Origin of the sequence: Vibrio owensii CAIM 1854 = LMG 25443, assembly GCF_000817815.1 — a bacterium.
GTDB classification, from domain to species: Bacteria; Pseudomonadota; Gammaproteobacteria; order Enterobacterales; family Vibrionaceae; genus Vibrio; species Vibrio owensii.
In genome coordinates this window covers 57,672-115,342 of sequence record NZ_JPRD01000049.1, presented here as the reverse complement: position 1 = coordinate 115,342, position 57,671 = coordinate 57,672, and the positions used below count along the sequence as shown (strand labels likewise).

At 45.5% G+C, this 57,671-nt stretch carries 38 protein-coding genes and 2 pseudogenes (2 of these 40 cut by a window edge); 20 read left to right on the top strand and 20 right to left on the bottom strand.

The window, feature by feature from the left end:
- On the bottom strand, positions 1-13,143 hold the 5' portion of the coding sequence (locus H735_RS23410; RefSeq protein ID WP_042980473.1) for a tandem-95 repeat protein. It extends 9,567 nt beyond the left edge of the window; 13,143 of the gene's 22,710 nt are visible here — the first part of the coding sequence; its start codon is at positions 13,141-13,143; the stop codon falls past the left edge of the window.
- 200 nt (positions 13,144-13,343) lie between these two features.
- Between H735_RS23410 and H735_RS23405 the strand changes: the two genes are divergently transcribed.
- From H735_RS23405 to H735_RS23375, 7 genes are all read left to right on the top strand, one after another.
- Positions 13,344-13,697 carry a hypothetical protein gene (locus tag H735_RS23405; protein ID WP_017819226.1) on the top strand — a complete coding sequence of 118 codons (354 nt, stop codon included), beginning with the start codon at positions 13,344-13,346 and terminating at the stop codon, positions 13,695-13,697.
- A gap of 12 nt (positions 13,698-13,709) precedes the next feature.
- Positions 13,710-15,059, top strand: a complete 1,350-nt coding sequence (locus tag H735_RS23400; protein WP_020198035.1) for an HlyD family type I secretion periplasmic adaptor subunit — start codon at positions 13,710-13,712, stop codon at positions 15,057-15,059.
- A 3-nt stretch (positions 15,060-15,062) separates the two neighbouring features.
- Positions 15,063-17,294 (top strand): ATP-binding response regulator, encoded by a 2,232-nt coding sequence (locus tag H735_RS23395; RefSeq protein ID WP_027726857.1) that lies wholly within the window; start codon positions 15,063-15,065, stop codon positions 17,292-17,294.
- The gene (locus H735_RS23390; protein WP_020198037.1) at positions 17,269-18,693 is read left to right on the top strand and encodes a TolC family protein; all 1,425 of its coding nucleotides are present in this window, start codon (positions 17,269-17,271) and stop codon (positions 18,691-18,693) included. The genes H735_RS23395 and H735_RS23390 overlap by 26 nt, the downstream gene beginning before the upstream one ends.
- Complete coding sequence (locus H735_RS23385; protein WP_020198038.1) at positions 18,683-20,269, top strand: ATP-binding cassette domain-containing protein; 1,587 nt, start codon at positions 18,683-18,685, stop codon at positions 20,267-20,269. Before H735_RS23390 ends, H735_RS23385 begins: the two co-directional genes overlap by 11 nt.
- A complete protein-coding gene (locus H735_RS23380) occupies positions 20,266-22,404 on the top strand; it encodes an ATP-binding cassette domain-containing protein (protein ID WP_005442632.1) in 2,139 nt (712 codons plus the stop codon). The genes H735_RS23385 and H735_RS23380 overlap by 4 nt, the downstream gene beginning before the upstream one ends.
- A gap of 108 nt (positions 22,405-22,512) precedes the next feature.
- The gene (locus H735_RS23375) at positions 22,513-22,881 is read left to right on the top strand and encodes a hypothetical protein (protein WP_020198039.1); all 369 of its coding nucleotides are present in this window, start codon (positions 22,513-22,515) and stop codon (positions 22,879-22,881) included.
- Between the two features lie 62 nt (positions 22,882-22,943).
- On the opposite strand, the gene H735_RS23370 is transcribed toward H735_RS23375, so the two are convergent.
- From H735_RS23370 to H735_RS23340, 7 genes are all read right to left on the bottom strand, one after another.
- Positions 22,944-23,834, bottom strand: coding sequence for a sigma-70 family RNA polymerase sigma factor (locus H735_RS23370; protein WP_027726858.1), 891 nt, complete (start codon positions 23,832-23,834; stop codon positions 22,944-22,946).
- Positions 23,835-24,124: 290 nt separating this feature from the next.
- Positions 24,125-25,384, bottom strand: coding sequence for a hypothetical protein (locus H735_RS23365; protein WP_027726859.1), 1,260 nt, complete (start codon positions 25,382-25,384; stop codon positions 24,125-24,127).
- On the bottom strand, positions 25,377-26,090 hold the full coding sequence (locus H735_RS23360; protein WP_009699547.1) for an ABC transporter ATP-binding protein: 714 nt from the start codon (positions 26,088-26,090) through the stop codon (positions 25,377-25,379). Before H735_RS23360 ends, H735_RS23365 begins: the two co-directional genes overlap by 8 nt.
- Positions 26,090-27,325: an ABC transporter permease gene (locus tag H735_RS23355; protein WP_020198042.1), complete on the bottom strand. Its 1,236-nt coding sequence runs from the start codon at positions 27,323-27,325 to the stop codon at positions 26,090-26,092. The genes H735_RS23360 and H735_RS23355 overlap by 1 nt, the downstream gene beginning before the upstream one ends.
- Positions 27,315-28,544 carry an ABC transporter permease gene (locus H735_RS23350; protein ID WP_020198043.1) on the bottom strand — a complete coding sequence of 410 codons (1,230 nt, stop codon included), beginning with the start codon at positions 28,542-28,544 and terminating at the stop codon, positions 27,315-27,317. The genes H735_RS23355 and H735_RS23350 overlap by 11 nt, the downstream gene beginning before the upstream one ends.
- Before the next feature lie 66 nt (positions 28,545-28,610).
- Positions 28,611-29,357: an outer membrane lipoprotein-sorting protein gene (locus H735_RS23345; protein ID WP_020198044.1), complete on the bottom strand. Its 747-nt coding sequence runs from the start codon at positions 29,355-29,357 to the stop codon at positions 28,611-28,613.
- A gap of 117 nt (positions 29,358-29,474) precedes the next feature.
- On the bottom strand, positions 29,475-30,917 hold the full coding sequence (locus H735_RS23340) for a transporter substrate-binding domain-containing diguanylate cyclase (protein WP_020198045.1): 1,443 nt from the start codon (positions 30,915-30,917) through the stop codon (positions 29,475-29,477).
- 363 nt (positions 30,918-31,280) lie between these two features.
- Between H735_RS23340 and H735_RS23335 the strand changes: the two genes are divergently transcribed.
- Positions 31,281-32,444, top strand: coding sequence for a threonine/serine exporter family protein (locus H735_RS23335; RefSeq protein ID WP_009704734.1), 1,164 nt, complete (start codon positions 31,281-31,283; stop codon positions 32,442-32,444).
- On the opposite strand, the gene H735_RS23330 is transcribed toward H735_RS23335, so the two are convergent.
- On the bottom strand, positions 32,441-32,707 hold the full coding sequence (locus H735_RS23330; RefSeq protein ID WP_020198046.1) for an alternative ribosome-rescue factor A: 267 nt from the start codon (positions 32,705-32,707) through the stop codon (positions 32,441-32,443). The two genes, H735_RS23335 and H735_RS23330, sit on opposite strands and share 4 nt — an antisense overlap.
- Positions 32,708-33,076: 369 nt before the next feature.
- Here H735_RS23330 and H735_RS23325 point away from each other — a divergent pair, with 369 nt between their 5' ends.
- The 3 genes from H735_RS23325 to H735_RS23315 all read left to right on the top strand — a co-directional run bounded on the left by H735_RS23325 (position 33,077) and on the right by H735_RS23315 (position 34,436).
- Positions 33,077-33,286: a cold-shock protein gene (locus H735_RS23325; protein WP_005433440.1), complete on the top strand. Its 210-nt coding sequence runs from the start codon at positions 33,077-33,079 to the stop codon at positions 33,284-33,286.
- A 75-nt stretch (positions 33,287-33,361) separates the two neighbouring features.
- Positions 33,362-33,907: a YaeQ family protein gene (locus tag H735_RS23320; protein ID WP_027726860.1), complete on the top strand. Its 546-nt coding sequence runs from the start codon at positions 33,362-33,364 to the stop codon at positions 33,905-33,907.
- Positions 33,894-34,436, top strand: coding sequence for a hypothetical protein (locus H735_RS23315; protein ID WP_020198048.1), 543 nt, complete (start codon positions 33,894-33,896; stop codon positions 34,434-34,436). Before H735_RS23320 ends, H735_RS23315 begins: the two co-directional genes overlap by 14 nt.
- Before the next feature lie 851 nt (positions 34,437-35,287).
- Here H735_RS23315 and H735_RS23310 read toward each other — a convergent pair.
- From H735_RS23310 to H735_RS23300, 3 genes and pseudogenes are all read right to left on the bottom strand, one after another.
- Positions 35,288-36,025 (bottom strand): annotated as a pseudogene (locus H735_RS23310) (IS5 family transposase).
- 388 nt (positions 36,026-36,413) lie between these two features.
- Positions 36,414-36,965 carry a hypothetical protein gene (locus H735_RS23305; protein ID WP_020198218.1) on the bottom strand — a complete coding sequence of 184 codons (552 nt, stop codon included), beginning with the start codon at positions 36,963-36,965 and terminating at the stop codon, positions 36,414-36,416.
- A 129-nt stretch (positions 36,966-37,094) separates the two neighbouring features.
- Complete coding sequence (locus tag H735_RS23300) at positions 37,095-40,067, bottom strand: hypothetical protein (protein WP_020198219.1); 2,973 nt, start codon at positions 40,065-40,067, stop codon at positions 37,095-37,097.
- A gap of 576 nt (positions 40,068-40,643) precedes the next feature.
- On the opposite strand from H735_RS23300, the gene H735_RS32135 reads away from it, so the two are divergent.
- The 3 genes and pseudogenes from H735_RS32135 (at position 40,644) to H735_RS23295 (ending at position 42,120) form a co-directional block, all read left to right on the top strand.
- Positions 40,644-40,841 (top strand): helix-turn-helix domain-containing protein, encoded by a 198-nt coding sequence (locus H735_RS32135; protein ID WP_373364761.1) that lies wholly within the window; start codon positions 40,644-40,646, stop codon positions 40,839-40,841.
- A gap of 446 nt (positions 40,842-41,287) precedes the next feature.
- Positions 41,288-41,445 (top strand): annotated as a pseudogene (locus tag H735_RS30440) (site-specific integrase); the annotation flags it as partial.
- A gap of 315 nt (positions 41,446-41,760) precedes the next feature.
- On the top strand, positions 41,761-42,120 hold the full coding sequence (locus H735_RS23295; RefSeq protein ID WP_020194149.1) for a glutaredoxin family protein: 360 nt from the start codon (positions 41,761-41,763) through the stop codon (positions 42,118-42,120).
- Positions 42,121-42,198: 78 nt separating this feature from the next.
- On the opposite strand, the gene H735_RS23290 is transcribed toward H735_RS23295, so the two are convergent.
- A complete protein-coding gene (locus H735_RS23290) occupies positions 42,199-42,822 on the bottom strand; it encodes an OmpA family protein (protein WP_020194148.1) in 624 nt (207 codons plus the stop codon).
- A 372-nt stretch (positions 42,823-43,194) separates the two neighbouring features.
- On the opposite strand from H735_RS23290, the gene H735_RS23285 reads away from it, so the two are divergent.
- Both H735_RS23285 and H735_RS23280 read left to right on the top strand, forming a co-directional pair.
- On the top strand, positions 43,195-43,827 hold the full coding sequence (locus H735_RS23285) for a thiol:disulfide interchange protein DsbA/DsbL (protein ID WP_020194146.1): 633 nt from the start codon (positions 43,195-43,197) through the stop codon (positions 43,825-43,827).
- Positions 43,828-43,841: 14 nt separating this feature from the next.
- Positions 43,842-44,315: a BamJ family beta-barrel-assembly machinery protein gene (locus H735_RS23280; RefSeq protein ID WP_020194145.1), complete on the top strand. Its 474-nt coding sequence runs from the start codon at positions 43,842-43,844 to the stop codon at positions 44,313-44,315.
- Between the two features lie 75 nt (positions 44,316-44,390).
- On the opposite strand, the gene H735_RS23275 is transcribed toward H735_RS23280, so the two are convergent.
- The gene (locus H735_RS23275) at positions 44,391-44,993 is read right to left on the bottom strand and encodes a beta-phosphoglucomutase family hydrolase (protein ID WP_020194144.1); all 603 of its coding nucleotides are present in this window, start codon (positions 44,991-44,993) and stop codon (positions 44,391-44,393) included.
- Positions 44,994-45,069: 76 nt separating this feature from the next.
- On the opposite strand from H735_RS23275, the gene arfB reads away from it, so the two are divergent.
- Together arfB and H735_RS23265 are read left to right on the top strand one after the other, a co-directional pair.
- Complete coding sequence (arfB, locus tag H735_RS23270) at positions 45,070-45,483, top strand: alternative ribosome rescue aminoacyl-tRNA hydrolase ArfB (protein ID WP_027726548.1); 414 nt, start codon at positions 45,070-45,072, stop codon at positions 45,481-45,483.
- A 71-nt stretch (positions 45,484-45,554) separates the two neighbouring features.
- Entirely contained in the window at positions 45,555-47,324 is a 1,770-nt protein-coding gene (locus H735_RS23265; protein ID WP_027726547.1) for a methyl-accepting chemotaxis protein, read from the top strand.
- Between the two features lie 93 nt (positions 47,325-47,417).
- Here H735_RS23265 and vmeZ read toward each other — a convergent pair whose 3' ends face one another.
- Complete coding sequence (vmeZ, locus tag H735_RS23260) at positions 47,418-50,570, bottom strand: multidrug efflux RND transporter permease subunit VmeZ (RefSeq protein ID WP_020194141.1); 3,153 nt, start codon at positions 50,568-50,570, stop codon at positions 47,418-47,420.
- 8 nt (positions 50,571-50,578) lie between these two features.
- Complete coding sequence (gene vmeY, locus H735_RS23255) at positions 50,579-51,706, bottom strand: multidrug efflux RND transporter periplasmic adaptor subunit VmeY (RefSeq protein ID WP_005435881.1); 1,128 nt, start codon at positions 51,704-51,706, stop codon at positions 50,579-50,581.
- A gap of 350 nt (positions 51,707-52,056) precedes the next feature.
- Here vmeY and H735_RS23250 point away from each other — a divergent pair, with 350 nt between their 5' ends.
- Positions 52,057-52,515 carry a dCMP deaminase family protein gene (locus tag H735_RS23250; protein ID WP_005435882.1) on the top strand — a complete coding sequence of 153 codons (459 nt, stop codon included), beginning with the start codon at positions 52,057-52,059 and terminating at the stop codon, positions 52,513-52,515.
- 120 nt (positions 52,516-52,635) lie between these two features.
- Here the strand turns inward: H735_RS23250 and pepT are convergent, their stop codons facing one another.
- Complete coding sequence (pepT, locus tag H735_RS23245) at positions 52,636-53,865, bottom strand: peptidase T (RefSeq protein ID WP_020194140.1); 1,230 nt, start codon at positions 53,863-53,865, stop codon at positions 52,636-52,638.
- A gap of 192 nt (positions 53,866-54,057) precedes the next feature.
- Positions 54,058-54,918: a DUF6279 family lipoprotein gene (locus H735_RS23240; protein ID WP_020194139.1), complete on the bottom strand. Its 861-nt coding sequence runs from the start codon at positions 54,916-54,918 to the stop codon at positions 54,058-54,060.
- Between the two features lie 263 nt (positions 54,919-55,181).
- Between H735_RS23240 and H735_RS23235 the strand changes: the two genes are divergently transcribed.
- Complete coding sequence (locus H735_RS23235; RefSeq protein ID WP_009704747.1) at positions 55,182-55,355, top strand: hypothetical protein; 174 nt, start codon at positions 55,182-55,184, stop codon at positions 55,353-55,355.
- 57 nt (positions 55,356-55,412) lie between these two features.
- Here the strand turns inward: H735_RS23235 and H735_RS23230 are convergent, their stop codons facing one another.
- Entirely contained in the window at positions 55,413-56,045 is a 633-nt protein-coding gene (locus H735_RS23230; RefSeq protein ID WP_009704748.1) for a response regulator, read from the bottom strand.
- Positions 56,032-57,671, bottom strand: the 3' portion of a protein-coding gene (gene narQ / locus H735_RS23225) for a nitrate/nitrite two-component system sensor histidine kinase NarQ (protein ID WP_020194138.1). 97 nt of this gene lie beyond the right edge of the window; only the last 1,640 of its 1,737 coding nucleotides appear in the window; its start codon lies beyond the right edge, outside the window — the gene reads right to left on this strand; the stop codon is at positions 56,032-56,034. Before narQ ends, H735_RS23230 begins: the two co-directional genes overlap by 14 nt.

Genomic DNA, 57,671 nt, shown 5'->3' with positions numbered 1-57,671 from the left:
GTTCTCCAAGGTGGTTAGCTGTTCACCGCCGACAAAGATTTGGAACGACTCGCCATCCCATGAATCGATTTCGTAGAAGCTAAACGAGATATTCACTTCATTAACATCACTTGGAATATCGTAGGTTTTGCTGACCGCTTCATCACCGCCAGTGCCACCAATGCGACCCAGCATGTCGCCCGTTTCGAAGCCTTGTGAGCTCTCAGTGTTCGCGTTCCAACCGTTCGAGCCAGACTCGAAGTTATCAGACGCAATCACCAAGTCTGAAACAATCGACAGCTCTGGCATATCAACCACAGATTGAACATCAATGTTCGCTTCTGCTGGTACGGTTGCAGTGCCATCGTTGACGTCAAACGTTACGTTCACGTTGCCATCGAAGTTTTCATTCGGTGCGAAGGTGTACGTGCCGTCACCGTTGTCGACTAACGTACCACTGTCAGAAGCAACGTTTTCAACCGTTAGGTTATCACCATCGATATCACCTGCATTTTGCAGCAGTTGCTCTTCGGTAAAGGTGAAGCTGGTGTCTTCTTGCGTGACGAACTGTGGCTGACCAACCGTTGGCAAGTCATTCACTGGGTTCACAGTCAGATCGGCAGTGGCTTGAATGGTTGCATCACCGTCCGTAATGTCGAAGCTCAGATCAATGTCGCCATTGAAGTCCGCATCCGGTGTGATAGTGAAGCTGCCATCGTCATTCGCAACAACGGTCGCATTACCGTCAACAGTCAGGTTGGATGCGGTTAGGTCATCGCCATCCACATCGCCCGCTTGTGCAAGAAGTTGCTCTTGGCTAAGAGTGATAGAACCATCTTCATCCACGCTGTAAGCCAAATCACCTGATACTGGAGCATCGTTGACTGGCAATACATCAATGTTTGCATTGGTTGCTACCGTAGCACCATCTTCATCGGTCACGACAACATCTAGGCTGACATCACCGTTGAAGTTTTCGTTTGGTGCGAAGCTGAATGTGCCATCGCCGTTGTCAGTAAAGATACCGTCAGAGCCGCTGTAGCTGACGCTATCAATCGCGACTTCGCCTTCAACATCAGAAGCATTCGCCAATAGCTGCTCAGAGCTAATGGTGATGACTTCGTCTTCGTTCACTGAGTAGCTGGTCGCGCCGGCAATTGGCGGATCGTTCACCTCAAGTACCGTAATACCTGCGGTGGTTGAATCCGTCGCACCGTCTTCATCGACAACCACAACGTCAAGGCTCACTTCACCATTGAAGTTCTCGTTTGGCGAGAAGGTGTAAGTGCCGTCACCATTGTCTTGGAACACACCATCTGCGCCACTGTAGCTGACACTATCAATCGCGACTTCGCCTTCGACGTCAGATGAGTTAGCCAATAGTTGTTCGTTACTGATGGTGATCGAATTATCTTCATGCACCGTGTAAGACGTGCTGCCTGCCACTGGTGGATCGTTCTCTGGCGTCACGCTTACATCGATATTTGCGGTCACGGTATCCGTGCCGTCAGAGACATCGAAGGTAAAGTTCACATCGCCATTGAAGTTTTCGTTTGGCGCGAAGCTGTAAGTGCCATCACCATTGTCGGTTAGGACACCATCTGCGCCTGTGTAGCTCACGCCTTCAACCGATAGGTCATCGCCATCGATATCCGTTGCGCCATCAAGCAGATCTTCATCAGTGAACAGCAAGACGCCATCTTCACCAATGGTGAACGCTTGATCTTCTGGCTGTGGTAGGTCGTTAACTGGATTAACCTTTAGGTCAGCCGTTGCAACGATAGTGTCGGTGCCATCGTTGATATCGAACGTGATATCAATGTCACCATTGAAGTTCGCATCAGGCGTTATGGTGAAGCTGCCATCATCGTTTGCCGTGACCGTTGCATCACCGTCAACCACTAGGTTAGATGCGGTTAGCGCGTCGCCTTCTACATCCGATGCTTGAGCAAGAAGCTGCTCTTGGCTTAGCGTAATTGAATTGTCTTCATCAACACTGTAAGCCAAGTTGCCCGATACTGGCGCATCGTTGATTGGCAATACATCGATGTTTGCATTAGTTGACGCAGTTGCACCGTCTTCATCAACAACCACAACATCTAGGCTCACTTCGCCATTGAAGTTCTCGTTTGGCGAGAAGGTGTACGTACCGTCACCATTGTCTTGGAACACACCATCTGTGCCGCTGTAGCTAACGCTATCAACCGCGACATCTCCTTCGACGTCTGATGAATTCGCCAGTAATTGCTCGTCACTGATGGTGATCGAGTTGTCTTCATGCACTGTGTAAGACGTGCTGCCTGCCACCGGTGGATCGTTCTCAGGCGTGACTGTCACATCGATATTCGCGGTCACGGTATCCGTGCCATCAGAAACATCGAAGGTGAAGTTCACGTCGCCATTGAAGTTTTCGTTTGGAGCGAAGCTGTATGTGCCGTCACCGTTGTCGGTTAGGACACCATCTGCGCCTGTGTAAGTGACGCCCTCTACCGATAGATCATCACCATCGATGTCCGCTGCGCCATCCAGCAGGTCTTGATCAGTGAAGGTCAACACGCCATCTTCACCAATGGTGAACGCTTGATCTTCTGGCTGCGGCAAATCATTAACTGGGTTAACGGTTAGGTCCGCTGTTGCAACAATAGTGTCGTTGCCGTCGTTGATATCGAACGTGATATCAATGTCGCCATTGAAGTTCGCGTCAGGCGTGATAGTGAAGCTACCATCGTCATTAGCCGTAACCGTCGCATCACCGTCAACCACTAGATTAGATGCGGTTAGCGCGTCGCCTTCTACATCCGATGCTTGAGCAAGAAGCTGCTCTTGGCTCAACGTGATTGAGTTGTCTTCGTCGACGCTGTACGCCAAGTTACCCGATACTGGTGCATCATTGACTGGTAAGACATCGACTGTGATGTAAGTATCGACCTCTGCGCCGTCTTCATCGCGAATGGTCACATCCAACTGCACTTGACCGTTGAAGTTTTCATTCGGTGCAAAGCTACATGTACCATCGCCATTTACTGAGAAGATGCCATCTGGACCGTCGTAGCTGATGCCTACTAGCTCGACATCCCCTTCAACATCCGAAGCATTCAGTAGCACTTGCGATTCACTGAAGGTTAGAACTTGGTCTTCATCGATAGTGTATGCAGTAGGACCTGCGATTGGTGGGTCATTTACCTCAATCACAGTAATGCCAGCAGTGGTAGAGTCCGTTGCACCTTCTTCATCGACAACGACAACATCTAGGCTCACCTCGCCACTGAAGTTCTCGTTTGGTGAGAAGGTGTAAGTACCATCGCCATTGATTTCTAACACACCATCGTTACCGCTGTAGCTCACGCTATCAATCAACACATCGCCTTCAATATCCGATGAGTTCGCCAATAGCTGTTCGTCACTGATGGTAATCGAATTGTCTTCATGAACGGTGTAAGCCGTGCTGCCTGCAACCGGTGGATCGTTCTCTGGCGTGACTGTTACATCGATATTTGCCGTCACAGTATCCGTGCCATCGGAAACATCGAAAGTGAAGTTCACGTCGCCATTGAAGTTCTCGTTTGGTGCGAAGCTATATGTGCCATCACCATTGTCAGTAAGAACACCATCTGCGCCTGTGTAAGTGACGCCCTCAACAGATAGGTCATCCCCTTCAATATCGGTAGCACCTGTTAGCAGATCCGCATCAGTAAAGGTCAGCACACCATCTTCACCAACGGTGAACGCTTGATCTTGTGGTTCCGGCGCATCATTAACTGGTGACACCAATAACTCAAGGTTGGTAGAGACAACATCATCGCCGTCAGACACATCGAACGTAAAGGTGATATCACCATTAAAGTCCGCATCTGGCGTTAAGGTGTAAGTACCGTCGCCATTGTCTGTGATGGTGATGTTTTCATCATCCGTTGCTAAGTTCAGCGCTGTCAGTTGGTCTCCATCCAAGTCACGCGCATTAGCGAGTAAATCTTCTTGCGTGATTAGGATTGAACCATCTTCTTCAACCATCGCTGAAACAGGCAATGCTTCAGGCGCATGTTCAATGTGGGCACCTGTTGCATTCACATAGATGGTTTGAGAAACGGTTTCAGAATCATTATTTGATAGCTCTGTTGCCGTTGCCGTTACATTGATTTCTAGCTGTTGGTTAAAGTCTTCTGGCAATTGAATCTGTAGCTCTTGTTCAATTGCTGTGGTTGGAAGCGTTACAGAACCATCTGGACCTACTGTTACTTCACCGCTGTAGATCTGGCTGTTCACTTCACCTACATCAATGGTGAAGTTGAAGTCGGTGTAATCGGCATCACCGCCACCGTAGAGATCTTCAAAGCCGTAAACCAGTTCACCATCCTCGTTCACGGTGGTTCGGGTATGCTCAATACCATCTTGGTTAAGCTCTGAGCTTGAACCACCATGGAAGACTGCATCACCGAATTGACTTTGAATCACGGTTTCAGAACCATCAGCACCAACAAACACGAGTTGCGGGTCAACTGTATCCATGTTCGCAGGAGAGCCATCTGCTGCACGGAACTCGTACTGACCATCTTGCATGGATGCAAAGTCATTGAAGTTATGACCGTTAGGAATCAAGAATAGGTTGAAGCTTTCCCCTTCCGAGATTTGGAAGCTGAACTGATCTTGTCCCGGTACGAGGTCACCGCCACCGCCAACTTGAGAGGCGTTTTCGTACACCACTTCAACGCCAGTGATGTTGCCATCTTCATCGACTTTGTAGTAACCCGCTGTGTTTTGGTAACCCGCGGTTTCACCTTCAAACGTAACCGTGATTTCAGTATCGTTGAAACTGGTGATACCGTTGTCTTGATCGTTAAGTACCCCTTCGTTGTCGTAGCTGATCACCGAACCTTCTGGAACACCATCCACGGTCACCGTCAGTGTTTCTGACAAGTCTTGGTCAACCAATGCTGCGGCGATGTTCACTTCAACAATACCGCCTGGCTCAACCAAGATCGCTTGATCATCCACGTTTCGACCATCGCCATCAGTGATGACTAGGTCTGGCGCATCTGCCACGGCTTCGATATGGACATTAATGTCTTGCTCAACTTCATCAGTGCCGTCAGAAACAGTAAAGCTGAACTGCAAGTCACCACTGAAGTGCTCTTCTGGTACGAAGCTAAATGTACCGTCACCGTTGTCCGTTACAGTACCTTCATCACCCGAGTAATTAATGCTGGTAACAGTGAGGTCATCACCATCAATATCAATCGCACCGCTTAGAAGATCTTCTTGCGTGAACAGGATGCTGCCATCCTCTTCAATGTGGTACATGCCAGGCGCAACAATTGGAATGTCATTGACTGGGTTCACCGTCAATGTCATTTCATTGGCAACACTCAATTCACCGTCGCTCACTTCATAAGTAAACTCGATGTCTCCATTGAAATGCTGTGAAGGCGTAACGGTAAAGGTGCCGTCGCCGTTATCCTCGATAGAGGCATTAGGATCATTGGTTTCTAGTGCCGTTGCGTATAGGTCATCACCATCTTGATCGCTGGCATTTTCAAGCAGCATTTCTTGTGTCACGAGGATAGAGCCATCCTCGTCCAGGTCTGCCACGATTGGCGCTGCTTCTGGTGCATCGTTGACGAACTCAACTTTCAAGTCGATGTTTGCCGCCACCACATCGGTGCCATCGCTCACATCAAACGTAAGGTCAACATTACCAAAGAAGCCCTGCTCTGGCGTTAACGTGTAAGTGCCATCGCCATTATCTGTCACTTGAACCGTGTCGCTTAAACTCGTCACGTTAACAACAGACAGGTCATCGCCCTCGATGTCCGTCGCTTGAGCCAGCAGCTCTGCTTCAGTAATCGTGATGGCTTCGCCGTCTTCTGTAGTGAAGGACAAATCAGGCACATCTGGCAGGTCGTTCACTGGGTTAACGGTGAGGTTTAGATCTGCAGCGACGGTTTCAATCGCGTCAGTTACGTCATAAGTAAATTCGATTTCACCAAAGAAGTTTTCGCTCGGTGTAATCGTGAAGCTACCATCAGCGTTCTCAACGATGGTTGCATTAGGATCGTTGGTCGATAGGTTCACCGCTTCAAGGTTGTCACCATCCACGTCCGTCGCGTTCGCCAACAAGTCTTCTTGAGTGATGGTAATTGAGCCATCTTCATCGACGACCGCATCAACAGGACCGCTGACCTCTGGACCTTCGTTGACGATCTCAACATCGATCTTCGCTGTGCTTGGTGCACTTGCTTGACCGTCGCTGATGTCGAAGGTCAGGTTCACTTCACCGTAGAAGTTCGAAGTTGGTTCGAAGGTAAAGGTGTTGTCGCCGTTGTCTGTCAACGTACCTTGTGACTGGTCGACAAGCAGTAGATTCTCGATATGCAGAATGTCGCCATCCACATCAGTCGCACCTGATAACAGGTCTTTTGCTTCGATGATGATGGTGCCGTTTTCTAGCATTTGAGTATGCAGCGGCGCACCAGGAACTGGCACATCGTTGACTGGAATAACGGTCAGATCTAGATGGGTATCGACTTCATCGGTGCCATCAAAGACTTTGTAATCGATGTCGACTTCACCATTGAAGTTTTCATTCGGCATAAAGGTGTAAGTGCCGTCGCCATTGTCGACAAGCTCACCGTTATCACCGCTGTAAGAGATATCAGAGATAGACAGCGCATCGCCTTCCACGTCACTTGCATTGGCAAGCAAATCATCCGCGCTAAACGTAATGCCCACATCCTCATCAGTCGACAACACAATCGGACCAGAAACAATTGGTGCATCGTTTACTGCTTCAAAGTTGATGTTGATGATGTTGTCGTCAGTGAGTTCACCATCTGTAACTTGGTAACCAAGCTCAATCTCACCGTAGAAGTTCTCATCTGGTGTGACTGTCCATGTACCATCGCCGTTGTCGGTTAACGTAGCGTGCTCCGCGTTATCCCCCACCAGCTCTAGGTTTTGAATATCAAGAACATCGCTATCGATATCACTCGCTTGTGCTAAAAGCTGTTCTTCTGTGATTACCACAGAGGCAAACTGCGTAGAACCTTCGGTATCGATGGTCACATTTGGCAGGTCAGCGGTCAGTTCGATTTCACTGTCACCTTCACGGATATTCAGTTCTACCGTTTCAGTGATTTCCGTGCCGTCCACGCCAATAGATGTGAACACCGCTTCATCATGACAAGTTTGCGAAACCGTCATGTTTTGAACCACGTAAGTACCGTTACCTTGAATCGTTCCTAACTCAAAGTAAGACACTGGCTCGTTCACCGTTAAGGTGTAATCCGTCTCATAGCTACCACGATCTTCTTTGTGGTAAGTCATCGAGTCGATCAAGTCACCATCAGAGTTAAACGCGCGAATTTCGACTTCGGTAAAGTGGCGAGACTCCTCCATAAACCAGCCGCCTAGACCATCTAGGTGGAAGCTGATTTCGTTGATGTCTTGACCTTCAACAGTCACAGTCAGTTTTTCATCACCGCTCAAGCCTTGGCGGTCAGTATCACCAATACCGTGACCGATGTGTGTTTTACCATTCCACGCACCGAGTGGGTCATCATTACTTTGAACGGTAACTTTCAAATCACCATCAACAAACTCACGTGTGTAAGGGTCAACAGCAGTACCCCAATCATCAAGGCTGGCGTTGTCGTCAAAGGTACCAATTTGACTCGTATGCGTACCGTTTGCCAATGCATCATCATTTGGAATGAAGCGCACTTCCGTGTCTGCAGGAACCTCCTGCCCGACTTCTAGCTGTACCCATTCGTCATTTAGATTTGCTTCAATGATGCCGTTTTCAGGGGCTTGGTCGAGACGTAACGCAGGCTCTTCACGCAGAGAAACACCCACTGTTTGGTCTTCTTCTGCTTGAATAAAGATCTCGTCACCCGCTTCTGGCGCATCGTTGACAGGATTAACGGTCAGATCCAACGTGGTCAGAACATCATTTTCGCCATCGCTGATGTTGTAAGTGAAGTCCAACTCACCATTGAAGTTTTCCGTATGCGTAATCGTGAATGAACCATCATCGTTGGCTACGATCGTCGCATCCGGGTCATTGGTTTGTAGATTGCTGGCAACAAGGTCATCACCTTCAATGTCTGTCGCATTCGCAAGCAATTGCTCTTGCGTGATGGTGATGGCGTTATCTTCATCCACTTCAGCTTGAATGCCTGACGTTTCAGGTGCGTCGTTCACCGCGATAACATCGATGCCTGCGGTTGTTGTATCCGTTGCACCATCTTGGTCGATGACCGTAACGTCGAGCGAAATGTTACCGTCAAAGTTCTCATTTGGCGTGAAGGTATATGTGCCGTCGCCATTGTCCACGAAGCTACCGTCGTTACCAGAGTAGCTAACATTCGCCAAGGCTACATCGCCTTCCACATCAGAAGAGTTGGCTAACAACTGCTCGTCACTAATGGTGATTTGACCGTCTTCTTGAACCGTGTAAGACGTAGAACCTGCAACCGGTGGATCGTTCACTGGTGTCACGCTGACATCAATGAATGCTGGTGTTGAACCTGTGCCGTCAGACACATCGAATGTGAACTGGACGTCACCGTTGAAGTTCTCATTCGGCGCAAAGCTGTAAGTGCCATCGCCATTGTCGGTAAGTACACCATCCGCACCTGTGTAGAGAACGTTTTCGATAGACAGATCATCGCCATCAATATCCGATGCACCTTCCAATAGGTCTGCATCCGTGAACAGCAAGGTGCCATCTTCTTCTATCGTGAACTGTTGATCTTGCGCTTGTGGCAAGTCATTCACAGGATTAACCGTAATATCCAGACCAACTTGTACCGAGCCGCCATCGTTATCAATGATATCGAAGGTCAGATCTAGGTCACCGTTGTAGTTTTCATCTGGTGTGATGGTGTAGCTGCCATCATCGTTGTATTGAATCGTCGCGTTGTCATCTGTCGATAGATTGATGGCTTCAAGGTTCTCGCTATCAATATCGCCCGCTTTGGCAAGCAGCTGCTCTTGGCTTAGCGTGATTGAGCTGTCTTCGTTGATGGTGTAAGCCAAATCACCCGATACTGGTGGATCGTTGATTGGCAATACATCGACATTGATGTGCGTATCAACGGTTGCCCCATTCTCATCTTGAATGGTCACATCCAACTGAACTTGGCCATTGAAGTTCTCGTTTGGCGCAAAGCTACAAGTACCATCGCCATTAACGGTAAAGATACCATCCGAGCCTTCATAGCTGATGCCAACAAGCTCTACATCGCCCTCGATATCAGATGCGTTGGCAAGAATTTGTGACTCACTGAATGTCAGTACTGAATCTTCATCAATCGTGTAAGACGTTGGACCGGCAACTGGAGGGTCATTCACTTCAATGACCGTAATGCCTGCGGTCGTTTCGTCAATCGCACCTTGCTCATCCGCCACAATCACATCAAGGCTGATATCACCACTGAAGTTCTCATTCGGCATGAAGGTGTAAGTGCCGTCACCGTTGTCTTGGAATACGCCATCGGTGCCTGAATAGGTCACGCTATCGATAGACACTGCGCCTTCCACATCCGAAGAGTTAGCCAGAAGCTGCTCGTCGGAAATGGTAATCGCATTATCTTCATCAACCGTGTAAGACGTTGAACCCGCAACCGGAGGATCGTTCACTGGAGTGACGCTCACGTCCACATTGGCAGGTACGGTCTCAGTGCCGTCAGAAACACCAAAACTAAAGCTGACATCACCGTTGAAGTTTTCGTTTGGTGCAAAGGTGTAAGTACCATCACCGTGGTCAGTCAGCACACCATCGCTGCCTGTGTAGCTAATGCCATCAACCGTTAAGTTATCGCCATCGATATCGGTCGCGCCAGCAAGCAAGTCTGCATCGGTAAACTGCAGCGTGCCATCTTCTTCAACACTGAACTGCTGGTCTTGAGGAACAGGAAGATCGTTAACCGGATTAACCGTTAGATCCACCGTTGCTTGGATAGTGTCTGTGCCGTCCGTAATGTTGAATTGGATATCAATGTCACCATTAAAGTCCGCATCTGGTGTAATCGTGAAGCTGCCATCATCGTTCGCTGTAACGGTTGCGTTTCCATCGACAGTCAAATCGCTAGCAGTCAGGTCATCGCCCTCAATATCAGACGCTTGAGAAAGAAGCTGCTCTTGGCTGAGTGTAATCGCACCGTCTTCATCAACGCTATAAGCCAAATCACCCGATACTGGCGCATCATTGATTGGCAATACATTCACATTGATGACGGTATCAACTTCTGCTCCATCTTCATCTCGAATGGTCACATCAAGTTGAACTTGTCCGTTAAAGTTCTCGTTTGGCGCGAAGCTGCACGTGCCATCATCGTTAACGGTGAAAATGCCATCCGGACCATCATAGCTAATGCCAACAAGCTCTACATCGCCTTCCACATCAGAGGCATTCAACAGCACTTGCGACTCACTAAACGTCAGAACTGAATCTTCATCAATAGTGTAAGAAGTTGGTCCAGCGACTGGTGGGTCGTTCACTTCCAGCACCGTAATACCAGCAGTGGTGGCATCCGTTGCGCCTTCTTCATCAGCGACGACGACATCAAGCGTCACTTCACCATTAAAGTTTTCATTTGGAGAGAAGGTGTACGTACCGTCACCATTGATTTGCAACACACCATCGCTGCCAGAGTAGCTCACGCTATCAATCGAGACATCCCCTTCTAAATCCGAAGAATTTGCCAACAGCTGCGCGTCAGAAATGGTAATAGAGTTGTCTTCGTGAACCGTGTAAGACGTTGAGCCTGCCACCGGAGGATCATTCACCGGCGTAACGCTCACATCCACATTCGCTGAAACTGTATCTGTGCCATCAGATACGTCGAAGCTGAAATTCACATCGCCATTGAAGTTCTCATTTGGCGCAAAGCTATACGTGCCATCGCCATTGTCAGTTAGAACGCCGTCGGTTCCTTCGTAGCTGATTCCCGTTACAGAAAGGTCATCGCCTTCAATGTCGGTCGCGCCAGCAAGAAGATCCGCATCGGTAAATTGCAGCGTACCATCTTCTTCCACGCTGAATTGTTGGTCTTGAGGAACAGGTAAATCGTTGATTGGGTTAACGGTTAGGTCAGCGGTTGCTTGAACGGTGTTCGTGCCATCTGAGATATCAAAACTGATGTCGATATCACCATTGAAATCTGCGTCTGGCGTGATAGTGAAGCTACCATCGTCGTTTTGAGTCACCGTCGCATTGCCATCTACAGAAAGGTTAGAAGCCGTCAGTGCATCGCCTTCCACATCGGAAGCTTGCGACAACAACTGCTCTTGGCTCAAACGAATCGAGCCATCTTCGTCCACCGAGTAAGCAAGATTGCCTGATACTGGCGCATCATCGACAGGCGTAACGCTTACATCAATGTTGGCAGAAACCGTATCTGTGCCATCGGATACATCAAAGCTGAAGTTCACATCACCATTGAAGTTTTCATTTGGCGCAAAAGTGTAAGTCCCATTGCCGTTGTCGGTCAGGATGCCGTCGCCACCGTCGTAGCTCACACCTTCAACTGTTAGGTTATCGCCTTCAATATCCGTTGCGCCAGTAAGCAGGTCTGCGTCCGTAAATTGCAGCGTGCCATCTTCTTCCACGCTGAATTGTTGGTCTTGAGGGACAGGCAAATCGTTGATTGGATTAACCGTTAGGTCAGCGGTTGCTTGAACGGTATTAGTGCCATCTGAGATATCAAAGCTAATGTCGATATCACCATTGAAATCTGCGTCCGGCGTGATGGTGAAGCTACCATCGTCATTTTGAGTCACCGTCGCATTGCCATCTACCGAAAGGTTAGACGCCGTCAGTGCATCGCCTTCCACATCGGAACCTTGCGACAACAACTGCTCTTGGCTCAAACGAATCGAGCCATCTTCGTCCACTGAGTAAGCAAGGCTACCAGACACTGGCGCATCATCGACTGGCGTAACGCTTACATCAATGTTGGCAGAAACCGTATCCGTACCGTCGGACACATCAAAGCTGAAGTTCACATCGCCATTGAAGTTTTCATTTGGCGCAAAAGTGTAAGTCCCATTGCCGTTGTCGGTCAGGATGCCGTCGCCACCATCGTAGCTCACGCCTTCAACGGTTAGGTTGTCGCCTTCAATATCCGTTGCGCCAGCAAGCAGGTCAGCATCGGTGAAGATCAGAGTTCCGTCCTCTTCCACCTCAAAGGTTTTATCTTCAGGCACTGGTGCGTCATTGATTGGACGAACGGTTAAATCGATAGAACTTGAAACGGTTTCTTGACCATCACTGATATCAAACGTTAAGTCGAGTTCACCATTGAAATCAGCGTCCGGAACCACGGTGAACGTGCCGTCACCATTGTCTTGAACCGATGCATTCGCACCTACTTGGACGTTAGACGCAACAAGGTCGTCGCCATCAACATCACTTGCGTATTCGAGTAATTGTTCTTGAGTGAAGGTAATGGTGCCATCTTCATCCATGATGTAAGCCAGATCTTGTTCTACCTCTGGCGCGTCGTTTTCACCTTCGACTTTAATTTGGAACGTTTCGCTCGTGGTTTCAGAGTCAAAATCATCTTCTACTTGCGTCGTGGTCTCTTCGCTAGAGTCTTGAACGTCCACCGCAAAGGTTTCTTCTGTGGTTTCTGAATCTAGGTTATCACCACCTTGTGAACCTTCAGAATCGGATGAAGAGGCACTTGGCGCAGCCGAAGTTTGTACAGCTTGTCCTTGTGCTTCATTGCCTTCTGCGTCCGAACCACCTTCAGAGCCAGAGGCATCACCGCCACCAACAGCTTGTGCACCCGCACCTGAAGCCGCACCGCCGCTGCCAGACGCTTCTTCACCAGACCCACCGTCTGATGCCACGCTGTCTACCACGTTCGATTGAGCGGCATCCGAACCACCGCTACTCTCTGGCGTGTCTTCTTGTACCGCACCACCGGACGCCGAGGCTTCTTCCTCTGCTCCGGCACCACTTGGGTTGTCTTCCATCGCCTGATTGGCTTCGTCTGCTGCATCGGTATTTTCAGCACCCGTCGCTACGGTCGAAGCAATCGTATTCTGTTGATTTTGCTGATTCTGCTGCTGGGAGGGCGTACCCGCGTCATTGGTTTCCGTTTGTTCTACCGCGTCATTTAGGTCTTTGTTTTGGTTATTTTGGTTGTTGTCACCTGCCATTACAGCCTCCGTTGCCATTAGCTAACTGATCGTGTTTAGAGGCAGTAAAGGACACCATTCTGGAAAACCAACTTTTTTATCCAACTTTTTTCATACTCATGTTGTTTAACCAGAAAGAGGTAAAAAAAATTTGAAAACGCAATTTAAAGATCCTTAGTTATTGTCATTAAAGCAATTAGGGCGGTGGAACAATGATAAACATGACGAATCTGTTGCGCTCAGTCGACAACAGCCACAAAGGGCTGCAATTGCTATTGGGAGATTTTTATAAGGACTTCAGCAGCGCGGCGATTAACATCGAAATGCTGCATAAACAAAACCGTTTTGAAGAGCTGAGCGGCTACTCAAAAAAGCTGAAAACCATTCTCGTATTACTTTGTGATGATGATTTACCACCCAAGATGGCAAAGCTGGAACATTTAAGTAAGCACCACTTTCCCGCACCTAATGAATTGATTGAGGACATCAAAACTGAGCTCAATAACGTGAACAAACAAATAAGCCAGCTGTTAGATATCGAAAACTCTATCGATGACAACACTGATGATGAATAACCGAGGTGGATCATGAGTAACAAGCAGATCGAACACCACCTCAGAAAGGCACTCGTTTCCAACAACGAGTCTTCGAAGGTGACTGCAGACGATACGATCGTGCTAGCCAGTGCAATGACCAGCGTACACAAAACATTGCTGGTTATCTTTTTGCTTTCAATGGTGGCGATCGCCGTGGCGTCTCAAGCTCGTATCGACATTGTGGTGTCGGTGCGCGGTGAGTTATTGCTGGAATCTGACGTAGAAAAAGTGCAACACCTTGAAGGCGGTATTCTCGAAGAAATGTTAGTGCGCAAAGGCGAAGTGGTTTACGAAGGTCAACCCATTGCGCGAATTCGTTCTTTGGATAGAAACACTCAACTCGATACAGTAAACACAGAAATCATTCAGCTTGAGTTAGACAAACTCCGTTATGAAAGCCTGCGTGATATGGTAGAGCCCGATTTCTCTGCCTACATCGAAAAATATCCAGAATTGGTTCAGGTAAATATGAATACCTGGCAGCAAGAGTTTTCCAAAAACCGCTCGAATGAAGAGTTGATCACCCACGACATCAATCATAAGAATTCTTTGATTGATTCTATGTTTAAGCGCCGCAAAAGTTCCGAGAACCAGCTTTCGTTGATTCGCAAGCAGCTCAATATCAAGAACACCCTCTATAAAGAAGAAATGGCATCTTATGTCGATGTTCTGAATATGCAGGTTCAAGAATCAAACATGGTGCGTGAGATTGAAAATCTCGATGAGTCGGTCATGAATGAGCGCTTCCAACTCGACAAACTAGAAAAGCAGTATCGAGACTTGGTGGAAAATCGCAACTCCGAATACCAAGCGCAAATCATTCAAGCGAAGAAAGATCTCAAGTTAAAACGCATTCTTCGTCCTCAACACTCTGACAAAGTGGATCGCCTCGTGGTCTACGCCCCTATTGATGGTGTGGTGGATAAAGTGCACTTTAATTTCCGCTCTGCCGTGATACCGCCGGGGGAAAGTATCGCGGACATTGCGCCGATTAATAACTCCCTTCATGGCGAAGCGAAGATTCCACGTAAAGACATGGGCTTTGTTGAAATCGGACAGGCGGTCAAAGTGAAGATGGACACTTACAACTTTGCCAAGTACGGATTTTTGGAAGGTCGAATCGCGTCAATCAGCCGTTCGTCCTATGAAGAAGAGGACGCTGAATTCTACCTCGCTGAAATCCAAATCAGCCAAAACTATCTAGAGCGTGGAGGCACACAATACAAACTGTCCCCTTACATGGAGTTTACCGCCGACGTGAAAACAGGGTCACGTCGGGTTATCGAATACGCTGCGAAGCCGGTTATGTCGGCTATCGAAGACGCGTTCGATGAGAGGTAATGGATGAGTAGCAAACCTTCCTACAATATTTCCGTTCCTGTTATGCGCCTAAGCATTGCTTTTAGCTTGGTGCTGGCTGCCCTCGCCTTTTATTTGTATGTCTCTTGGGAAAAAGTGGATTCAGTGGAGCAAGTGCAAAACGCGCCTCTATTGGTTCAAGCTCAACAACTCAACCAAACCATCGAACTTGATATCCAAACGCTTCAGCGCTGTTTAGCCGCGCGTTATTGTAGTACAACAGAGCTCGATTTTGAGGTTCTGAAAAACGAAATTGACCAGTTTAAGTCTCTCGCGTCACTCAACAAAACCGAGTTTAGCTTGGTGGGCGCGACCGAATATACGCAGCTTGAACTGGCGATTAATCGCTTCTCGGACAGCTCAAAAACGCGTGACGATGTGTTGGCACTGTATCTCTCGCTCACCAATAACTACCTACAAATGGACGACAACTATCGCACCATGTTTAACAACCACGCGAGCGACCTAATGATGGAGAAAAACGAGTTCTTCATTTGGTTGTTTATGGTCGTTGTTGTGTTGGTTGGTATCGCCGTTCTATCGAACTTAGTGGCAATCCTCAAACTGAGAAAATCCAGTTCGAATGAGCGAGACATTGACCAAGAGTTCGATGGGCTTTATCAAGAGCTCAAACAACTGGATTTACAAAGGTTAGAAGAGTTGTTGAATGAAGTGAGCATCAATCCGAAGCAGCGTCAAATCTACTCTCACCTAAAACTGATTTTCAGCAAACTCGAAGAGCAAAAACGCAATAACGATCTCTACAAGCAACTCTATGCTCTGATTGGTTACGAGATTCGTGGCATCACCAACACTATTAACGGCGGCGTGCAATATCTCGTACAAGAGACCGATGAGAGCGGCGTGTTGATGGCGCAAGATATAACCTCGGCTGCCAATACCCTGTCTGAATTGGCAGAGAACTACAACCGACTCATTTCACAAGGGACCGAGAGCAAATCGAAAGAGTTTTCACTGCTAAATGTACTGTCTGAATTGATGATTCACATCAGTTCAAAAGTGCAGCGAAATGAAGGTGAGCTAGACTGCTTTATCTCGGATAACTTACCAAACCGTGTTGAAGGGCAATCCACCAGCTTATTCTGGGTGTTGTTCCTACAGCTATCGAATGCCATCCAACTCAAAGCCGACAAAAAACTGTTTGTCACCATTGAATCGGGCGCGGCGTCAGACATTGAAAACACTCGCCTGACCATCAATCTAAACTTCTTAACCACACTGGATGTGCCGTTTGCCAAGCTCAATACCCTACACTGGAGCGACCATAAGCAGCACACTGCAAACAAAGACGATTTGGCGAAAAGCGTACTGAAAGATTATGGCTATTACGAGAGCCATTGGTATCAATCGGGCAATCAGGAACGTTTTCAAATTCAGCTCGATTTAAAAGCCAAAAGCTTCCACACCGAAAAAACTCGCTTCGACAATAAACGTTTGTTGCTGTGTGCCAATTCTCAGCTGCGCATTGATGTGATGAACAAAATGTTAGTCAACTTGGGCTTAGAGATCACACCAATTCGAACCCCGAACGAGCTCTTCTCTGCTGCAAAAACCTTTGGCGAATACGACGCCATCATGCTGACCGACACGTTCGAGCCAAACAAGCTGCCCTCACTAAGCAAAACGGTGAAATCGCAACTGCGCAATCACCCGAATACTAAATTGCTGCTTTCAGTCACTAGCACTCAGCAAGCACAAGAGAGCCATACCTTTGTCGACAAGATTCTGAACTCTCCTGCGATTCCGTATGAGTTCATCCCCAATCTGTTAGCAATCATGGAAGCGGAAGCCTCAGAAGATCAGATGGAGAACAGCTCATTCCTGATTGTTGAGGATGACCGTGTTCAACAGATTCTACTCAAACGAATTTTGAGCAAGCAAGAATATGAAGCCGACACCGTTGGCGATGGCGCAGACGCCGTTCAGCACTTCATGAATCAGCGCTCGGACATCATCTTTATGGACTGCATCATGCCAGGCATGGGCGGTATTGAAGCAACCAAACGCATTCGACAATACGAACAAGAGAGCGGACAAAACCCTTGCACCATCATAGGTGCGACAGCATTGACCAGCAGTAATGAACACCAAGCTTGTATCGAAGCTGGAATGGATTACGTGATCAGCAAACCTTATAAAAACGACGAAATCATCAAGGTGATCAACAAGTATGTGGCGGTACAGAAACTTAACTAGCTGCGTATTGGCAGCGCTTACATTGAGCAATGCTCCTTTGGCAATGGCGACCACCTTGCTTGAGGCGGTCAAACTCGGCTTGGAAAACAATTTATCTCTGCGCGCTAGTGACAAAGGCGTGGAAGAAAACGAATACAACATCGACATTAGCCGCTCTAAGTTCCTGCCCTCTTTAAACGGTGCCGCTGATACCACATGGAATGAGAACGAAACCATATTAACGGGAACACCGGATACGCGTTCAAGCTACAACTCAAACAGCTACAGCGTGTCTTTATCTCAATCGGTATTTAACCTTGGCGACATCTTCAAATACGGCACCGCGAAGCTTGATTTCAACATTGAAGAAATCAAGCACGAGAACAAAATTCAGAGCACCATTTCTGAAATCGCGACGCAATATTTCGAGTACCTGAAAAACAACGCGCAAATCAAAGCCACCAAAGTCGAGCTTAAATCGTCTGAAACACGTGAACGCCAAATGCGTCGCAACGTGGAGCTTGGCAACACTGCGGCGAGCGAGTTGTATGAGGTAATTGCTCAGAAAGAAGGCATTGCCAACCGCTTAAGAACCTTAGAGAAAGATCGACGTGTGATTTTGAACGGTTTAGAGATTCAAGTTCAATACCCAGTCACCCCATCGCAGGACATCTACGAAAGCGTGCCCTTGGCAGAAATCAGCGAGTCCGAACAACGTGCGATTCTTGAACAAGCTTTGAAGCTCAATAACGATTTATTGGTTGCGAAGAAAACCGTAGAACGCAGCCGAAGAGGCTTGAAAGAAAGCGGTTCAAACTTTGTGCCGACCGTCTCGCTCTCTGCCAGTTACCGTTACGACGATGCGAACAACTATGACCGAACCGACCCCACCGCAACAGGGGACAGTAACTCCACCAGCGTCGGTTTGAACTTGAATGTGCCGATTTTCTCCGGCGGTTCGGATTACTACGGTTATCAAAAATCTTCAACTGCCATCGAGCGAACCGAGCTGCTGTACCAAGATTCGTTGTTCACGACGCGCAATAGCGTTAACACCTCGGTACTCAACATTAATGACTTCTCCCGCGCCATCAGCAGTTACGAGAACATTATCCGAGCCAACTACGCTTCCTATAAAGGCATTCAACGCGCCTATCAACTTGGTACGCGAACCATTACCGACTTACTGGCAGCGGAAAGTAAACTGTTTAGCGCACTGCGTGATTACGAGAGCGCGCGTTATGACTACATCATTGAATCGATCAATCTTGAGCAAATCAAAGGCATGCTGTCGGTGCAATCCATCGAAAGCATCATGCAGTTGATGAGCGATATCGAAGGCAGAAGCAATCAAGACTTAGTTCCAAAACACCTTCTCTCCAAACCATCGATTAAGAAAGGAGGTCGCAATGCAAACTGAGCATTTTTCCCAGAAGATTAACTTTGCTGACAAGTGTTATCTGACTTTCTCAACGGTCATCTCAACACTGTTTGGTTTAGTGTTGCCCTTTTCGATTCTGATTATCTTTGACCGTGTTTTACCTAACCAAGCTAAAGACACGCTGTTTCTTCTGTTTGCCATTATCTTGATCACCATCTTCCTCGACTATCACTTAAAGAATCAGGAAGAGAAGATTTCGTCGGTGATCATGAAGCAGTTCGAAACCAACCTAACCAACAAGGTGTTTCAATCCATCTGTTTGGCTGAGATATCGAAGTTTCGTCGCCTAGAACCCGGTGAATACCTAGAGCGTATTGCTACCATTCCAGAGATTAAATCCTTCTTTGGCGGAGAATCTGTACGGGCATTGATCAACCTTGCAGTCAGCATACTGACCATGCTGATTATCGGTCTGATCAACATCTGGGCAGGGGTGACTATCTTGCTCGCCTCCATCGTTTTGGCAGTGTTCGCACTCAGTCTTTCCAAGCAAAAAATCAACAGCCTAGAAAACAAATCCGACATCGAAGGGTTAACCACTTCGAAAATCATCGAGATCATCTCTAGCCCACTCGATATCAAAGCGCGCAATATGGAATATCGCGTTGAGAGCTTGATGACACAAATGGTGGAAGAGCGTGAAGTCGAGAACATCAAATACGAGCAGATCGAATCAAACTTCAGCCTTATCTTGTCGCTCATACAACAGCTCTCCATCGCTTGTGTGGTGGTAGTTTTGGCAACTGCCGTTATCAACATGCAATCGAGCCAAGGCATCATGGCAGCCATCATCATGCTTACCAACCGCTACTTCGCCCCATACCAGCAAGTGATGCGCACGGTGAGCCGCTGGGAGTTGAACAAGCTTCATATTCAACGAATCGCCGAGCTGCTGGAGCTTGCTGCATCTGTAGAACAACAAAATGACACGACAGAAGTCGAGCGCATCTCGGTGAAGTATTCGGAAAAACAACGCATCGAGTTTGAACGCGGTCAGGCTTACTTACTGACGGGGAAAAGCGGCGCGGGCAAAACACACCTCGCCAATTGCATTACGCGGCAAAACACCGACAGCAAGCTCGATATCCAAATCAACGAGACACCGCTCGATGACGTCAACTACAATGTCTGGCGCAATAGCGTGCTCATGGTCGACAAGACCAGCTCGTTCGTCGAAGGCACCATCATCGACAACTTGACTTGTTTTCGCCCGAGCTTAAATAACACCGCATTTGCGCTTTGCGAAACCATGAACATCAAAGCACAAATCGATGCCCTTCCCGCTGGTTTTTACACCGAGCTCAAAGGACATTTACGCAACCCATTCTCTCGCCAAGTCGCTTATGCCTTGTTGCTGGTACGTGCGTTACTTGCGAACAAACGTGTGTTGATCTTCGACGACATCGACTGTGTTTATGATGACGACTTTGCTCGATTGGTTTTGACCAGTACCGCCTATCGCGCCAACGACAAAATCCTCATCATCGTCAGCAATAAGATGGACAAACTCAATCATCGCCTCAAACGCGTCAAACTTACCGGAGGTGACCAATGAGTATTTTGGTTGATTTTAATAATGTCCCTCAGCGCTTGTTGGACTTTGAGGCTCGCAGTTATGACGAGCGATACAATCAGTCACCTTTGATTCGTGGTTTAGCTTACACCCTCATAGCGCTTGAATGGGAAGGCACACCTTCTATCCTCAGTGACGCTTTTATCCCTAAGCCAAAAGACAGCGACAGTTTTATCGCCACCATTGAACGCCTTGGTTACCGTTGTGACGTCACCAAATTAAAAACGTTGGAGCACATCGAGGGACACCCTCATCCTTGCTTTATCGAGATAGAAAACCTCACTGCGATTTTCTTGGGCACTAAAGACGGCAAACTGATCCTGTTTGATTACACCAATAACAACACCATTGAATACCCGCTCTGCAAGAAGCCGTGCTTGTTAGTTTCGATCAGCGAATACTCGCGCTTGTTCCGAGAACCGCCACCGGAATCTCAAGACCGCAGTAACTGGATTAAATACGCGTTCTATCGCTACAACAATGAACTCAAAAGCCTGATTATTCTCAGCTTTGTCATCAGTATCTTGGGCGCACTCCAACCCTTCTTTATCATGAGTGTATACAACTTCGCCTTGACGTCTAGCTCGCAAGCCACGCTCTATTGGCTCACGTTGTTTGCTGTGATTGTTGGGTTCTCGGAATACTTTTTTAAGAAAATGCGGGTCAACATCATTGCCACGTCAGGTAAGGATTTGGCAGTGCACATTTCTCAAGCGGTTATATCCAAGCTGTTATGGCTCCCTTATGCGATGACATCCACCGCTGGCGTGTCTTCTCAGCTGGCGCGTTTAAAAGACATCGACACATTTCGCCGATTGGTAACGGCAGAGTCAACCTTGAGCTACTTCGACATGCCGTTTGTTATTGTGTTCATTGTAGCGATTGCCATCATGTCAGGAACCGCTGCACTGGTCGTCATGGCGGGTTTGATTCTGATGTTGGTGTTCTGTGTTTATTCTCGTTACATCTACTCACAAGCCACGTCTAAGAGCTCTCGCGCCAACGCCATGGTTTCTTACCAATGGAATGAGATTCTTCGCGGCATCAAAACCATCCAAGGTTTGCCACTGTTGCGCGTTATTCAATCTCGCTTCAGCGCTTCACACATGCAAAGCACCAACGATGCAGAAAACGTTGCGGTAACCAACAGCAAGGTTCAAGCCGCAGGTGGCAGTTTGATTCAGGTGATCGGTACCGCAAGTATCGTGACCGCGGTTATCGGCGTGATGGATGGCACATCTGACGCTGGAGCCATGCTTGCAACCGTGATTTTAGTCTGGAAGGCGTTAGGTCCAATTATGGGTATCTACAACTCCATTTCCAAATTCCAATCCATTAAGGCATCCTCTGCGCAAATCAACAACCTGATGGCTATGAATGACGACAAGCTAACGTTGGAGAAAAGCCCCCCTATTCGCCTGTTCCAAGGCAGCATTGTCGGCAGCGGTGTAAGCCATCGCTACACTGGCGCGGCAACAGGTTTAACCAATCTCGGGTTTAAAATTGCCCCAGGGGCGAAAGTGGTGATTTGTGGACCGACTGGTTGCGGCAAAACCACGCTAATCTCCATTCTTGCGGGTTTAGAGGATAGATACCAAGGCGCAGTGTCGGTAGACGGCTACAACATCAAACAGTTCAACAGTTATCGCTACCGAACCTCGATTAACTACATCCCGTTTAATTTGCATATTTTTGAAGGCTCTCTGGAGACTAACTTCATCTTGCATAATGGACTCATCCCTACAGAAAAGATGCAAGAGATGGTGAGCTTTTTCGAACTCGATGCGTGGTTGCCAGAAGGATTGAACACTCAGCTAAGCGTAGATAAATGCAAGAACTTACCTAACGGTATTCAACAGAAATTGCGCCTCGCGCTGGGGCTTGGAAGCTGTGAACAATCACTGATCATCATTGATGAACCATTTAATGGCGCTGAGCAAGAAAATGCTCAGTACTTCAACCGCTTGTTCACCGATAAATTGCTAAACAAAACCGTGGTGTTCTCTACCAATGATCCGGGTTTGATCGCCACTTCGAACATGAGCTTGGTATTAGAGCCAGACGGCAACTTGAAATATTTTGGCTTAACAGACAAATACTTAAACAGTTTGAGTTAATACTGTGGCGCTTATTCACAATTAACTCTTTAATCAGACAGATACAATTGACAAAGATATAAACCAGAGAGATGATTCGACCGAGATTTAGAGGTATTTAGGATTCAGATGTATACATTTGTTGCTGACAAATTGGATGTGGTTTATTTATCAGCGATACCGGAAAACCACGCATTACAGGACTTTGATGTGCCTGAAGAAGAACTCGAAATCCGCGAGATTGTCGAGGTGTGGTACGAGTGTGCATTTTTGCCTGATTTCAATCTCGAACAAATCGACATCGCAAACAAAGCGGAGTTAGTGGCAACACAAACTCAAGTGGTGAACAACTACACGAGCACTCTGGCTTTCTTACTCAAGAGCACAGTGTATCGAGCTGCCCTTAACCGCATGTTGAGTGTCTGGACACTCGAACCCTCCGCAAAAGCACAACTTGAGTTACTGCTTTTTGCCGAAGAACAAGCAAAGACCAACTGAGCAACACGCAGATAGAAAAAAGCCAGCAATGACGCTGGCTTTTTAGAAGCTATTTATCGGTATCAAACCCATCCATCAAACTGAAGACGTTTTTGTATTCGCTCTACCGCCTCTTTCTGCATTTGTCTCACGCGTTCATTAGAGACATTCAGTAAGTCCCCGACTTCAGCTAATGTTTTCACGTTATGTTCAAACAAGCCAAAGCGATGAATCAGCACTTGCTGTAACTTCACAGGCAATGTGTTCACAACATGTTCCAGTGCTTGAGTAAAGCAATGGTCTTCGCAATCTTGCTGTGGATCTGTTGTGTATTCGCTTTCGCACTGTTCGAGCACAAATGGCGCATGATTAAGGTCAACAGTTGTTGAAACATCGATAAAGCCACTCAACGCGACTAACTCATCAACACGCTCTACCTTTACACCTGAACAATGGGACAACTCTGAAATCGAAATGTCTTTGCTCATGGTTTTGCTCGCATCATGCTTTTTCGACGCAAGGCTATTTATCTCTTTACAAACGTGAGCAGGCAAACGCACCGTGCGACCGTTGTTCATTAATGCCGCTTCAATGTTTTCGCGAATCCACCACACTGCGTAAGTTGAAAAACGATAACCCGGCTCAGGATCATACTTGTCGATGGCTTTGATCAAGCCGATGTTGCCCTCTTCAATCAAATCAAGCAGCGTGAAGTTGTTGCCAGTACGCTTTAAGTAGCTTTTGGCAATCTTCACCACTAAGCGCAAATTAGATTCGATCATCACCTCGCGCGCTTCTTTGTCCCCCGCTCGATTGAGTTTGGCATAATGCAGTTCATCTTCTCGAGAGAGTAAATCAAGCCCCACGATGTCTTTTAGGTAATGTGCATAAGGATCTTTACCTGCAGAAAACGTTTCTTTCATTGGCATCTCATCCGTGACACCTCGGGACCTAGCAAAACACTCGTTGTTCATTTCCCCGTCCTTATCAGCCAACTTTACTGGTGTAGCTCTTTGGCTACTTTTCTCCGTGGCTCAATTAATATGCCACCCAACGAATAACATTCGTTTTACGTTGAGTGTAGACAAGGCTTTTTAGCTTTACCAAGAAATTGCATTTAATTTCATATCAACCCTGCACTCAACTGTCAAAGCGTGAGCGGGTTGGTATTTATGGATCAACATTCAGTATCGTATTTACATCAGAGTTGATAGAAGAGTTTCACTTACTAACAGTTAAATAAATTCACTTTTAAAACATACGTTTAAAAACTGTATTTAATATTAGCAAACAACAAAGTCGCAGGTACTTCGCCAAACAAACTGCCACTGCTACCGTTAAAGCTCTGGATTACCGTGAGCAACTGCCAGTCATTAGCGAGAGAGTAGTTACTTGATATCCCAAGGAAATAGGAATGATCGTCGTAGTAACTGGTTGAGAGCGTGACGCGGTTTAGAGGCGTTAAGTCAAAGCTCACATCGGCGTACCATGTGTTTCGTGTAAAGCTCAACGTTTTTGCATCGAGAGGAAGATTCAAATACGCCAATGCGCTCGATGCATCTTGCGGTTCAGAGATAAATAACCACGCAGCACGCCCCATCCAGCTGCGCTTGCCGCCAAAGCTGTAATCCGATTCAATACTGGCAACCGTGGTCTTTTTGGTCGGTTCACCCTCAAATTCTGGATCAATGGGATCAAACCACGTGAGCTCTCCACGAAAACCCGCATCAAACACATCCGTTGCAAAACCAGCGCCGAGTACGTAATCCATCCGAGCTCGTCCTGCAATAAACTGATAATCCCATCCCGATTGATTGGCGAAATAACGCAGTGAGGCACTGTCTTGTCCTGACTGACGAGCTGGTGAAAACACCAAATCAACCCCATCGGCAAAACCTAATTTTCTGCTCAGCATGACCGCATCCGTGCCTGCTCGCTCTTCATAGTCAAAATCGTAAATCGAATACGCATTGTAGATATCGTTTGGATTCCATATCGTATTCATCGACCAATTGATACGAAAGCGCCCTAGTTGCGCTCCCCAGTCATCTTGCTGCCAAGTGAGATATAGACGATCAAGCTGACTGTTAATGACCACATCATCTTCATGCCAGTTTTTGCTTAAATCCATGTAACCAGAGTCCAACGCGACCAAATCGGCATAGCCAGGAAAGTCGGTAGAATCGCCCCAAAGAGCTCGATTTCGTAGCCCAACATTTACACGCCAGCTAGAGGAAAAACGGTATTCAAAGTTAAGTCGATTGTGTATCAGGTTATCGAACGTATTATCAGTGCCATCAGGAACACTGTAGGTTGCCATGTATTTGATGTAACCATCCAAATCCCATGACTTTTGAGGCTCTAATCCGGGAACAGCAGATAAGGCAGAACCAGCCTGAAGACTAAGCAATGAAAGACTTAACGCCTTAGTAAACACTGCATATACTTTTGTTCTGGGCAAGTAAGTATTCAATCGGATAGCTTTAGTGCAAGTCGCAGACAAATGGGAAACAGCTCTATGCATGCGACCTCTCTGCGCGATTATCAATATTGCTGAAATCACGCGCCAAACGACCGTCTTCAAACACGATAATTCGGTGAGCACGTTTTATCACCCGCGGGTCATGGGTCGAGAAGATAAACGTCGTCCCCTCTTGTTCGCTAAGTTGCTCCATAATGTCGAGCAACTCCGCGGTGCTTTTGGCGTCTAGATTGGCAGTAGGTTCGTCCGCCATGACAAAACGAGGCTTTGGCGCTAAAGCACGAGCAACCGCAACACGCTGCTGTTGCCCACCGGACATCTTACCTGGCACCTTATTCATCTGTTCCGCCAATCCCACTTGTTCAAGTAAGGACGTCGCACGTTCACGACACTCTCGCTCGGTTTTACCTTGCAGCTGCATGACGAATTCCACATTCTCAAGCGCGGTTAACACAGGTAACAAACTGTAGTCTTGGAAGATGAAGCCTATATTATCGCGACGATAGGCAATCAGCTCTTTTTCTGACATCGATGAAATCATGCAACCATCGATTTCCACCTTGCCAGAGCTTGGGGCATCAATACCGCCAATCATGTTCAGCAACGTCGTTTTTCCCGAACCAGATGGTCCCATGATCGCAACAAATTCACCCTGCTTAATCTCCAAGTCTACCGACTGCACTGCGTGCACAGGGTAATCACCATCGGCGTTGTAAATCTTAGTTAGGTTTTGTAGTTTGATGGTCATTAGCTTTTCTCCGCCATGGCATCCACAGGTCGATGCTTCAAAATTTGTCGTGCGGGATACAGGGCTGCGATAAAGCTGGCAACAAAAATCGCGACAATGATCATTTGATATTCCGCTATTGATACCCGTGGATAAAGCAAGGTATCCACGCCATAAGCCCCTAGCCCTTCAGCCATACCAGCCAGCGACAATCCGGTAATACTCAGCACCTTGAGCATAATTACACTCCCGAGTAATCCAAGCGCACAACCGCTTAATCCGAGGAACAAGGTTTCAAAAACAATCAACAAGCGTATCTTGTGTTTTTGCATGCCGACAGCCATTAACACACCGAACTCTCGTGTGCGTTCAAACACCGACATCAACATGATATTGACGATGCCAAGAGTCATCGCCAGCACAAAAACCACCAGCATCACTTGGTTAGAAATATCCATCGTGCTCATCAGGGTAGAGAGCAAAGGTTGGATCTCCTGCCAAGGTCTCACACTGAGCAAGTCTTTACTTTCCGCCGGCAAAATAGAGTGAGTGAACGCCAGTAACTGCTTGAGCTCAGCATCGTTATTAGAAGTAAGGAGTATCGCAATTTCGTGCGTGCCACTCAGCCCCGCTACCTTTTCAAGATCCGCTTTTCGGACGTAAACATTCCCGTCATCAAATCTTGTCGATGGTGTTTTAAATATACCTCGAACACGAAATGCCGCCCCTGCAACCTCCCCGTTCACATCAGACAGAGTGAGTACCACTTTGGATCCGACACGTAGCTTTAATCGCTCTGCTATCTTGCTCGATACTAAAATCGGATTTCTGCCTTCTTCGCTCAGCCATTCTCCGTCGACAATGTGTTGTGAGAGTGGCGTGATATTTTGCTCTTGATCGATATTCACGCCATTGATGCGAATACCACGAGTGCTGCGCGCCGACGCTATCATGCCATCTGCTAGAAATCGCTCAGAAATGGCTTTCACTTCTCGGTTATCCGCCAGTACTATGCTTATCTTATCCGCATCGGGAATCACATCTTTTAGCTCTGGATTGACTAAGTAGGACTTTTGCTGGCTCTGCAAATGACTGGTTTGCCAAGAGATGGCGTTCTTAATCATGCTATCGACCAAGCCATTCATGAATCCCATCATGGCAACCACGCCCATCAAGCCAAATACCATGGCTCCGAGCATGATTGAGGTTCTCAACTTGTTGCGCCACAAGTTACGCCACGCCAACTTAACCAGCATGAGTACCTCCTTTTAACCCTGCCGCAATGGGCATTCGAAGCATGCGAACCATTGGATAAAGCAAACACAACAAAAGAATCAACAGCACGACGGCGATTTGATTGAGCATTAAGTGTGGATCGAGCGAAACGGGCACAATAGGTTCAAAACCACTTTCCCGCATGAGCTTGGCAGCATCGCCGGTAATTTCGATTGGATTAAAGTAGAAATACCCCAACACAGGAGCACTCACGATAAGCCCAATAATGATGCCAATAACGGACATAAACAGAGACTCTATCGTGAGCAGAAGGACGAGCTTGGAGCGCAGCATTCCGGTTGCCAGCATGACGGCGAACTCGCGCTGGCGTTCCAATGTCGTCATCAAGATTGTCGCGAACAAGCCAAAACCAACAATACCGTAGAGAATGTAAATCAAGAAAATACCGCCCGCTTTATCCAAGGCGATTTGTTGTGCCATCTCTGGCGACAGCTCCTTCCAATCTTTCACGGCGACATTTTTGCCATACTCGGCTTTAAGCTGTTCAACGGTATTAGGTAAGGCTCTTAAACTCTCCGTATTTAAAACCCATGCGGTGACTTGGTCATTCAATGAATACAGGTTTTGCGCAGTATCGAGCGGCATGTACACCAACTGAGAATCAAGCTGCTGCACAGGAAAATGAAGAATGCCCGAGATTTGATACAAACCTGCCGCGGTCTGTCCTCGATACCCGGCACCGTAAAGCACCAATTCATCGCCAACCTTGAGTTGCAAATAATTGGCTAAACCACCACCAACTAGCACTGATTTTTGCCCTGATTGGATGTAGCTTCCCTCAATCAATTTGTCGCTGATATTGGAGTACTGATTTTCAGCTTCAGGCTCAACGCCTAATACCATCACGCCTTTTGAGCGTTCGTCTTTTGCGGCTAAAGCAAAAGATTCCACCCGAGGTAATACAACATCAATATTGGGATTGTTTTTCACCGCCGAAATGAAGGTGTTGGTTTGCGGCAAAACATCATCAATGCTGGAAGAGTCACCAAACTCGGGGTTTTGCAGTTGAATCAGACCCGTATAAAACTTAGCGGCATTTTTGATATTGGACGTGTAACTGCCTTCTTGAAACGCTCGCGTAATAAGCGAAAGAAACAACACCAATGCCAACGCAGACGCCGTCAGTAGTGTCCTGCGCTTTTGTCGCCAGAGGTTTCGCCAAGCCAGTTTCACAAGCATTGATTCGCTTCCTTCCGTTGATGTTTGATTATCCGTTAATTCTTTCAACCGTTCATTTACCCAAACTTAGTCTCGCAGCGATTTCATCTGTTGCTGAGAGAAAAAACTGTCATCGATATCGAAATCAAACTGTGCTTGGTGAGTAATGAGTACGGTTTTGTTGTCTGGCTTATCAAGCGGCTGCATTTCCATTCTGGTAGCTAATTTTCTCCCGCCGAGCTCTTTCACGTCATAAGTCGTCATCACGTTCACTCGCTCATCAAACTCATCGTAGAATTCTACTTTGCGCTGTAGGTAGGTCGATTTGGAAATCCACAACGTTACTTTGCTCCAAACTACAGGAGCATCGGGCTTCGCAACCGCATCTATCACCCAAACCTTGTCGCCATCAAATACATCCTCACCTTTCAATTGGTGCTGATAATCGACCACGATAGAGGACTGGTTGATTAAGTCATCATTGGTGAAGTCAGAGCCCATCCACGATTGGCTCAACATAGATGGTGCAATTTTGATGACGCGTTCAATGCTCGGCACCCAATTCCACATTTCTCTTTGTCGTTTTAGAGAAGCGCTGCCCTTATCTTTGGCTGGCGCCGTAACTAACACCAAAGACAAATCCGTTCCTTTGGTCCAGCTCTTCATGGTCATCGACCGAGTCCAATCAGGACGAATGATCTCCATGGTCGATTCGGTATAACTGGAATCGCCGCGCATTGCTTGATCTGACTTTTGCACGATATCAAAAGCGCTTTCAGCCACAGCAGTAAATGAAATGGACCAACACAATAGAGATAACAAAGCAGTACGCATAACCGTCCTCGACACTGAAATCCAACACTATTCGCGTCAGAAATGACAATAAAAACAGGGAGTTCAAATCAGTATAGCAAGGAGAGGATGAAGGTCAGCGAGAGCTCGCTCAAAGTTTTACTGAGCTTTACGAAGTAATGGTTCCACTTTGTTTCTGTTGATGATTTGGAACACCGCGCGATTCTTGCCGCTGGCTTTTCCACGATACATAAGTTGATCAGCATCTTGCAGGCTTGGCGTCTCATCAAACTTAGGATAATACGCGCAACCAAGACTGATGCTCACATGAATGTTCTGACCATTTAATGGGATTGGCATTTGATTAACGTGAGTACAGATTTCACACGCCAGCGTTTGGGCTTCTTCTGCCGATAGTGACACACTCACCAACGCAAATTCCTCGCCGCCAATTCGAGCTAATGTCACCTTTTCATCGGTTACCGATTTCGCGGTATTCGCAACAGCAACGATTGCTTGATCTCCAGCTAAATGACCAAATTGATCATTGATGGATTTGAAGTCATCAATATCAAACACCATAACCGTCAGGTCTCTTTTTACTGTGCTTAATGTCGCCAACCTTTCAATCAAATGACGTCGGTTATAAAGCTTGGTAAGAGGGTCTGTTAGGGTCAACTCAAACAACTGTTGGTTGGCTAAAGTTAACTGCCGAGTTCGCAACGCCACCGTGCTTTTCAATGAAAAGATATGGAACATGGCGGCAATAACCAAAGCGAACACGGCCAAGGGCGCCAGATAGGCCGGATAAACAGTTTTGATATGAATCCAACGGCTGAGTATGCGATCCTTATCCGCTTCCATCACTCTCTCAAAGTTTCTGGAGATCTCATCAATCGATTTAGGGCTGCCCTCTCCCGAGGCAATTCGTAAGTTTTTGCTGTAAAGGTGAACGGCAGGTAAAAAAGCCACAGGCTCGGGTGTCGTGGCCATGTAAAAGTTTGACACTTGAGTGTCAGCAACAAAGAGGAAGACTTTCTTTTTTGCCACCGCATCTAACATTGCATCATTATTCGAATAGAGCTTTACCGCCGCGTTTGGGTAACGTTTACGAATAAAATGCTCTTCGAATCCACCACGAACTACGCCAATTTCCATCGCAGATTCGCCTTCAAGCACTGAGTTGATGTCCAAACCAAACACATCTTTATTCACGTAAAGCTGAGTATCAATCGGCATGATCACCGTACCAAAATTCAAGTACTGGCTTCGTGCTTCGGAATATATTAGCCCCGCATGAACGTCTGCACCCCCCTCCTTCACTGCGAGTAAAGACTCTTCCCAATCAAGCAGAAGGAATTTAACGTGCACATCATTGCGAACAGAGTACTCACGCCAAAAATCAATCAAAATGCCCTGTGGCTCGCCGTCTGGAGTAAGATAAGAGAATGGTTTCCAAGCTTTGGAATTGGCAACAATCAAAGAGCCTTGTTTGGTCTCATGACTTTGGGATGCTGCGCTATAAAACACACTCACGATCATCAGAGCGATGCCAAATGTTGCGCTTTTCCAACCATAAGTACTATAACGTATGAGAGCCATACCTACTTCTCGCCAACCTATCCGAAAGTATTATCTAAGACTTAATTCGAACTAAAGGTATAGCAGAGCTTTTAATGATGGGAAGTGACTCTTATTGATATGAATCTAAATTAGTACCTTTGTGCTGCAAAACGGTACTTTATTACCATAATATTTTATTAATCCATCGCGAATTATTATGAAATTTATATGGATAAAAGTGCGATAAATACATTCTGCTTTCTTAGGTTTTATCATTGCGCGCAAAAACACCTGACACAGCCCACAAAATCACATAAAAAAAGTAATGATTATTCGCTCGATAAGAATCACTTTGTTAACTTACGCGCAATTTTTTTGTGACCCGAAATTTTCGCTTTCGCCATGCCTTCTCAATATAGAATTAACAAAATCGTCGAAATTGGCGATACGCTGCATCGTAGTGGCTGTGCGCCTTACAAAGTAGAGAAATACACTCAACACTACGCGCAAAAACATGGCGTAGATGTGATGATTCAAGCTACACCCACCGCGATCAACTATCAATTTCCTGATGACAACAACGCTGTCGTCCTCAAGCGCCTTAAACCGGCATCAATTAATCTCAGCTTGCTCGCGAATACCATCATCCGTATCAACCAACCGAGTAGCGAACCCGTTCCTGAACCTGCTGGTTATCCGTCGTGGGTTATCGCGTTGGCAAACATGGGCATTCCGCCCGCTTACTTGATGCTGGTTGGCAGCACCTTAGAGGCGGTCGGCTTTGCTTTTATTCTCGGTTTTATGGTCTGGGGATGTCAGCAAGTTTGCCGAGCGAGACGTGCAATTGCGGTTGAGTTTATCGCAGCTTTGTTCACTGGCATTATTGTCGCTTATCTATCTAGCACTGGACTTCCAATCCCTGTTTGGGCGCTATGTATCGCGACGATTGTCTTATTCGTGCCCGGCCTCTCCATCGCTAACTCACTCGAATGTTTGGCGTTTAATGATTTGGTTTCGGGCACTAGCTTATTGGGGCAATGCGCTCTCACGCTGATCAAACTGTTTGTTGGTATCACCATGGGGCTGAACATTGGCGAAGCGATTTGGGGACAAGCTCAGTCTATTGCTTACACCAATGAAATTCCGATTTGGATGCACATTAGTGGCTTGTTCTTAATTTCAGCATGTCTTGGTGTGATTTTTAACGCTCGCCCTATCGATATCCTACTTGGACTTCCTGTCGCGATGCTGGGGATGTGGGGGCCATTCTATCTCGGCTTCGAAAGTGGCTGGGTGGTTGGAACTTGGGTAACGACTGTTCTGATTACACTTTACGGCACATGGATTGCAAAAAAGATGGAGCTGACCGGTTCTATCTACATTGTTCAAGGCATCATTATCCTGGTTCCGGGCAGTCGCGTCTTGGTCAGTGCAAGTCAGTCGGTATTTGAACAATCGATCCTTCCGATTCCGAGTATTGGTCTATCAGCACTGTTTATGTTCTCAGCCATCGTTGCAGGACAAATTACAGCCTACTCGATTTACTCGCCAAAAATAGAACGCTAGAACACCGCTTCGGCATTACCTTCAGACAAGAAAAAAGCCCTATTCAAAATCCACTTTAGTGAGAACTTTGAATAGGGCTCTTTGCCTCTATGCTTCGCTTTCCGGTTGAAGCTGCCTTTGCCTTTTTTGGCTTTCACAACTCGCGTTCTAAACAGTTGACTGGTGACGACCGCTTTAAGTGCGTTGTCTTTGATTTCCCCTCTGCCAAACTCGGTATCTTGATTCAATTCATTTGGCTGAGGATTGAGTTTTTTCTTTCCCATAGATCCTCCGTAATGGTCGAACCAGATTGGACAATAATTAGATAAAATAGTCAAATTTGTAGAATTATTTTCATTTTATTCTTCAAAAACTTCACATCAACGTCATTTATTTGAAATTTCATCAAAAAAACACTGTATAAAAAGTGACTAGATACAAATATTTGCCTTTGATAGAGCAATAAATGTTGACTATACCCGTAATTAACCTAGACTCGAACACGGCTAGAAAGTAAAGTTCTTTGTTTTCACATTTCGTTGGATTACTCGTAATTCCCCCGTCCTGTGGTACGCAATAGCAATTTATTTTTCCACGCTATAAGCGCCGATTAGGCGAAGATTTACATAAAATTAGATATTTAGGAAATAAACATGTCTAACAAAGCTACTGGTACAGTTAAGTGGTTCAACGAAACTAAAGGCTTCGGCTTCATCCAACAAGAAAACGGTCCTGACGTTTTCGCTCACTTCTCTGCAATCCAAGGTGACGGCTTCCGTACTCTTGTTGAAGGCCAGAAAGTAGAATTCGAAATCACTCAAGGTCAAAAAGGTCCACAAGCTGAGAAAATCACTCTAGTTTAATCCTTTTAAGATTTTGATATGGTAGCCAGCTTTTTAGCTGGCTATTTTTTTGCCCTCAAATTATTGATCACTCTTATGGCTCTTAAACCGACGATATACAAGTTTCGTATCGCGATCTCCGATATGAACAACGATTACTACGATTCAAAAAACCTGACCATTGCCCTACACCCTTCAGAAAAACCACAGCGCATGTTAGCGCGCATTTTGGCTTACTGTTTGAATGCCCAAAAAGAACTTGAGTTTACTAAGGGTCTTTCTACGACAGAAGAACCGGACTTGTGGCGCGTTGAAGATGACCAATCCATTACACATTGGATTGAAATCGGTGAGCCAGAACCAGACCGCATCAAGAAAGCATCACGCCTTGCTAAGCATGTAAAGGTATACACGTACAACACGAAAGCATCGGTTTGGTGGAATAAAATGGCAGGCAAATTTGGCATGCTTCCAGTGGATGTGGCAAGTCTAGATTACGACGCTATCGACTTGATTTCACAGCACCTTGACCGCGGCACTAGTCTATCTGTTATGATTACCGGCACCTCTATTTTCGTTGATATTAACGAACAACACGTCGAAGTGACGGTGAAGGAATTGCAAAGTAATGACGCCTCTTAATGAACTGATCCAACAAATGGGGTTCACAAACATTCCCTTCGTTAACGAGCACAAAGCAGCAAGGCGACGTTGGACAAAGGAACAAGCCCCATTGTTCATTAGAGTATGTGAAAATAAGCCTGAGACAGCCCCTGCGCTGCATCTACTTGGGCTTTTAACCAAATCTCACATCGAAGCTAGTGCACTCTATGAGCAGCACGCCACGTCGACTCATCACATGCAGCAAGTCTTGAGTGACACGCTAGGTGATGAGCACGCAGAAAAGTTCACTAATCAGTCCGCTGAAGACCTCGTTCTGGTGACACATTTGTGGTTATATACTCAAGGTTATCTCAACATGGACTTTAGCCTTGCGCACGACCATGCTGAGCAAACGCAAAGCATTCTGCAACACGAGTTAGTGATCAAGCGTATGGATCTCGATGCTTTCCGTACCGACTTAATGCAGAGTTTTTACCTCGGTAAAGAAGCAAACCCAGCAAAAGCTAGTGGGTTAATTAGCTGGATAAAGCGCCTATTTTCCTTATAAAAAACATGGTTTTGTCAAAACCAAACACCTGATAGACTACTTCCTTTCATGCAACGGCTTGCTTTGGTTGTTACACATAACCTGTTATTTATAGTTCGTTGCATGACATTCAAGGACACTCATCCACTGAACATCAAGGGATCATTATGAAGTTTATCCGTTGGATTTCATAAAAAAACAACAAAATCTTTTTAAATCAATACATTATTCAGATTTGACTGTTTATAAATACAGTAATTAAACATAAAAATAACCGACAAAAACTGACCTAAAATAACGAGTGCCGCCACAAATGCCGCCACTAAATCTGGTGCTTTAGAGTTTAGAAGGCTCTGAACGTTAGATATCGAAGTCATAAAAACATCTAACAATTACCTAAACGCCTCCTTTCCCTAGTTTCTTCTACAACCGACAAAAGTCGACCTCGACACAAAGTTGGAGTCCTTAACTTTGACACCAACTCAAAAAAACATGTATGAATATACATATAAATTTCGCTATTTGTTAATTTGTGCCTAGGCAGATAAAACGCCGCAACAGAACGTTGGAAACGTGCTCCACTGCATCAGTTTTATTTACGGGGAAACCCCACTAAAAATTTAGTGGAGATAAATATTTCCCAAACACACCCGACTTCTCGCAAACTGGCTGAGTTCGGTTTTGCTCGGAGCCGATGAAAGTGAAAGAGCATTCTCGTAAGGAGAAAAATTATGACCGATAAGCTCAAACAGTTTCGTTCCTATCTCTACCTTAGAACTCAATCTAAGGTCGATAAAGCAACAAAAGAACGAACGTCAGGCTCTGTTGCTTAATTCCGTCAGAAGGCATGTTTATCCCATAGTGCTTGATTCTTAAACGATATACTGAGTTTCTGGCATACCTAACCATGTAAGCTTATCCAGCGCTTTGATCATCGTGTAAGTCTCACCAACTAGAGCGTTGTAGTTTCTCAGGCTTAATTTGCCACCTAACTAACTGTTTCACTCTATACATGGCTGCCTCTGATAGCGAGCGCTGGTGATAGCCATACCGCTTTTTCCACTTTTTATTGGAGCCGTAGAGCTTCTGACTGCCTACTGCTAAATTGCGAGTAGTTCCTTGCTCCCAGGAGATTGCTCCTTCTCGAGGCGGGATAAGCGGAACTGCTCCCTTAATCTGTATAGCATCATGGCAATTTCTTGTGTCATAAGCGCCATCACCTGATATCTCAATTATTGTACGACGTGTCTGCTTGAGTAAGTTGGGGATCACTTCGACATCGGTGGCGTTAGATAGGCTCAGCTCTGCTGCGACCACTTCGTGGGTCTTGTATTTACTGCGATATGCAGCTTACGCCGGACTCTGCGCTTCCCATCAGTACCATGCTCCTCGCCATAAACCTTGAGGCCAGTGGCATCAATTGCCAGATATTGTATTACTCCGCTGGCTTTGGTTATAAATAAAACCTCAACTTCCTTAGTTCGACGGCTTATACAGGTGTAGTGCGGTAGTAATGACTAAGTCGCTGAATCGACGGGATCTACCAACGTTGATTGAGGCTTTGTTGTACTGCGCTTCCAGTTGGTTGTTTTGTAACTAGGGTTAGGCATGAGGATACGATCTGATGGGTGTAGCCGATCAGATCGTGGCTTCTTTATTTAGTTCCATCGATTTACATAACAAAGCCCCTACCATGCAGAAATATAGCGTAAACAATTGAATTAAAATACATTAATTGAAATGCAGTTTAACCAAATTGCACAATTAAAAAGTACGTTAGGAAGAAAATCATCGATTTTGCTCTTTTGGTGAGCAGACAAGGAGATTAGAGCTAAAAGTCCGCCTTTACTTTGCGATTTAACGTAATCGGTAAGGAACGAGCCAAGAATCAAATACAATTGTTGCAACAATTTTAAAATGTCACTCGATTCCGCAAGTTAGAAATGTCAAATTTATTATGTGCTAATGTCATATCTCATTGAGAGTAAGTAACTAGGCTCATGCGCACCTATCTTTGTTGTTCATGCCTTTTTGGTTATTTCTCGTTGTGCGTACTAATTGCTGTAGGCAGCCCCTGGAGATTTGGGCTGGAACTTTACCTTTTTCTAGGCTTTGAGCATGCAAATATCGCTTTAGTTCCAGGTAACTACTTTGTTTGGGTTGGTACTGGACATTCTCCCATTCGATTATCTCGATTTCTTTAAGTGCTTGCAGATATAGAGATTCAAATCCAATACTTTCTGGGTAATAGAAGTTACTAAGATGATGTATTCGAAAGCCGCCTCCCGGCATGCGCCGATTTTGATGGCGGTGCATGGTTTTATTTATCACAAGCCCAGCTAAAGGTGGAAGGCTATAGCGCTCACAAAACTCCAAAATATAAGCAAGAGCACGATGAACATTTCGTGAGTTTGTGCCTACATGTGCAGCTACATCCTCATAGTATAAAATTTCGCAGTGACGGTTCTCTACAAGAAACTGCCATGCTACTTTCGATGCTTCACGCCAATCCTTGTCCTTTACAGGTGCTGCTGTAAATGTGTACTTCATGAAGAGGGTCCGATATTTGGTTTGAAGGTTAGTGCGTAAGCGCACTGAGTGTGCTTAACGTAGAGATTATTTAAGGACGGTACGATGTAATCAAAAAGGCCACCCTGTGATTAAGGTGGCCTTTTTCACTTATATGGCAGTACCAAAATAGGTATTTTTAAGTAGAATCGCCTCATCTATAGGATAAATGGTTGGTAGCTCTATACCGTTACCAAACCCTATAATTTTAGCCCCAGCTTCGTCCAACGTTGCTTTCATTCGTCTATAGCTATTAACGCCTACAACTAAGAAATCATTACAAAGAGTTGAATCATAAATAGCCGCTCTGCTTAGCACTCTATCGCCTGTATTTAGTTCAAAGAAGGCGCTTTCTCTAATCGTATCGTAATCGCTCCAATCACTACTACGACTCACTGTATATAATTGAGCTTGTCTTAATGTAAGATCATCTTGTTGGTTATATCTCAATAGTAAGTGCGCAATATCCCCAGCAGCTAGAAGTTCGACACTATGAATGATACTTTGGTCTTCAGTAAGAGCGCGTGAGTTGATCTTTGTTACTGTATAGTTTCGATTTACTCTGTATAAGTTCTTTTTGGTGGCGATTAACAGTGCAATATCGTTTTGACCATTAATGGCGACAACATCTTGAAGATCTCCATCATCAGCATCAAACCCTGAGACTTTATAGGTTGGCATACTATCTAAACCATCTGTCATATAAACGGCGGTAGAGCCACTCCTTAGTTTGCACAAAAACAGTGCTGCTGTATTCGAGAACCGATCTGCTGACTCGACAACAGCGATAACAGAAGTGATATCTCGGTCTGCTGAGCCATCCCAATCAAGCTCTTGAACAAAACCATTCGAAGACACTAAGTTGTAATCCTGATAACAAGCCTTAGCATTATCTTTATTTAGATATCGTTCAAAAGAATACACAACACCATATCGTTCATTGGAATGTGATACTGCGACCGCTCGAGAGTTTGATATCGACTGGTCTAGTTCGAATGTAGCGTTGTCTTCTGAGGTAAGTTCTAGTGTTTTCAATGATGTATTCTGAAGGTAACTGAAACCTCGCTCATCTTTTACGACTGAAATGAATTTACCTTTTTCGTCAAAAATATAGCCGTTTGGCTCAACGACAGTATTGGTGAAGTCCTTGATAGGTGTTGCGACATACACTGGTCTTGTTAAGTCATAGATCCACCGCGCTATCATAATGACAGCACCAACAGCAAGTACTGCTATACCTAATGGTCCTGCAAATGAAGCGCCGACTAATGCCCCAACCCCTGCAATTACACCTACCGTTGATACAACTACATTTAGCGTTTCAAATACAATATCTGCTGTATCTCCAGAATATCCAGCTTCAACTAAAGCCGCTATACCAAAACCTAAACTCACCACTGAAAGAACAAGAGATGCTTTCGCAAGGAATTTGCCTACAGCTGAGTTGCTAAAGATGGCATCGGCGATTTTGGTTGTGAATCTTGAAATCACTTTATTCGTGTTTTTCATACCCAACCAAAAGTTTGCATACCTTTGAAAATACATAGCCCCTTTGGCTATTTCGGATGGTAGCTTTTTAGTCATGTACTTAGAAATCGCTTTAACCGCAGCGTAATAGCCAAGGCTAGCAGTCGTTTCAAACATTGAAATACCAATACCAAGCTTATCTGCAAACCCCATTTGTTCTTCATCGGAGCCTGTAGTCGCCCATGCATAGTGACTGGTCCCAACAATGAAAAGAAGCATATTTAGTATCGCAGATGGAGCGTTTGTTCTACCACCACTAACAGTAATCATCTTGGTTAAACGACTTTGGGTAAATCGTATAATGGGATTCGATCCTCTTAGGCTGTGATTTACGAAACTCTGTCTAGTTTGTATTTTATCAGAGGTAGCGAACTCGGAAACGGGATCGTTGAACATTGGATAAATATTTGAAATTTTTCGGACACTATCCTCACTATAAATGCTGGTTTCTGAGTCCATATTAGTAAGTACAGAAATAAATTCACTTTCATCATTTTCATTAAAAAATTGACGCCAAAACTCTTGTATATCAGCATTGCTATCATTCTTTAGTAGTTCGAGCGTTTCATTTATTACATGTTGATTGTTTACTGCAGAGTATTCGTCAGAACGACTTCCCCACTTTGTGCTCAAGCTTGTTGCTAAAACAAATGTATTGTACAAAGTGTCTTCGAACCTCTTTATACTCTCGTCTGACAATCCACCTGAGCCCTGACTATTCAAAATCTTCATAGCACTCACGAGGCTAAGTGTATTATGTTGATTTTCTTCATAGAGGTCATTCTCTATGAGCATAGAATCCATTCTTGCTTCTACTCTTACATCCTCGAGAACCGATTTATATAAATCTACCGCCCATGATGTCGGGTTGGATAATTTATACTGAGCCAGTTTACTTGCTCCAGAATCGGTTGCAAAATCCACGGCTATATTGTAGAAATCAGCCATAAGATTATGAAACTTTTGAGATTCTTCTTCTTCCGCTATATTCTTTAAAATACCATACATATCCCAAGAGTTAAGCTGATGTCTTTCATCACGACTTATCTGGCTTAATTTAGCTTCATCTTGGAATGAGCTTTGTATCATTTGTGCAATATACTCAGGCATAATTTCTTCTAAGTACACTCGATGTCTACTTATGATTTGCCAAACGGAGTCATTATTATCAGCCATATTAATAATTGCTTCTTTTGGCCATATAGCGTCTCCCATCTCAGAAGCTATTCCGCTATGATTTTGACAAAACACATGCTTGATAGATTCGTTGAGCATTACATTTGCTATGTACTGTACTTCATCAATAGCTTGTTCGAAGGTCTGACTAGGATACCCAGCAAACGCAAGAGCGCTCGTCTCTTTTGTATAGAAATTAATATTTTCTAACTCTTCTAAAGTTAGAGACTTCGATGATAGTGAAGTGTTATTTACAGCAGCAAAAACTTGATTAGGCACAAAGACCGTACTTGCCGCAACGGTGATAGCAGAGAGTGACGAGTATTTCAAAAATACTCTTTTTGACGGATCAAACTTATTATTTATAATTGTATTAGCCATGATTATTCAACCTTATTTTTGTTGATGATTATGTAAGTTGTTACATGTAGTGTTTATTTCCCTTACGATTAATAACGGCCTATTCCTCTTTTTAAGTCATGAAAAAACTTACGCTAAATTTATTTGATTTATAAGTTAGATTTTGAATCATTTCCTGCATTTATATTATGTCAATATTAATTAGCCATACATTAATTAGCGATCCATAAATCAAACTACACAAATAAATTTCACATCAATTATTTTCATATAATTGAGATACTTTCAAACATCGCCACGCTTTTGCGATAATAAAAATATACATATAAATTCATTTTCTATTTGTTGTTGTTTTTCTTAATTCGAGACTCTATAAGGACTAAAAGAACAAAGGCTTTTTCAGAGAATTGAATAATGAGAATTTTATCAAAAAAAAACATATACAAAACACCATGCTTATAAATTAGTTAAATAACGCAATGTAATCAATTACCCTTCCCTCTAAAAGGCACACAACGAATATTTGTGTCTATATATTTCATTTTGTTTCAATATATTTCACACAAAGAGCTTTGAATATTTATTCAATTTATAGTTTTGAGACGATGCGTCACAAATTTTTATTTATCCACATATTTTGCTCGGGGCGTAGGAGCGACTGACATTGCGCGGCAACTAGGAAGTGCACGCTCGACAGTATATAAAGTGTTAAATGAAACCAATGACTGGCTAGAAGAAAGGACGCGATTTACCAACCACCTAGCAGGCACAATCGAAATCTCATTGTTACTATGACACTGCCACAGGAATGCTTTTGCGTCGGGTGATTGTTCACAGAAACTGAGCCAAACAGAAAAATGGATGGCACAAAGTGAGAAACGAATCTGGTGCAAAAACCATTTTCGTTTTGAGGCGAGTTATCGTGGGAGGAACGCGGTACCGGAATGAACCGAGCAAACGCGATAATTCCCTCACCGAGTTGAAAAATAAATGCATACCGCTCCTACTCTAAAAAAGCTAAGTATGAGATAAGACACAAATGACCAAGAACTTAAGTAATAAGCAAAAACTCGAACTGGTAGATTTGGGGTTATGCATTACAGCTCAAGATTATTATCAAGCAGCAATGTCACTTAAACAAAACGACATTGGAGGCAAGCCATAGTGTGTATTACCGTCTCTATCGATAGAATGTTACTTAAAACTTACCACCTACTAGAGAAGTATTGGCGTTAATGTTTCGCACATTCGCCAGTAACTTCATGATAAACAGAGGTAACGTATTAGTATTTCAAGATGTACTAGGGCATGCAGATGTAGAAATGACGATGCGTTATACACATTTCGCGCCAGATCACTTAACTGATGCACTTACTCTCACCCACTCAATAACGTATAGTTTACCGTGCCATATTTTTTAACCTCTGTCGCAACTTACCAAAATCTGGTCAATATTTAACTACACAGAACGTATCGAATTAATATTAAGTTTCGGTCCTGGCAAAGAAGCAACCCCAGCAAAAGCCAGTGGGTTAATTAGCTGGATAAAGCGCCTGCTTTCCTCATAAAAAACATGGTTTTGTCAAAACCAAACACCTGATAGACTACTTCCTTTCATGCAACGGCTTGCTTTGGCTGTTATATATGGCCTGTAATTTATAGCTCGTTGCATGACATTCAAGGACACTCATCTACTGAACATCAAGGGATCATTATGAAGTTTATCCGTTGGATTTTGGGAAAAATCATCTTACTTCTCAACGCTGTATTCTCCCCTCGTGGCGTTAAACGCTCAGCAGAGGCACAAAAAAGCGTTGATGACAAAGCGAAGAACTACGCGCTATACCAATTTGAAGCTTGTCCTTTCTGCGTAAAAGTTCGCCGTGCCATGAAGCGTCAATCCGTGAACATTGAATTACGTGATGCGAAAAACGACCTAGTACATCGTGAAGCACTTGAGCAAGGTGGCGGGCGAGTGAAAGTACCTTGTCTTCGCATTGAAAAAGATGGCGAAACGCAATGGCTTTACGAATCTTCAGACATCGTCGCTTACATTGAAAAAGAATTTGCCTAGTTCCCCCTAAGAACATTGGCGGATGTAAAAGAGGCACCATACGGTGCCTCTTTTCTTTTGTTTCGATTCAATGGGAATTTACAGATCGACAATCAACATCAATTCCACGCGGCGGTTACACGCCTTACCACTTGCCGTTGCATTACTGCACTGGGGTACATATTCACCAAAACCACGCGAGAAGACTCGTTGGCGCGGCAAGCTTGTGGCTAACAATTGCTTTTCAACTTCGCGAGCACGTTTCTCAGACAGAGAATCATTAAAGGTTGCTGCGCCTGTGCTGTCCGCATGGCCATCAATCACTACATCGACATCCGCACGTCCAGCAAGATAATGCCCTAGATTACGTAACCAATCTTCTGACTGTGATGATAATCTCGCAGACCCAGTTTGGAAGTGTACCTGTTCTTTCAAACGCACCATAAGGTGGTCGCCACTGATGGTTTCGTGGGCGATTTGATGCCTATTTAAAAACATCTCCAGTGACGTCACGCCCTGTGACTTTTTTCCCATAGTGCTCGGTGCTTGAGCCACATAGCGAGGTGTTGATGCGTAAGACTTCGCATAACCCCACTCTGGGTGTCTAAGTTCTGAGTTAGTTCGAGGAGCGGTATCCAACATATTACCGCCCGGAACCATATCTGAATTAATGCTGCCACATCCAGCTAAAAGGCCGCATGCCACTAAAAACCAATGCTTCATACCGTTACCAACGTAGAATGAATTCCTGTTCACTGTGTCGGCTCAAATCGTCCAAACTTTAGTGCTTTTTACCATTTCATCCCATTTACCAAGCACCTATCGTGCCAACGTTATGACTTCACTTCTCATTTGTCTAACGTCATCAATGATGATTGACAGAATACCAATGTTGCACTTATCAAGAGCGATCTTTGTAACGGTCGAAATCTTCGATTTTTCAAGCATTGAAGCCGTTAATTGACTCGTCATAGCCATGTTTTGTCTAAACTTTCTCCGATTGTCTCACTTTAGTGTAACAAGCCGTATTAATGGTTTTCGTCGATACCGTTAACCGATAAACTAGCAACAATTTTACTATTTAGAGCCTGACCCATGTTTAAAACTATTTCTAAAGGCGCTGCACTTTTTGCGGCAGTATTTGCCCTTACAGCTTGTGATAACGGCAATAGTCAGCCACAACAAGGCAAGCAGTACGAAGAGCTGCCTGTTTCTCTTGCTGAATACAACCTAGCGCCAGTTACTGAAGTTTTCTCTCTAACTTGCGGCCACTGTCGTACGATGGAACAGTTCGTTCCCCAGATTGAATCGTTGACAGAACAAAAAGTTGAGAAGATGCACGTTACCTTTAACGAGAGTGCACAGATCAGCGCGATCATCTTCTACACAGCAGCAATGCAAGTTAACGGCACACCAGACAAAGCATTTATGGAAGAGCTGTTTGCCGCAGTTCAAATGGGTGCAGATGCAACAGCAGACGAACGCCAAGCGGCAGTTGAGAAAGCATTTGAGTCTCGCAACCTAGTAAGCCCATACAAACTAGATGACGCGCAACAAGCAAAACTGTTTGAATACATCACCAAAGCAGAAGAGATCACAACTCGTGGTCAAATTAACTCAGTTCCAGCGTTTATCGTAAACGGTAAATACCAAGTGATCACTGGTGGTCACGAAACCGTTGAAGCTATGGCTGACACCATCAACTATCTGCTAAAACAACCAAAATAAGACAAGGAGCTACTGTGTCTAAATTTCTGTTTCCTCTTATTATTTTCGTCCTAGCGGCATTTTTTATCTACCGCACTTGGACCAACCACAAAGTGGCTGACGAGAACTTTGCCAAAGGCCAAGAATTCCTGCTTGAGAACAGCAAGAAAGAAGGTGTAATTACCACAGAGAGTGGCCTGCAATACCTAGTGCTTGAGAAAGGTACTGGTGATGTACACCCGACCGCAACGAGCAAAGTGAAAGTGCACTACCACGGCACACTGATCGACGGCACAGTTTTCGATAGCTCTGTAGAGCGCGGCGAGCCAATCACATTCGGCCTAAACCAAGTGATTAAAGGCTGGCAAGAAGGTCTGCAGTACATGGTTGTGGGTGAGAAAATCCGCCTGTTCGTACCAAGCACACTTGGTTACGGTAAAAACGGTACGGGCCCTATCCCACCAGCAAGTGTACTGATCTTTGATGTGGAACTATTGGACATCCAATAATCCTCAACTAGAACAAAAAACGCCGCATTGATTGCGGCGTTTTTTATTGAATGAGCTCTTCTGAGCAATGGCGAATTAAGCTTTTGGATAAAAGACTAACTTATCCCCTTCCACCATCACACAATCCATACCTGCTGCGTGAGCGGCTTTCTTGCCTAACTCGGTATCTTCAAACACCACACAGTCTTGTGCGCTTAAGCCAAGTTGTTCTGCGGCCATAAGGAATGTATCTGGGAAAGGTTTGTGGTTTTCGACGTCCGTCGCTGTGACGACAGCATTTAGCTTCTTCAAGATGCCTGCTTTCGCCAATAGACGCAGTGCACTGTCTCGTTGGCTACCGGTTCCAACTGCGATTTTCTTATTACCTAGATGTTCATCCAACACGATGTTGGTACACGAGATTATTTCTCCGTGTTGTTCCATCTCTGCGAACGTGTCCATTTTGAATCGAGATACGGTTTTAGGGTCGAGAGACAAACCGTGTTGACGGTTCACTTCGCCAACGATTTTGAAGCTTGGCATACCGCCTAAACTGTGCAACCAATCTTGGTTGAAAGGGAAATCGAAACGGTCTGCCGTCGCTTGCCACGCTGCTAGATGCGCTGGCATGGTGTCGATTAAGGTGCCGTCCATATCGAAAATCAACCCTTTATAGGGGCTTAAGTCTATCGTATTCATGTCAATTCTTCTATTTGTACATCTCTGATGGTAATTTATCAGCCATTACAACATTCCTTATTGGCATTTAGTAAACATGCTCAAAATTTCGAACTCCGTCACAATTCAAGATTGGGAAATCCAATTATCTCCCATCAGGGCTCAAGGAAGTGGTGGGCAAAACGTTAATAAGGTATCGTCCGCGATACATTTGCGCTTTGACGTACGTCATTCCACGCTGCCGGAATTCTATAAAGAGCGATTACTTGCCCTTTCTGACAACCGAATATCCAAAGATGGCGTCATCATCATCAAAGCACAACAGTTTCGGACGCAAGAGCAGAACAAAGAAGACGCACTAAATCGATTACAAGCGTTAATACAATCTGCAAGCCGACAAGAAAAGAAGCGTATTAAAACCAAACCAACTCGCGCTTCGCAACGTCGTAGACTTGATAGCAAAAACAAGCAAGCGACAAAAAAACAGCAACGCCAAAGAGTGCTGTACTAATAAACGTCAGAGCTAGCCATTGGGAACCTTTTTGGGCTCCTTACTTTAGTCAACTATTCAGGACAAACTTTATGACTATTAGGCACAAGCTCTACTCCTTAGGAGTGATCGCCATTCTGGGCATTATGACCCTGCTGGGTACCTCGTCACACTTCGCTAACCAAAGCCAAGAGCTCGGTCATGCTGTTAAGCTCGTTGGTGATTTAGAGATTCGTCTCCTTAACCTACGCCGTAATGAAAAAGACTTCTTGTTGCGTAGTAACATCAAGTACCTTGATAAGTTCGATGGTAACGTCGATAAGTTCTTGGTGATTGAACAAGAATTGGCTGGCATCCTTAACCGTTATGACCTTCCTTCTAGCCACCAATTCAAGCAAGACTTATTGGCCTATCAAAAAGGTTTCCAGACTTTAGTTTCTGCCTACGGACGCTACGGTCTAGATTCGGAAAGCGGCTTATGGGCAAGTTTTGAGCGAGAGCTTTTCGCTTCAGAGCAAAATGCTGATTATCAACAAGTTATGGCTCTGACTAAATTCTCAGAACTTGTTAAAGCCGGTGAAATGGACGAAAGCCTTCTAAAAGGCCTATACGTACCTGCTTTGATTGAAAGTGCGCGTCAGCTTGCTGCGCAAAAGCAAACTATCGGCGTGGTTTACAATAAGGGTTTATTGGGTGATACTCGTGCTCTGTCACACGCGGTAGAACAGCAGTTCAAAACCTTTTCATCTGCCCTGAGCGATGCGGCACAAGCTCGTGATAGCCAAAACAACTTGGTGAAGCAAGTCATCACAGCGGTGGTGCTCGTCATCATCTTTGCCTTGATCTTCCAAATTTCACGTTCGATCAATACTCGCGTTAGCAGCTTGCTTACCACCATTAAAAACATTAGTGAAAGCAACAACATGGGCCTGCGCTCTGAACTTGCGGGGAAAGATGAACTGGCAGACATCAGCCATCATTTAAACGATCTGTTAGACAAACTTGAGCACCTTATCCACGGAACACAAGAGAAGTCAGCGCAACTATCGGCAAGTACAGACAACATGCACCGTGAGCTAGAAGGCGTAATGGAACAATTCCATGCCCAAGCCGATCATACTTCGTCGATGGCAACCGCCGTTCAGCAAATGGTCGCAACCATTGGTGAAATTTCTGAAAGCACCTCTGTGGCAGTTGAAGGCGTTCACCAAGCAGCAAACAATGCAGAACAAGGTCGCACCGTTGTCGAGACAACAGTATCAAACGTAGGCCAGTTGACCGGTATTCTTTCAAACAGTCAGCAGTCCATTGGCTCTCTCAACGAGCACGTAGCGAAAATTGGCGGCGCAGTAAATATCATCCAAGATATCGCTGAACAAACTAACCTACTCGCGCTTAACGCAGCGATTGAAGCAGCACGTGCCGGAGAACAAGGTCGCGGCTTCGCTGTAGTGGCCGATGAAGTACGTGCACTGGCAAGTCGCACTCATCAATCGACAGAAGAAATCACCCGCGTGGTGTCTGATATTCAATCTCAGATGTCGATGGTGGTATCTGATATCGACCAGTGTAATGATCAGGGTCAGCAAACCCTACAAGCATCGGAGAAGCTAGATTCAAGCCTTCAACAAATCATCGCAGACATGCACGCAATTCAAGGCAACTCTGAGCGCATCGCATCAGCCATTGAAGAGCAAGGCATCGTGATGAATCAGGTGAGCGATTCGATTACTGAGCTAAACGTGATTTCAGAGAACAACATGCAATCAGCACAAGAATGCTTACATGAGGTGAACTCTGTTTCAGCTCAAGCCCATGAAATGGATGATGCTGTTGCTGAATTCAAAACACGCAGCGTGTAATCTACCTTCCCTCGCAATCATTATTGCTAGATAAACAAAAAGCCCGAAGCACTCTCATGCTTCGGGCTTTTTCTATCTGAGGAAACTCAGTGCTTATTCGTCATCAAGAGGAACAAGCTTAGTGCTACCACCGTGGATCTTCTCACGCTTTCTCTGTACCAGAGCGTAGAAGCCAGGGATCAGGAAGGTACCAGCTAGAAGTACACACAACAGACCACCGATTAGGGAAATACCCAACGAGTTTTGGCTCACGTGACCCGCACCTGCTGCGAAGATCAACGGGAAGATACCCAAGATGAACGACCAAGAAGTCATGTTCACCGCACGGAAACGAAGCTTACCACCTTCTACTGCCGCATTATCAATATCCACATCTTTCTCTTCACGCTCTTGTTTGGCGAATTCCACAATCAGGATTGCGTTCTTCGCCGCGAGCGCTATGAGCAAGACGAGACCTATCTGAGCGTACAAGTTAAGTGGCGTTCCGGTTAGGTTCAACGCAAGGAAAGAACCTAACGTTGCCACAGGTACCACAAGAATGATCGCCAGAGGGATACTCCAACTCTCGTACTGAGCTACCATGAACAAGTAGATAAAGATCAATGCCAACGCAAACGCGTAGATTGCTTGGTTGCCTGCCAATACTTCTTGGTAAGCCATACCCGTCCATTCATAAGTGTAACCTTGCGGTAGAACTTCAGCTGCAACACGCTCCATCGCTGCGATCGCATCACCACTTGAATAGCCCGGTGCTGGTTGGCCTTGAATGATCGCACTACGGTACATGTTGTAACGCCATGCAACATCTGGCTCAAATACTTGCTCGTAACTTACTAACGTGCTCAGCGGCACCATATCGCCACTTAAAGAACGAACGTGGAAACGTTCCAGATCGTCCATGCTGCTACGGTGCTCACTGTCTGCTTGCATGGTTACGCGGAAGTTCTTACCAAACATGGTGAAGTCGTTCACGTACAACGAACCAAGGTTACCTTGCAGTGTTTGGAAAATTGACGACAGTGGAATACCCAACTGCTGTGCTTTTTCACGGTCAATATCCACATAGTAATGCGGTACGTTTGCACGGAAAGTACTGAAGGTATACGCGATTTCTGGCGCTTGGTTAGCGGCCTGAATCATCTCACCCATTACCATCGACAAATCAGTACGGCTACGGCCTAGGGTGTCTTCCAGTACAAACTCGAAGCCTGACGCTGCGCCCATACCCGGTACTGCAGGAGGTCCCATCGCGAATACTACCGCTTGAGGCAGTTCCATCGCAGCACGGCCGTTGATGCGGTTAGCAATTGCGTTAGCAGCGTGTTCACCGTCAAGCGAGTTACGCGTGTCCCAATCATGCAGTTTGATAAACAGAGACGCACCGTTTGATGCTGCTGCACCCGTCATGAATGAGTAACCATTCGCAACGGTTACGCCATCTACGCCCGGCTCTTGCTCAACCATCTTCATCAATTCATTGGTTACTTCCTCGGTACGAGAAAGCGACGCCGAATCCGGAAGCTGAACGTTCACCAACAAGATGCCTTTATCTTCTTGAGGAACAAACGCCGTTGACGTTGTTTTCGCGAAGAACGTTACTGCCGCAACCGCCACGAAGAAGAAAGCAATCAGCAACATAGACTTCTTAACCAAGAAGCCCGCAATTTGACCGTAACGCGCAGTTACGCGCTCTAGACCACGGTTGAACGCTTGGAACCAGTTTGCTGTGTTGCCGCCACCCTGCTTCAGTACCAACGAACATAGTGCTGGAGACAGAGTTAGTGCGTTAATAGACGAGATAGCTACTGAGATACAGATCGTCAATGCGAACTGACGATACATGATACCAGTAATACCCGGAAGCATGGCTACTGGTAGGAATACCGCCAATAGAACCAAGGTCGAGGTAATGATTGGACCCGTTACTTCTTTCATCGCCAACAAAGTTGCTTTACGCGGTGAAATGGTTGGGTCTTTCGCCATGGTGGTATCCACGTTTTCGATAACCAGAATCGCGTCATCTACCACGATACCGATGGCGAGGATCAAACCGAATAGGGTTACCGTGTTGATGGTAAAGCCCGTCGCCTGCATGATGGCGAATGTACCGATAAGGGATACAGGAATCGCAACAACCGGAATCAAGGTTGCACGCGCACTACCAAGGAACAGGTAGGTTACTGCGATTACCAGCAAGATAGCTTCAATCAGCGTTTTCACTACGCCCTTGATCGACTCAGCAACGAATACAGTCGTATCGTAACTGGTCTCGTAAGCCATACCTTCAGGGAAGTTAGTGCTTAAGCGCTCAAGCAAGTCCATAACTGCCTGGCCACTTTCCAGTGCGTTCGCGTCTGACTGTAGTGACAATGCGACGATCGACGCATCTTGACCACGGAACTTACCGTTACCATCGTAGAACTTCTTACCAAGCTCAACACGAGCCACGTCTTTTAGGTATACCGTAGAGCCATCTGAGTTTGCGCGAAGTACTACATCCTCAAACTCGCTCACGCTCTCAAGACGACCTTTGGTCACCAAGTTGAACTGAACTTCTTGAGGGTTGTTGTACGGCGCAGCACCGATACGACCTGCCGCTACCTGTACGTTCTGTTCTGCCAATGCCGAGTAAACGTCGGTTGTCGTGAGGTTCAGGTTAGCCATTTTTTCTGGGTCTAACCAAACACGCATCGCGTATTCACCGCCACCGATAACGTTAACTTCACTGATGCCTTTAACACGCGCCAGCTGGTCTTTTACGTTCAAGTTGATGTAGTTGATAAGGAACTTATCGTCGTACTTACCGTCTGGTGAGTAGAAGTTCAGAACCATCAGCAAGTCAGGAGAACGCTTTTTCACCGTTACGCCTACCATGCGCACTTCTTGAGGCAGTTTGGACTCAATCTGTGATACACGGTTTTGCACGTTAACCTGCGCCATGTCTGGGTCAGTGCCCACATCGAAGGTGACGTTTAAGCTGTAAGAACCATCGTTCGCGCTCTTAGACGACATGTAGATCATGTCTTCTACACCGTTTACGGAGGTTTCTATCGGGTCAGCTATTGCTTGTTCCACAACCTCTGCACTTGCGCCCGTGTAGAATGCGGTCACGCTCACCGATGGCGGACTGATTTTTGGATATTCAGCAACTGGCAAGATCGCTAAAGAGATGGCACCTGCCAACGTCAATATGATCGAAATAACCAGTGCGAATTTTGGTCTTTGAATAAAGAAACGACTTAACATTGCGCCTCCTACTGCTTGTCTTCAGCAGGAGATTGAATGCGCACTTCTACACCGTTACGTACACGTTGTAGACCCTGTGTGATTACAGTGTCGTCTTGTTCCAAACCTTCATTGATGATGATGCCCTGCTCTACTTGAGGGCCAAGTTTCACGTTGCGACGCTCTGCAACATTGCCTTCAGTCATCACCATTGCAAAATCACCCTCTAGGTCAGTTTGCACCGCACGACGAGGAATCACGATAACGTCTTTCGCGTTCTTATCTCGTAGATTCACTTTAATGTGCTGACCAGGAAGAAGTTGTTGTTCTGGGTTTGGTACCAGTGCACGCATCGCAATCGTACCTGTTTGGGTATTGATACGGTTGCCCAAGAAGTCTAACTGACCTAGGTGCTCAAAGTACTCACCGTTTTCCAGTTCAAGTTGAACCTCTACACCACTCGACTCATCACTGCCGTCACCCTTGATGCGATCCATACCAAGCGTTAAGCGCTCACGTTCACTAACGCTGAATGAAGTATGCACTGGGTCTAAGCTAACAAGCGTTGTTAAAATGCCAGAAGAAGGAGAAAGCAGGTCACCCGTACTTACTTTACTGTCGCTGATGCGGCCGCTAAATGGCGCACGAATTTGCGTGTAAGAAAGGTTTACTTCTGCAAGCTTGAGCTGAGCGTTTGCTGCTTCTAACTCAGCACGCGCGCCAAGAAGAGTGGCCGTTAACGCATCAAATTCAGATTGAGAAATACTGCCGCGTGGCAACAAGTTCTTACCTCGTTCGTGGTCAAGTTCCGCTTTCTTCAAGGCAGCTTTAGCTTGAGCTAAGGCCGCTTTTGCACTCGCCACTTGCGCTTCAAAAGAAGAAGGCTCGATGGAGTAAAGCAGTTGTCCTTTCTCGACCATTTGACCTTCATCAAAATGGCGAGCTTCAAGATAGCCAGAGACTTGTGCCGTGATATTTGTATCTTCTACTGCTTCAATGCGACCGATGTAAGATTTGCTCGGCTGGTAGTCGATAATTGTGACATCTTGAGTCACAACAAGAGGAGCTTGGCCCCCCTTCTGGGCATTGTTTGCTTCTCCGCATCCTGCGAGGATAGCTGTTGCCGCCATTAATGCGACGAGTGGTTTCTTTTGCATGTATATACCGTCTTTATAGAACAGGATTCGTTTGACAATACCCTAACCTTACAGGGTGCTTTGTCCGAAAACTTTAAAGGAAACCGGGGAAAGTGTATCAAAGTGTAAGCCAATGAAACGACTCGCAAACATCGTAATTAGCAGGCTATATTTGTTGCGATCCTGTGCTCGAATCGCAATGAAAGTCGTGTAAATGTTGTGGGTTAGAGAACGGAGATTATTTGCACAATGATAGGCCGATAACCTAGTAAAACGAAAACTTCGTAAGCGCAGCGTATGATTTGACTATTTTTTTAAACAAAATGCGTTATCATGCAAGTAATTCAAAGCTTTCGACCGAGAGGATTACTATGATTTCTAAATGGGAGAAACGTTTTTACCAAATGGCTGAGCTTGTGGCGTCTTGGAGTAAAGATCCATCAACACAAGTTGGCGCGGTAATCACTAAAAACAACCGCATTGTTTCTGTTGGCTTTAACGGCTACCCACACGGTGTTTCCGACAGTGTGGATACAGATGAACGTGAACTGAAGTATCTAAAAACGTTGCACGCTGAAGAGAACGCGATTTTGTTCTCTAAACGCGATTTAGACGGTTGTGATATTTGGGTTACCCACTTCCCTTGCCCGAACTGCGCTGCGAAAATCATTCAAACAGGTATTGCACGCGTAAGTTGCCCTGAACAATCTGAAGATTTCTTATCTCGCTGGGGCGACAAGATTCAAGTGAGCCAAGACATGTTCGACCAAGCAGGCGTAGAAGTGAATTGGCTACCAATCAGCGAAATCGAAGAGAAAAGCGTTCGCTAAGTTATCACTGAGCTTTTGTTTGAGCACTCAGGCAACCCTAATCGAAAAAACAAATGAAAAAGCCCAGACACACGTCTGGGCTTTTTTGTTTCTTAATCGTGAGATTAACCAGCGGTAAGATTAACCGTGTTTCTTCGCCGTTAGTTCTGCAATCTTAACGATCACTTGTACCGACTTCTCCATCATCTCCACTGAAATAAACTCATGGATACCGTGGAAGTTATAACCCCCCGTGAAGATGTTTGGACAAGGCAAGCCCATGAACGACAAACGCGCGCCATCTGTACCACCGCGAATTGGCTTGATCAGAGGTTCAACATCGCACGCTTCCATCGCTTGCTTCGCTAAGTCGATAATGTGAGGGTATGGCTCAACCATTTCACGCATGTTGTAATAGCTGTCAGTTAACTTCAACTCAACCGAACCGTGCTTCAAGCCTGCGTTCATGTCATCAACGAGCCTCTGCATAAAGGCTTTACGGCTTTCCAGACCTTCACGGTCGAAGTCACGGATGATGTAACCTAGCTCACTGCGAGCGACACCAAGTTCACCAGATTTTAGGTGGAAGAAGCCTTCATAGCCTTCTGTGGTTTCTGGCGTTTGATCTTCTGGCATCTGCACTTGGAATTTAGCCGCCAAGTTCATTGCATTAACCAATTTACCTTTTGCGGTGCCCGGGTGAACGCTCACGCCATGGAAGATAACGTCTGCACTGGTTGCGTTGAAGTTTTCGTATTCCAACTCACCTTGCGGACCACCATCAATAGTGTAAGCCCACTCAGCACCAAACTTCTCAACATCAAACAAGTCAGCACCACGGCCAATTTCTTCGTCAGGAGTAAAACCAATACAGATGTCACCATGTGGGATTTCTGGGTTTTCAATCAACATCGCGACCGCAGAAAGAATCTCTGCAATGCCCGCTTTGTTGTCAGCGCCAAGAAGCGTTGTGCCATCTGTGGTAATCAGGTTGTGGCCATGAAGCTCATGCAAATCTGGATACTGCACTGGAGAAAGCACTTCATCACCTAGACCAAGTGCGATATCGCCACCTTGGTAATCTTCAATAAATTGTGGTTTTACGTTCTTACCTGAAGCATCAGGAGCCGTGTCCATGTGTGCGATAAAACCAATTGCTGGCACATCATAATCAACGTTAGATGGCAGCTTAGCCATTAGGTAGCCATTGTCACTCAAGGTCACATTGCTTAAACCAAGTTCAATCATTTCTTTTTTAAGCTGCTGAGCAAATACAAGTTGCCCGCCGCTGCTTGGGCAAGCTGATTCGTGGGGATTAGATTGAGTATCGAACGTGACGTAGCGAAGAAATCTTTCAACTAAATGCTTCATAATTATTCTCATTGTTTTGAGCGAAGGATGCCACGCACAGGGATGTAAGGTGTGCGAGGATCCTATCCAACATGGTTCGACAAGCCATGTTACGCTCATGCCACAATAAGAATTTGCTTTGAATCAGTTTTTCATCAGAAAGTGCTGACACGCCACATCAGCACTCACATTAAGGGATTGTTTTATCGAGAATTAATTCAATAAGTCTTCAGCAAGTTCACGCCATTCGCGGATTTTTCCGTGGAAATGTCGCCACTGTTTATCACTCATTGTTTGAGAAATATCTAGGGTGAATTGATCCGTTAGAGTGATATTATGATCAATATTCTTGGTCAGTTGATCACTATAATAACTTTCCGGCTCAAACAGGAGCTGCATGAATACCTGCTGGTAAACCACGCTATTGTTTTTATTTTCGAAAAGATACTCTAATTCCTGAATTATAGAGGAACGATAATCACGCCATAATGGGCTATTAATTATCACATCTTGAGAAAGCTGTTTGGCACGTGCTTTTTGCTTGTTAGATAATTTACCTAACCATTCTTCCATCCACTCCTCTGTATTCTCTAAGACAATTTCTCGCAGCTCTTGTTCCGTTTTCCCTGCATATTTTTCATCTCGTTCTTTGTAACGCTCTTTTACGCTATCGACGAACTCCGATTCTTGCTTACTGTCTAACTGCATACTCAGCGAGAACAGGTCTGGCGCGGCTTTCGAGACAAGACGTTGGTAATGGTCTCGCATTTGATCTCGGTTAGCTTGCAATGACTCTAGTGTCACGTTGTCTTTATTCAGTGACTCTAATTGTTTTAAGTGATCGATATATAAGGGTAATTCCTCTTCTTTATGCCAATCCGCCAATAATAAGATACGTTCTTCCAACAGAGCTTCTTGCTCACCATCTAATGAGACGTAGTCATCCAAATATTCAATCACGACCCAATCAATATTGCTGTATAAAAACTTTTTCGCGCAGCCAGCGAGTACCAGAATAGATATCAAAATACATCCGTATCGAACCGCGTTATTAGATAAACTTTTTAATTTCATCACCGATCCATATTCCCTTTTCCATTGATTAAGTTCTATACTCAATCTTAATCACTTATTATTGCGGCAAACTTTCGTCAGTACGGCAAAGTGACATTGCCACTCATGTAGTATATAGAGTTTGAAATTAACTTTTTTATCACAACTATTCGCAAAAAAGTGAGTTAGTGCGCAATTATCGACCAAAACTTGAACGAAACGGCGTTCCTTATATGGCATATAATTTGCATCAATAACATCAGGATAGTTTATGGAGGCGTAGCATGGCTGCTGCTGAGCAACTTGATACGAGTGTAGAGTACGAGATTCGTTACTTTGAACAGGGGAAAATGCACAGTATGAGAGTCGTCGCGGAAGATAAGAACGCGGCACATCATTACTACTTGGAGTGCGGCAAGCATAACAGTGATTTGTATTCGATTCGCCCAGACAAATAAAAAACCGCCAGTGATTGGCGGTTTTTTTGTGCTTAAGATGCGCTTAGCTTTGGGCGGTTATTTGATTTCGCCAAAACGCTCTAGGTAAAGCACAGTCGCGGCGGTGCGAGAAGGCACTTTGAGCTTTTTCAACAAGCTCTTCATGTGCACTTTCACCGTTGACTCAGAGATAAACAGACGATCTGCAATTTGCTTATTACGGAAGCCACGTGCGACCTCTTGCAAGATCTGCGTTTCTCGGTCAGTAAGCGTGTCAAACACGTCTTCTTGCCCTTCACGTTCGTTCAGGTACTTAGCCACGGCTTGGCTGTATGCCTTGTCACCCTCGTGTGCTTGTTTTAGCAACTCAACCAACTCATCTGGCTCGGTATCTTTCAACAAGTAACCATCAGCACCACTTCGCACGATCGCTTCGATGTCCGCAGGGCTATCTGATACCGTTAGGATAACGATACGAGCTTCACAGCCATCCGCGCGCAGCGCTTTCAGCGTATCTAGGCCCGACATGCCCTTCATGTTCAGATCAAGAAGTACCAAATCCAGTTCTAGTTCGTGAGCTTTAGCAACCGCATCTGCGCCGCTGCTCGCCTCTGCAACCACTTCAAACTCTGGCTCGAAACTGAGAAGCTGATGAATACCACGTCTCATGAGTGGGTGATCATCCACCAGCATTACTTTACACACTGTCAATGTTTACTTCCTTACTATGTTGGAATTCTAGTCTTACGATACAGCCACTATTCTTCGCTGCCTCTATTCTGAGGTCGGCGTGCAACCTTGCTGCACGCTCTTGCATGATGCTCATACCGTAATGATTTAATTTTTCATCTTGTTGCTCAAAGCCTATACCATCATCGGTGACCGTCACTGTGACTGTCCCTTCAGAATCAAGACATTGAATCTCAATATTTTTAGCTTGAGCGTGCTTGATCGCATTAATTGTCGCTTCTCTGATCAACTGTAGTAGATGTACTTGTTGGTGCGCATCTAATTCTGTTGAAGATAGCTTGTTATTGAGAGAGATTTCAGCCGCCGTTTGATCGTCTAGCGTCGAAACCATCTCTTGAAGTGCCTGACCAAAACTGCCCTCTTTTATCGTGAGACGGAATGTAGTCAGCAATTCACGTAACTGGGTGTAGGCCGCTGAAAGCCCGGTATCTAATTCAGCAATCACTTGATTAGTTTGCGCGATCGCTTCCTCATCAGGGATGTTCTTCACACTGCGTTTTAACAGCGACACTTGAATCTTCAGATAAGACAAGGCTTGAGCCAATGAATCATGAAGCTCACGAGCAATGGTGGCACGCTCTTCCATCAGCAATAATTGCTCGGCTTGTCGTTGCGCTCGGTTGTAATATACCGCACGAGATAAGATTTGAACAAAGTTATCAATAAGGGACTCATTTGGGCAAGGTAGCCCTACTTTCCAATGCAAGAAGCCAAGATGCTCGCCATCTAAAGTAAGCGGCTTACTGTGGCATTCATTGTCACACTCATGACGACACTCTTCCCCTTCCGTAAGGATCCAATTTGGTTCCCCAATTTGATCAATTTCGAGCTTAACAGCACGAATTCCTTCCAAACTTGCAATATGTTGTAAAATCGCTTGGAAATTTTCTTGATGAATACGAGAAGCGGTCAACTCTTTTGATGAATCATACAGTACTTGGAGTGTTTGGTTTGCATGTTGAAGCTTGCGCGTTTTCTCATCCACCGCCAGCTCTAACCCTCGATATAACTTCCCTAAATCAGTCGCCATCCGATTGAAAGTTCGAGTTAAAATGCCCATTTCATTGTCACTCGATACATTCAATGAAACGTCAAAAGAACGGTTCTGGATCTGCTCGCTGGCAAACACTAATGCGCGTAATGGTCTTACGACTTCTAGCCTCACAAAGTGCACAACAAACATGCTCACGCACAAGATCCCGCCGAGCCCTAATCCACCAATCCACGCTAAGTTAATCAGTTTTTGTTCAGAATAGTTCTGTAGCTTAAACACGAAACCATCAATTTGTTGAACAAAACCAGCCACTAACACCAAATACTGATCTCTGTCTTGGCTCTTTAATACGGTTTTCAGCTCGTGCCAGCGAAGAATCAGTCGATAGTAATCTTTTGTAATATCTTCAGGGACCGACCAATGTTGCAGTGCGAGCATCGAGTGGGAATAAATAGACTGCTCAAATAAATCAATATGTGAAGAATAATCGACAGATTCGCTTTGAATATCATGGGCTAAGCGATAGCTCTGCATTCGCATAGAGCCAGAAACGTTGACGGCCTCTGCGTCATTTAAGCTCGACGCAAGAGTGA

Coding starts and splice junctions, on each gene's coding strand:
- H735_RS23275 (WP_020194144.1), bottom strand. CDS start 44,993: ATGAATACGATAGACTTAAGCCCCTATAAAGGGTTGATTTTCGATATG.
- H735_RS23365 (WP_027726859.1), bottom strand. CDS start 25,384: ATGCATAGAGCTGTTTCCCATTTGTCTGCGACTTGCACTAAAGCTATC.
- H735_RS23290 (WP_020194148.1), bottom strand. CDS start 42,822: ATGAAGCATTGGTTTTTAGTGGCATGCGGCCTTTTAGCTGGATGTGGC.
- H735_RS23325 (WP_005433440.1), top strand. CDS start 33,077: ATGTCTAACAAAGCTACTGGTACAGTTAAGTGGTTCAACGAAACTAAA.
- H735_RS23315 (WP_020198048.1), top strand. CDS start 33,894: ATGACGCCTCTTAATGAACTGATCCAACAAATGGGGTTCACAAACATT.
- H735_RS23285 (WP_020194146.1), top strand. CDS start 43,195: ATGTTTAAAACTATTTCTAAAGGCGCTGCACTTTTTGCGGCAGTATTT.
- H735_RS23385 (WP_020198038.1), top strand. CDS start 18,683: ATGCAAACTGAGCATTTTTCCCAGAAGATTAACTTTGCTGACAAGTGT.
- vmeY (WP_005435881.1), bottom strand. CDS start 51,706: ATGCAAAAGAAACCACTCGTCGCATTAATGGCGGCAACAGCTATCCTC.
- H735_RS23235 (WP_009704747.1), top strand. CDS start 55,182: ATGGCTGCTGCTGAGCAACTTGATACGAGTGTAGAGTACGAGATTCGT.
- H735_RS23350 (WP_020198043.1), bottom strand. CDS start 28,544: ATGCTTGTGAAACTGGCTTGGCGAAACCTCTGGCGACAAAAGCGCAGG.
- H735_RS23360 (WP_009699547.1), bottom strand. CDS start 26,090: ATGACCATCAAACTACAAAACCTAACTAAGATTTACAACGCCGATGGT.
- H735_RS23335 (WP_009704734.1), top strand. CDS start 31,281: ATGCCTTCTCAATATAGAATTAACAAAATCGTCGAAATTGGCGATACG.
- H735_RS23370 (WP_027726858.1), bottom strand. CDS start 23,834: ATGAACAACGAGTGTTTTGCTAGGTCCCGAGGTGTCACGGATGAGATG.
- H735_RS23375 (WP_020198039.1), top strand. CDS start 22,513: ATGTATACATTTGTTGCTGACAAATTGGATGTGGTTTATTTATCAGCG.
- H735_RS23340 (WP_020198045.1), bottom strand. CDS start 30,917: ATGGCTCTCATACGTTATAGTACTTATGGTTGGAAAAGCGCAACATTT.
- H735_RS23395 (WP_027726857.1), top strand. CDS start 15,063: ATGAGTAGCAAACCTTCCTACAATATTTCCGTTCCTGTTATGCGCCTA.
- pepT (WP_020194140.1), bottom strand. CDS start 53,865: ATGAAGCATTTAGTTGAAAGATTTCTTCGCTACGTCACGTTCGATACT.
- H735_RS23265 (WP_027726547.1), top strand. CDS start 45,555: ATGACTATTAGGCACAAGCTCTACTCCTTAGGAGTGATCGCCATTCTG.
- H735_RS23240 (WP_020194139.1), bottom strand. CDS start 54,918: ATGAAATTAAAAAGTTTATCTAATAACGCGGTTCGATACGGATGTATT.
- H735_RS23405 (WP_017819226.1), top strand. CDS start 13,344: ATGACGAATCTGTTGCGCTCAGTCGACAACAGCCACAAAGGGCTGCAA.
- H735_RS23305 (WP_020198218.1), bottom strand. CDS start 36,965: ATGAAGTACACATTTACAGCAGCACCTGTAAAGGACAAGGATTGGCGT.
- H735_RS23330 (WP_020198046.1), bottom strand. CDS start 32,707: ATGGGAAAGAAAAAACTCAATCCTCAGCCAAATGAATTGAATCAAGAT.
- H735_RS23345 (WP_020198044.1), bottom strand. CDS start 29,357: ATGCGTACTGCTTTGTTATCTCTATTGTGTTGGTCCATTTCATTTACT.
- vmeZ (WP_020194141.1), bottom strand. CDS start 50,570: ATGTTAAGTCGTTTCTTTATTCAAAGACCAAAATTCGCACTGGTTATT.
- H735_RS23320 (WP_027726860.1), top strand. CDS start 33,362: ATGGCTCTTAAACCGACGATATACAAGTTTCGTATCGCGATCTCCGAT.
- arfB (WP_027726548.1), top strand. CDS start 45,070: ATGCTCAAAATTTCGAACTCCGTCACAATTCAAGATTGGGAAATCCAA.
- H735_RS23250 (WP_005435882.1), top strand. CDS start 52,057: ATGATTTCTAAATGGGAGAAACGTTTTTACCAAATGGCTGAGCTTGTG.
- H735_RS23355 (WP_020198042.1), bottom strand. CDS start 27,325: ATGCTGGTTAAGTTGGCGTGGCGTAACTTGTGGCGCAACAAGTTGAGA.
- H735_RS23300 (WP_020198219.1), bottom strand. CDS start 40,067: ATGGCTAATACAATTATAAATAATAAGTTTGATCCGTCAAAAAGAGTA.
- H735_RS23295 (WP_020194149.1), top strand. CDS start 41,761: ATGAAGTTTATCCGTTGGATTTTGGGAAAAATCATCTTACTTCTCAAC.
- H735_RS23380 (WP_005442632.1), top strand. CDS start 20,266: ATGAGTATTTTGGTTGATTTTAATAATGTCCCTCAGCGCTTGTTGGAC.
- H735_RS23400 (WP_020198035.1), top strand. CDS start 13,710: ATGAGTAACAAGCAGATCGAACACCACCTCAGAAAGGCACTCGTTTCC.
- H735_RS23390 (WP_020198037.1), top strand. CDS start 17,269: ATGTGGCGGTACAGAAACTTAACTAGCTGCGTATTGGCAGCGCTTACA.